Origin of the sequence: Microbacterium sp. MMO-35, from assembly GCF_037147555.1 — a bacterium.
GTDB lineage: Bacteria > Actinomycetota > Actinomycetes > Actinomycetales > Microbacteriaceae > Microbacterium.
In genome coordinates, this window is record NZ_JBBCVH010000010.1 from 1 (window position 1) to 55,901 (window position 55,901).

Here is a 55,901-nt window from a genome sequence, read left to right on the forward strand (position 1 = left end):
CTCCTCCGGCGAATACCGACGCGTCGTCGGCTTCCCTGATGTCTGCTCTTTCGGCATAACCCCATCCTCGTTTCCAAGGTCAGGAGTCTCCAACAAACTCAGGGCGCTTCACAGTGCCGGTGGGCTCCTGCTTCGGGCTCTCGCAGTGGCTCGACGCGCCGCCCCCGGGCATTCAGCAGTACACGCCCGCGCAGGCCGCGGGAAAGCTCGCGAAGACGTTCGTGCTGACTGCGATTGACATTGGCATGGCGCCCGAGGAGAAGGTGCATACCGACGACCCGGCCGGGACGGCAGCGTACCGGCGTACCTGGGTGGGGATCCCCGTCTGGCTGTGGGTCAACAATCCGACGTCGAGTTCGTGGGGCCCGGAATCGAAGACGGCGACCCTGGGCGGGGTCACAGTGACGGCGACGGCAAAGGTGCAGTCGCTTACCTGGAACTCGGGTGATGGGCAGAACGTCACGTGCGGCGCGGGCACGCCGTTCAATGCCGCGGCCTACACCAACACGGCCGCCGTCGACTCGCCGACCTGCGGACTTCGCTACCAGCGCACCTCGAAGGGCGGCGCGTTTACGGTCACCGCCACCACGAACTGGGTCGTCGAGTGGAGCGGCGACGGTCAGACCGGCAACATCCAGATGCCCACGACGTCGACGTCAACAACCCTCCGGGTTGGCGAACTCCAGTCGGTGAACGTCGTTACCCCCGCTGGTGACACCACCCACTAAGAGAGGCTGCGCATGAACAAGCTGTTCAAAGGGCTCGGCGCCCTCCTCGTAGTTGCAGCGATTCTCGTCGGTCTGCCCCTGGTGCTGATCTACTTCGCCGGGAACCCGCTTCCCACCGCCGATCAGTGGCCCGCGATCGTCACGCTCGTTCCCGATTACGGCAACCAAATCCTCTTCACGAAGGTGCTCCCCCTCATCGCCTGGGCGCTCTGGGCCTCTTTCGCTGGGCCGTTCCTGGTGGAACTGTACGCGTCGATGCGGGGCATCAAGACCCGCAAGCGCATCGGAGCATTCCGCTACCAGCAGAAGTACGCCGCGGGCCTCATCGGCGCCGTCGCCCTCACCTTCGCCGGCCTCGGTGGCCTCAGCGGCGCGGCGCCGGCGAACGCGGTCACGGTGCAGTCCTTCTCGGTGGGTTCGGTCCCAGCGCCGTCGGCGGTGCAGGGTCCGGCCCTGCAGACGCCAGTGCGACAACAGGTCACGTTCACGGTGCACGACGAGCCGGTAACCGTACAGGAGGGCGACACCCTCTTCGGGATATCCGAGCGCATCACTGGGGATGGCAACAACTACCCGGAGATCGTAGAGGCGACCCAGGGTGTGCAGCCGGACGGCCAGGTGCTCACCGATCCGGATCTGATTCAGCCTGGCTGGGTAGTGAATGTGCCCGTGCCGGACCCAGTCGTGCCTGCCCCGGCTTCCGCAACTCGGCCTGCAGCTTCACTGGCCCCAACCTCCTCTGGGGGTGTCGACGCGCCTACCACTCCCTATGCGGGCACCGTTGACGCGGGATCTGGTGGCGCTGCCGACGGCTCCGCGACGGTGTCCGCTCCTAACGTTGCAGAGCCGACGAGCGCCCCTCGGCAGGCGTCCGCGGCCGAGCCGAAAGATCCGACGCCCGTCCCCGTCGAGGAATCCTCGGTGGAGTTCCCCCTGATGACCGCTGGCGGGATTGGTGGCATTCTGGCTGCGGGTCTCCTGAGCGCGCTGGGCGGTCTTCGACTGCAGCAGCGTCGTCGTCGTCGCAAGGGCGAGCGGATTGCGCTCCCGCAGCGGGGCGCGGAGAACCTCGAACTTACGATGCGGATGGTGGAAGACCCGACTGGTGTCGAGGAGATCGACGCTGCTCTTCGTACGCTGCAGGCGTGGGCGGAGGACTCCGGTAGCCCTCTGCCGGAGCTTCTCGCGGTTCGGGTCTCGGCTGACCAGATCGCGTTCTACCTGGCGACTCCGTCGACGCTCCCCGCACCGTTCGAGTCCGTTTTCGACGATGAGACGGTGTGGACGGTCCGCACGGGCACCGTGCGTGCTCCGGAGCGGGCGACGGTCTCGCCGTATCCGGCCCTCGCGACGATCGGCGCGGACACTCAGGGAGGGCTTCTCCTATTGGACCTGGAGCAGATCGGATCGCTGAACGTGACGGGCGACGAGAAGATCGCTCGAGGGATGCTCAACGCTCTCGCTGGTGAGTTCGCGAGGAACCCCTGGTCCGACAACATCCGGGTCACGCTCGTCGGCATGGAGTGGAACCTGCCGCCAGGCTTGGATCGGTACCGGTTCCGTCAGGTTCAGGACGTCCCGGCGCTGGTGCGCAACCTCCGCGCGGATCTTGAGGACCGCCGGGAGGCCTTGGACTCCTATGGAGTCAGTGGCGTCTTGGAAGCGCGATCGCGCGCGACCGAGCTGGAGAGCTGGGCCCCGCACGTGGTCATCATGGCCGAGATGCCCCTCGGTTCCATTCGTCAGGAACTTTCCGAACTGGTCACCCGGATGCCGCGTCTCGGCATCGCGACGATCACGCAGGGTGGCGAACTCATCGCTGGTGCGACGATTCAGGTCGCGTCAGACATGTCCGCGGAGTACCGCTCCGGGGGAGTCGTGCCGCCGCTCCCGTTCCGGCCCCAGATCATTGCTGGCGATGAACTGGCGCTGCTGCTTGACCTGTTCGCCACCACACAGCAGCCGGCGCAGCTCGCAGATCTCCCGCTCGAGCACGCGATCGCAGCCGGGCAGATGTCCCGCGACGGCGACGAAGGGGCAACCCTCGCCGCGGAGCCAGCGGACGAGATCGAGGCTCCCGCTGGGGTGCCAGCGCAGACAGTGACCTCGGATGAGATGGCGGATTCTGGCGAAACGCCGGTGCCCACAGTGGACGATGAGATCACGGGTGAGGGTGCGGCTGAGACCGTTCCCGTGCCTGATTGGCCGGTCCCGTACGTGCGGGTTCTCGGCCCGGTCGATGTCCTCAACGTGGATGGGAAGCTTCCCGGCCGCGGCGCTGAATTCCTGTCCTTCCTACTGCTGCAGGGCTCGCCCATGGTGCCCGGGGCTCTGCTGCAGAAGAAGCTGTGGCCGGACACGTTCTCGACGGACAACAACAACGCCCGTCAGTTGGCTGCTCAAGTGCGGGTCGCTCTGGGCAACGCCCCGGATGGGAGCCCGCTGCTTCCCGAAGGGCGGAGCTCCGGCGGGTTCCCGAAGCCGCAGGCCGGTATGGACTGGTTGGACTTCTGCCGGCTCATTGGCCCTGACCTCAGCATGACCCCGAACGATGATTTGATCAGCGCGATCCGCCTGGTGCGTGGGCAGCCGTTCGACGGGGTTTCCCGCCGTAAGGGGTGGTGGACTTGGCGGTCCGTGCTTGAAGAGACCATGCGCGCCGCGATCCTCGATGCTGCCGACGAGCTCACGCATCGCGCGTTGCAGACCGGCAAGTTCAGCAACGCCCGCCTCGGAGCTCGCATCGCCCAGTCGGCAGATCCGCTCAACGAGGCTGGATGGCGGTTGGAGATCGAGACGGCGATGTCCGCCGGCGACATCCACGCGTTCAATGAGATCGTCGACGCGATGTTCGAGGTCATCGGAGTCGACGTCGACGCGGATGAAGAGACCCAGCTGCTCATCGACGAAGCCCGTTCCAGACTGCTTGGTTGATGATCGGCATGCACACGTCCACCGTCGCCCTCGAGAGCGCCCCCTCCCCCAGGGTCTTTTGGGGGCGGCCGTGGATTCCTTCGTTCACCGCGGCAACGCTCGGCGTCGTGCTTGTCGTGCTCGAGCGCGCGATCGGAGCGCTCGGGTATCAGTGGGCGGTCGTCACCGCGGTGGCGGTGCTGGCCATGTGGCTGGCATGGATCGATGAGCGCACATTCACGCTGCCGAATCGATGGGTCGGCGCTCTGGCGGCGTTCGGGTGCGTGCAGGTCGTTGGCTCAGCATTCGCTCCCGCCAGCACAGGTCCAGCGCTCGGTGCCGTCGGCGCGGCCGTGATCGTGACGGTGATCTACGTGGGCCTGGGCTTTGCAGGGGCAGTTGGTTTTGGCGACGTGAAGTTCGCTGCGGCGCTCACGCTCGCGGTGGGGAGCGTGGCTGGGCTGATCGCCGTCTATCTCGCTCAGCTGGCGTTTGCGGTCAGCGCGGTGCGGATCATGGCGCGCAAGGCCCGTGGAGCGGATCCGCGGCACCCCCACGGAACCTCGCTGGCTGTCGCTGGCATCAGCGTTCTGCTGTTCGCCGCGACCATCTGAAGTGGTGCAGTCTTACGGATTCCCGCTGTCGCTGCGAAGGTATCCTGCGAGTAGATCGAAGGCTTGAGTGAAGCTCGCCTCGTCGATCCAGTAGCGGACGGTGCGTCGCGCCCGGTCTCCGTCGACATCCGTGCGGAGAAACCCCGTCCCTTCCAGTACCGGCAGGGTCTTGCGAAGCGCGTCTCGGTCGATGTCGGTGCCGTTGATGATCTCGCCCGCGGTCGAGCCGGGGTGAGCGCGTAGGAATCGGACGATCTCAGCGCGACCATGCGGGGCGATCGCGCGGATCGCGTGCACCACGACGTCGGGCATGTCCTTGGGAGGCTTGCGCTCGCGTGGCATCTCCCCATTCTGCCGCGACCCAATGAGGTGATCGACCTCTCATACGCCCGTCTCCTCCTCAATGCTCCGCCAACTCATCATCCGGACGAGTCGCTCTCGATCGTGGGTGTCGGTTCCGGCGGTCTTCAGGCGCCCCTTGTAGGTGAAGGCGCCGATCGAGTCCCGGCGAACGAAGGAGCGTGTGAGATGGCCCACGACATCATGGTGGAGGAGTCGGGAGTGGTCCTGGTCGACGGCGCTCCCGAGGATCGTGCGACCGCGCTGCGCAGGTTCGCGGCAGAGGCCGATCAGCACGGGGTGCCGATCCTGGTCGTGGTCACAGAGTCGAAGGGGGACGGGCCTCGCCTGTTCCCTGTCGACGGACACGGCGCGATGACGCCAGTGGACGCGCAGAAGCCCTTCGCTCCGTCGGACCAGCTCACGTCGGTGCTCGACCCGGTACGCGCACGGGTGGCGGAGGGGCGAACGGCGACGAATCGCGCCGCGGTGACGGCAACCTGCCCGCATTGCGCGTCCTTGATGCCGGCAGGTTTGCGCGCTTGCGGCGAATGCGGGTTGCCGCTGACACCCGGGGGGCATGCCGAACGGCCGTCTCGTGCGTCGGCGCCCCTCGGCGTCCAGCATCTTCTTGCCGATGTCATGGGCACCGATGCGCCCGAGGAACCGCATCCAGAGCTCGTCGGCAGCCGCCCGCTGTGGTCGTCGCTGCGGGATCGGCTGCCGCTTGCCGGCAAGCCGGTCAGCTATCTCGTCGTGACGGCGATCGCCGCCGTGGTCGTCGTGTTCTTCGTCCTGGCGGTGGTTCTCGGCATCACGAACGCTTTGCATCCGGCGGCCGCGGGCGATGTCCCGAGCGTGCCGGTGGCCGCGTCGGTCGGCCCGTCTTCTACCTCGTTCTTGAGCTGAAAGGGATTCCTCATGAACTCGATCACCAGGCTTCGTGGCACGTCGGCTGCTGCAGGCGCCGCTGCGTGGGACCAGGTCCGGGGTGTGCGGGCCGCGATGACCGGATCACCCTGGCACCAGGTGTTCACGCCGAACGCTCCGATCCCGTCATGGCTGAGGGAGCTCGCCGACGGTCACGCAGATGGCTATGTCGGCCCGGACCCCGTCCTGTTCCGCACGGCGGGCCTCGTACGGGAGTGGTTCGCCGTGGTCGAGCAGCATCCAGATTCGCTCGAAGTGACGTGCGCGCACAGGATCACATCGGCGTTCTCGCTGCGGGTCGCCGCAGAGATGCTCGCCGCGGCGGGCGCCGAGGTGGATGCCGACGTGTACGTGTGGGCCGCAGACGATTCAGGCAAGTTCTCGGCCCGCATCCACCGGCTGTTCGGCGTGCTCCCCGATCAGTTTCCAGTCGTGTCCCTGCTCGAGGAGCTGGAGGGACTCTCCGCACGGTTCGTGATCGCAGGCCAGCCCACCCGCCACAGCACCACAATCCAGGTTGTTCCTCGCCTGGTGAGCCTCGAGGCGGTGGCCTGATGTTCGCGCCTCGCGACGCGGTGATGCCGCAGGCAGGATTCGTCTGCTACCGGTGCAGGCACAAGCTCTCCCCAGCGGAGCGGGCGTTCTGCGGTGAGTGCGCGTCACCGATCCCCGTGCTCATCCCTGCCCACTCCGGCTGCGGAGCCAGCACCCTTGCCGCGGCGACCGGCTTCCGCGATGGGAACGAGTCGCCGTATGCGTCCGACCATGAGCGGGCGTTGCGGTTGCTGGTGGCCCGCACGCATCACGCCGGGCTAGAGGCAGCCCGGCGTGAACTGGCCCGGCGGAGGTCCAGCGGCCACGTCGCGCGGCTGCTGCTCGTACCGGATGCGCCCGGGAAGCTCCCCAAACCGCTCGCCGATGAGGTCCTGATCATCGCAGGACCCACGCCGTCGTCGCGGATCCCGTGGGTGGAGGCATGGCGCTGGGCGCCCGGTGCCGTCACCGAGACCTTCACGAAGTTCTTCCCCACGCTCGCCGCTCAGCTGACGGCCGACCACTCCTGACACCTCTGAAGGGCACGCAATGAACCTCGTCACCCACACCACGGGCGCCGACCCTTCGTTTTCGTTTCTCCAGGCGATCACGCCCAAGGGAATCCCCGGCGTCGACACCGCGATGAACCTGATCATCGGTTGGACACTCTGGGGCGTTTCCGTCCTCTCCCTTGTCGGCCTCCTGGTGCTGTTCGCGACCGGGTTCGAGGCGTACCGGCACAACCAGGGTGAAGCGTTCATGGAGAAGGCCAAGGCGTGGGTCATCGCCGCGGCGGTCGGCGCTTACGCGAAAGACATCGTCAAGATCTTCTTCCCGGCGTTCACGAACAGCACCATCGCTGTGGCCATCCCCGGGATGGATGGGCCGGTCAAGGACATCATCGGCAACATCGTCTGGGCGATTCAGTGGATCGCCTTCATCGCGCTGCTGTTCCTTGCCGTCAGCGGATTCATCGCGTTCAAGAACGACGGGGTGCAGGAGTTCATCAGCAAGTTCTTCTGGTGGATCGTCGCCGCCCTGGGGACCTCCCTGGCCACCAACATCGCCGGCGCGTTCTTCCCCGCGGTGCTCACGATGTTCCCCACCGCGACACCGACACCCTGATCTGGAGCGTTCACGATGGCAAAGCAGAAGCAGCATGAGCCAGGGAGCCGGCCCTGGCGTGATGTCTCGGTGTTCGCCGGAGGTCCCGGTCAGAAGTGGACCGGGTGGGCCTCCGGGATCCTCCTCGTCCTCGTCCTGGGCTCCAGTGTGTTCATCCTCCTGCCGAAGACCTGGATGAGCCCGGGGCAGGCCCCCGTGTCCACGTCGAGCTCACCGCCGACAACCAAGCCCACGTCGACCGCGGCTTGCCCGTACTCGCCGTCGAACCCCTCCGATCAGGCTGCACCGCCGGATCTGTCGTGGACCGTGGCGTACGGCAACAGCTGGCCGACCAGCGCGTCCAAGGGACCGATGAAGACCGTCGAGGGGGTCGCGCAGTGCTTCGCACACTCCCCGGCAGGCGCCGCCATGGCCGCAGTAGGGGCAACCCAGGCTGTCCGCGCAGCCGATACCGCAACCGCGCAGAAGATCCTCGGATCCCGGTATGTGCAGAACGAAGGCCTACTTAAGGCTTCGGCGGGCATCGCGAAGACCTATGCCGCACAGCCCCCGCAGAGCCGGCAGTGGGCCCGCACGATGGGCTTCAAGGTGCTGTCTTACACCGACGCGCAGGCGCAGATCTTGCTGGTGGAGAACTGGCCGCAGCGTGGCCAGTACACCGGGTTCACCGTCACGCTCCGGTGGGTCGATGCGGATTGGAAGATCGCGCTCGAACCGACCGGGCAGCTTTCCAGCATGCCGGACATCACCGTCGATCCGAACGGGTTCACTCCCTGGGAGGCGGCCGGATGATCGTCGATCTTGTCGCATCCGCGGCAGCGGCAGCGGCAGGCCGCTGCAACTGGTGGGACCCTATCTGCGTCAACACGGCCATCATCGATGGCGCGATCAAGACTGTCGCCGACGAGACGGCCGCGCACTGGGCGAGCGTGTTCATGAACGGGTGGGCGCAGCTCGAGATGATGTTCTTCGCCTCGTGGGTGGCGATCCCGCTGCTGGCAAGCCTCACGGATCCGAATGGTGTGGTGCGGTGGCTTCAGGACTCGCTGGCCCAGGTCACCTGGTTCTTCGCCATCCTCGGAGCGCTGATCAGCGCGGGGTGGACGTTCTTCAAGCTGCGTGCCGAGAAGATCCGGCAGATGACCGTGCGTATGGCGGTGCTGTTGCTGATCAGCACGAGCGGAGGCTTGATCGTCGCCGCCCTCGACCAGTTGGCGCATCTGCTCGCAATCGGGCTGTTGACCATGGTGGGCGTCAATGCAGGGACCACGTTGGCCACCAACACGGTCCTCGCGATCTCGCCCGCCCTGCCGCTGGTGATCGGCGCGATCGCCACACTCGGGCTGCTGATCCAGTACACGATCATGATCGGGCGCGGTCCTCTCGTGATGGTGCTCGTGGGGCTGTGGCCTCTGTCCGCTGCTGCAGCGACGCTCGGGGTGAAGAAGGGCACCGACTCCTTCGACAAGATCACGTCCTGGCTGCTGGCGTTCGTCATCTACCCGTTCCCCGCGGCGGTTGTGTACGCCGCGGCGTTCAAGCTCAAGTCCGGGTCCGACGGGTTGGGCGGGATCTTGTATGGGTTCGCTCTGGAGATGATGGCGCTGTTCGTCCTCCCCGCGGTCATGCGGATCATCGCCCCGCAGGTACAGGCTCTCGGCAGGGCCTACGGTGGCGAGGTCGCGCTCAAGACCGCGGCCGCGATCGCTGAGACGGCCGTCGCCGTCGGCGCCGCCGTGGTCACGGCCGGCGCGGCTGCCGGCCTGCTGGGCGCGAAGCTCGGCACCACCGTCGGCTCCAAGGCCACCGAGGCTGCTGCACAGCAGGCCGGCCAGCAGGCCGCCAAGAACGTGGGCCGTGGCGGTGGTGCCGGCCCCGACGCGGGAGGAGCGGCTCAGGGTGGCGGTGAGAACCGTCCTCCCAGCTCACCACCCGCGGAAAGCGGGGGCGGCGCGTCGACGGTGGACGCGGGCAATGGTGGGCCCGCAGCACCACCGGCACCGGCACCGGATGTTCAGACTCCGCCTGCGACGCCGGGGCCGAACCGTCCCGCACCCCACCCCTCTAGAACCCCTCCGGCCAGGCGCCCGGCGCCGACACCGCAGCGGGCTACCTCGGATCGGCAGGACGCCGCAACGATGACACGGCGCATGCAGGCGGCCGCGCAGGCCGCGCAGGTGACCAGCGCGAGCGCGAACCGGGCTACCCGTCAGGCGCTTGAGGACATCGACGAGACCATCGGAGGAAAGCATGACTGAGGAGCGGATCACCTACGGCAACTGGTTCGAGAAGAAGAGTCCCGGGATCTCGATCCTCACGCTGCCGGGCACGCTGATCCTGGGGGCCGGGATCGCGATCATCGTTTTCATGGTCAGCAAGGTAGACAACGGCTGGGTCACCGCGGGGAGCGTGACCGCCCTGGTGTTCGCCGAGTTCTTCTACGGCTGGGAGTACGACGGCAAGACGATGGCCCGCCGCATCGCTGAGAAGCGTGAGATCAGGAAGCGGACCCGCAACGGCGAGTCCGACTACATCACTGGTGCCATGTCGAACCTCGCGAACAACGAAGGTGGACACCCGTTGCCGGGGATCCTCGCTCAGACGAAACTGCTGCGCGGGGTCGACGGCTACGGCAACGCGTTCGACGCGATCCACTTCCCGTCCAAGAACCTGTTCGCTGTCTCATTCCGGTGTGAGCCCGACGGGCATGGGATGGAGGACCAGGACCTCATCGACATGATGGTCGCCAAGTACGGCGCGTGGATCGCAACCTTGTCTGTCGAAGAGGGCGTCATCGGCGCGTCGGTCATCATCGACTCGGCACCGGGCACCGGGGTTGAGCTCGGCGAGAGCGTGCGAGGGGAGCGGGACCCGGACGCGCCGCCTGCGGCGTCTCGCATCATGGATGCTCTGGTCACCGACCTCCCGAACCACTCGTCCGACATCACCGGATATGTGACGGTGGTCTGGAAGCAGGCCGCGATGGCGAGCTCCGCGGGCAACGCGGCAGACGCGGTGGTTGAGATCGCGAAGAGGCTCCCGTCCCATGCCGCCGCATTGAGTGCCGGCGGTGCCGGCGATCCAGTGCCGATGACCGAACCCGACCTGGTGGAGGTCGCCCAGGTCGCCTACGACCCGGAGACGGCGATCGCTTTCGACCTGCTGCGTGCACGGGACCAGGCTGTGGAGCTCGATTGGGCGGCGGCAGGCCCCTCGTTCCTCGCGGAGCGGCGAGGGTGTCTGCTGCTGCCGGGTGGAGCGGCCGAGACCGTCGAGATGCGGCGCCCTCCCCGGGGCGTCGTTTTCGACAACCACCTGCTGCGCATGCTGCAGCCCAACGGCGCCTTCCTGCGTAAGCGGGTCGCGATCTTCTACCAGGCGGTGCCGGCGGACAAGGCACAGACGCAGGCGGAGAACGCCGTCCGCGCCGAGGACTTCGTGGCGGGGCAGAAGAAGGGCCGCCGGACCGCGACGACCCGCCGCGGGATCCGTGTCGCGGAGAAGCTGGACGCCGAGATCGCCGAGGGCGCATCGCTCGTCCCGTTCGCGATGCTCATGACCGGCACCTACGACGACGACCCCGAATCCAGCCGGCGTGCGCGCAACACTCTGCTGTCGCTGATGACCTCCTCGCGGATGAAGGTGCGCCGCTCGAAGGGCCTGCAGGCCGCGCTGTTCCACATGACCCTCCCGTTCGGGCTCATCCCGTGGGAGTTCGCCGACAACCCCTTCAAGAAGTAGGAGAGACCATGCAGAAGCACACCACGACCGTGGTCACGTTCGACCCGAAGGCTGCCTGGACTGAGTACTCGATCACGCGCGGCGGGGACCTTCTCGCCGGCGTTGTGGTCGAGGAGTACTGGTCGACGTCGACCGCGTGCGGCCGGCCGCGACAGGCGCACGTCGACGTGCGGGGGATGCGCGTCAACAGGTTCAACACTCACTCGGGAGCGTCGGTCTTCAACCCGCCCCGGGCGCAGCGGGTCGAGGACTTCCGCACGCCGGCCGAGATCGTCTTCGGCAGGGGGCGGTGATGACCGTGGGAAAGATCCGGTTGCCTCACAACCCCTGGGCATCCGCGGCGCTGCTGGCGTTGCTGTTCGCCGTTGTCACGATGACCACCGGGCTGGGGCTGCTGGGGACTCCCACCCGTGATGGCGTGATCTTTCAAGCCGGCATGCTCGCCGTTGAGGTGATCTTCGGATGCGTTTTCGTTGCCCTCTGGGCACTGGATGACCTCCGCGCGGCCAGGGCCCGTCGGGCAGAGCAGGGGCAGCGATCGTGATGGGGAGGTCGTCGCAGCTGCGTCGCCGGCAGGACCGCGCCTACGCGCAGGCGTTGAAGCGCGCGGAGCGGCGTGATCGGCGGAGCAACCGCGGCGCGCTGACCCCGGAGGCGGTGGCGTACGCGCGCCGGAACCGTCCGGCGTTCACGAAGCCGAAGCCGCTGATGCCCCGCGGTTATGTGGGTGAGTACGGCGGCAAGTGGGGTCTGATGCCGCAACTGGCGACGTGGGTCTCTTCGTCGGTGCAGGTTCCCGGGTTGCATCCGTTCGCGATCGGCTCGGCCCGGCCCGCACTCGGGGTCCCGCTGGGCCCGGACCTCACGAACTGGTCACTGGTGTACTGCGATCCGATCACGTGGTTCCTGGCCGGGCTGATCTCGAACCCATCGGCGATGGTGTTCGGCATCCCCGGGATGGGCAAGTCATCGCTCGTGACGAGGTGGATTGCGGGGCTCTGCGATCGCGGCTATCCGCCTCTCGTGTTCGGCGATATCAAGGGAGAGCACTCTCCTCTGATCCGTGAGCTCGGCGGCGACGTGATCGAGATCGCCCCTGGCCTGCACACGATCAACCCGCTCGATCTTGGCGCTCTGCTCGACGCTGCCCAGCGCATCGTCGCCGTCGATTGGGTCCCGGACCCCAATCACCCGGATGGCGGCAAGACCGGGGAACAGGTGGCCGCAGAGCTGCGCGATCTTGCTCTGCAGCAGGCATCGACGCTCATCATCGGGCTTGCGCGCCTGGTTCGCGGGGCCGCTCTGGCCGATTTCGAGGAGACGCTGATCGCCGTAGCCACGCGGCTCGTGCATGATCGGACGGACGCGCCGATCCTCAGCGATCTGATCGACCTGCTTGAGGAAGGCGCGCTCGACGAGGGAACCGCGATCGAGGAGCTGATGGCGGCCTCGGTGTCCTATTCGAGGACCGACTACCGCAAGGCGGTGCGTCGCCTGCTGCAGACGCTGCGGTCGATCGTCCAGGGCCCCATGGGCGTCATCTTCAACGGCCCCACGACGGTTCAGATCCGGGTCGACAACCCGGGCGGCATGTCGGTGGATTTGTCTAAGATGCGCCGCGCGGACAAGAAGGTGCTCGCCGCGGTGATGATCGCGACGTGGGCGCATGGCTTCTCCGCCATCGACGCACAGTGGGAGCTCGCCATGGCGGGCCTGGCCGAATTCCGGAACCCTTTCGTTGTCGGCGATGAGCTGTGGAAGCCGATGAGCCTTGCCCCGGGCATGGCGGGCCTGATCGACCAGCTGTCGCGCACGAACCGCACGGAGGGCATCGGCCAGGTGTGGGTGACGCACTCCCCGAAGGATGCGGAGAAGCTGCCCACGCACGAGGACCGGGAAACGGCCCTGGGCCTGGCGGAGAACGCCGGCATGGTCGTGATGTTCGGGCTGGCGAAGAACGCGGTCGACGCGCTCGATGAGACGACCGTGTCGATGAACGCCGAGGAGCGGCGCTGCGTCGCCTCCTGGCGGAGCCCTCGGTCGTTCCGAGCGCGTCGGGCCCCGAACGGGCGCCCCAAGCCTCCGCCCGGTGCAGGTAAGGCGCTGATCAAGGTGCAGGGCGCCACGGGCATCGCAGTACAGGTCGTCCTCGTCGACGAGGAGATGCGCCTGCACGACACCAACGAGCGGTGGGGCCGACGGGGCCTTCGCCGGAGAGGACGATGATGGCTCATCACTTCATGCGGTACGTGCTGGCGGCCGCGGCGGTCGTGTTCATGTTGTGGATCGGGATCCCGCTCGCCGTGCACCTGGGCGCGCTGTTCACGCCCACCGGGGTGTGGGACTACCCGTGGACGCTGCCGGAGCTGCTCACGCGAGTGCTGCAGCGGACCCCGATGCCCGCCTCGACCGTGTTCTGCGCGTTCGGGATCCTGGTCATCCTGGCGGCCCTGATCTGGGGAGTCACGTCGGGCAACCTGGGATGGCAGAACAATGGTCGCGCGACGATTCTCCGGTTGAAGCTGATCGTGGCGTGGAAGTCGCGGCCGCGGCGATCGCCATTGACCGCGCGCGCCGCTGAGCCGCTCGGACGCATCGGCTGGTTCGGGTTCTTCGGGATCCGCTGGTTCACGGACATGCTCGAGGAGACCCGCGTCCTGATCGCCCCGTCCGGTGCTGGAAAGACCGTGCGCCTGGTCGTTCGGCTGATCCTCCGGGCACGCGGGGCGATCGTGGCGACGTCGACGAAACCGGATGTGCTGCAGCTGACCGCCTGGCTTCGCATGGTGCGTCACCCGTTCGCCCGGGTGATGGTCTTCGACCCGGAGGGCCTGGTGTCGTGGATGGGGGAGCGGCGCGTGAAGTGGAACATCGTCGCCGGCTGCCAGGACGGGCAGATGGCGATGAAGCGGGCCGCCGCAATCGTTGCCGCTCGGCCCATCGACGGCACGCAGTCGTCGAACTCGGGATTCTTCACTCAGGCCGTCACCATCGTCCTGCAGTGCATGCTGCACGCGGCCGCGATCGACGGTCGAACGATGCGTGACGTCATGCGCTGGATGGGCGACTTCGAAGACGACACCCCGTACAACATCCTCCGCGAGCGGCCCGGCGCGATCCGCCACTGGGAGCAGCTGCTCACGAAGTACTGCCGGGGAAAGGCCGATGAGACGGTGAGCAGCACGGATATGTCGGCCAGCGGCATCCTCAACGCGTTCTCGATCGAAGCGATTCTCGATGCCGTCTGCCCCCGCGACGACGACCGGGTGATCGATGCGAGCGGTCATCACCGCACTCGCGACAGCCTCTACCTGATCTGCAAGGGGGAAGATTCACCGGCGGCGAGCGTCTTCACCGCGCTGGTCGAGTCCTTGTACCTGATGGCCTCGGATGACATCACCCGCAACGGGCTGTGCGTCCCGCCCCTCGAGCTGGTGCTCGACGAGGCGATGAACGTCTGCTCCATCCCCTCCTTGCCGCGAGTGATGTCCACGGGGCGTGGCGAGGGGATCGTTCCGACCGTCATCGCCCAGGACTACCAGCAGATCGTGGACCGGTACGGCGAGTCGGCCGCCACGACGATCGTGAACAACGCCACGGAGTTGCTCGTCATGGGTGGGCTGAAGGACGCCGACTACCTGCAGAAGATCGCCGTCCTCGCCGGCTCCCTGGACCACCTGGGCCGAGGGTTTGCGAAGCAGGTTCTCGCTCCGGAGCGGATCCGCACGCTGTGGGACGGGCGGGCGCTGTTCTTCTACCGGAACCAGCCGCCGGCTGTGATTACCCTCGTTCCCTGGTGGAGGAGCCGTCAGAAGAGCGAGTACAAGGCGTCCCTCGCCTGGGCGAAGACCGAGCGAGACCGCTACGCCGCCGGTGAGCAGTTCACCGGGCGGGTCGAAGAGGAAGCTGCAGCATGAGCCACGAAGACGACGAGCCGTACTGGTCGAGCACCCCGCCGGAAGATCCCGGGTCATATCCCGACTGGGCCCACGGCGATGAGGAGACGCCGCCGCCCGCCGGTGCGTCGACAGAGGATCAGGACGTCCTCGAGCAGATCCTCGAGATGCTGACACAGGTCTCCGCTACCCAGCAGTCTCAGCAGCAAGGCCTGAACGCGCTCAATGAAGCGGTGCAGAATCAGCAGTCCGCGATCGAGGCGCAGCAGAAGGAGATGGAGGACCTCCAGGCCTCTCTCGCCGCAGCGTCTGATGGCCCGTTCGCCTGGGCGGAGCTTCGCGGCCTGGAACGGGAGATGCTGTGGCGCCGGCTCTACGACTGGGTGACTTGGCTGGAAGACCGGTACCTGCGGAACCTGTCTGTCTCAAGGCAGGGCATCCCGGCCCTCCACGCGGACTGGTACCGGCACCCCGTCGCCGTGGAGATGCTCACCGCCCTGATGGTCGCGCATTTCGCCGCCTACCGCGAGAGAGCGGCGCCGCCTTCGTTCGCGCTGGTCGATTGGCATGAGCGGGCGCTCTGGCCGACGCTTGCGCGGATGGAAGCTCTCGGCCTGTTCAAGCGTGAGGACGAGGAGAAGGACTGGGACGGGCCCGAACCACGCAACACACGCCGCGACAGCGATCGCTTCTACGGGTGGCTCAACGATGACATCCAGGCCCACCCGGAGGAGAAGTAGCTGCTCTGGCTGCGAAAGCATCCATGCGACGTGCCCGCCGCGGATTTTCGATGGCCGAGCCGAGTCGACGGAGGACCCGCTCAGAATCGATCCAGGAACTCGGGCGATCTGGGCGGAGCACCGTGCGGATCAGGGGGAGATCAATCGGCCGCGGCGCGAGATATCGTTGAGCTCCGCGATGCGCGGCCCTCTATCCCACCTCCGCAGCATTCCGCGGCTTTCCGCTGCAGGGTGGCGCGCTGGCCCCGATCGCTGCACCGCAGTCTCAGCACTGACCGGACCCGCCTCTCGCCCTGGACACTGGCTTCGAGGCAATCTAGTGCCATGAGCGACAGTCTTGACATTCCCCGGCGACTTATGGCCCCATCGCTCGGGTTCGTCTCAGAGTTGATCTCCGGTGTGAGCGTAGTTTTGCGGCACGTCACGGCACTCGTCGCGTGGATGACGCTTGGAACTCTCGCAGTTCTGATCACCTGGCTGCTCCTCTTCGAGCTCGGCCCCGCTCATCCTTTCCTCAACATCGACCGCTCGGGGGCTCTGAGCGTCGCAATCTCAGTCGTCTTCGTTGCTCTGCTCGCGTCACTGGTTGCGAAGTGGCGCCCGTCAGTCGCCCGTGGGATGGCGATGATCACCGCCGGATGGGCTTGGGCCGTTGCCGCGCTCTGGGACTTTTCCACCCCTGCAGCTGCAGAGGAGTCCGCGTATCTGACGATGGGCCTCATCGTCATTGCGGTTTTCTTCGTCGGTGTCTTCCGGCCTGCGGCGGCGGACGTCGGACAGCGGATGCGCGAAGAACGCGAGGAGCAACAGCTGGTCACGCTCCGGCGAATTATCCGGGAGGAGCTCCGCGGGGCAGGTCTCGCGCAGGGCCGGGGCCCGCGCTCGGACTCACCTGATCTCGGTCCGCGAAAGGACGATGCACGATGAGAGATGGCGAACCTCCGCTTCCGGCTGGCTGGGAAGCAGCGCGTCAGCTCGTGGACCGTTTCCCGGGCTACGCGCAACGCTCCGCAGGGCCGAGCCGGCCACTTTTCTGGACGGGAGTCAGCGCGGGTCTCATCGGAATCGTCGGTACCCTGATCGCCGGACAGAGCACGAAAGTCCTCGGGCTCTGGGGGCTCCCGCTGATCTATGTGACCTTGGCAACGACGGTCGGTGGCCTGTTTCTTCATCTGTGGGCTGCACCCGTGTATGCTGTCAGGTTCGCCAAGGTGATCCGCGTCACCAGCGCCGGGTTGCGCCGGACTCTGCTGTGGATGTCCTGCACGATCTCGCTGTCGGTTCTTCTGTTCCTTGTCGGGACGGCAGCGTCTCCGCTCGGCAAGTCCGGCCTCCTCACGATGTTGGGCTATGCGGGTATCAGCATGTACTTCGCGGGAGTTGCAGTCGCCGAGGGCGCCCCTGCGATATCCGCGTACACCCGGGCCTACGGATATCGCGGTCGCCGATGGGCGCTTCTGGTTGCTGCGCTGGGCGTGTGCACGATCGCCGCGGTCGTTGGCGCCATCGCCGCGCGCTTTCTCAACGCTCAGGCGGTCTGGCCAGCCATCACTCTTGCGGTGCTCGGCATCGTCGTCACCGTCTTCGTACAGCAGCAGCGAGAATTGCATGACGCGATCGCTGGTCTCGGGTTCGCGCTCGCCGATCTCTATGCCTCCCTTACCTCTGCTGACCGGAATGATGACAAGCTCCGAACCGCGGCGATGAAGGTCGAATCAGCGATCACTCCCCGCGCCAGTGGACCTCTCTCGATCACGCCATTGCCTCTCGTTGACGAAGAGCTGCGCACGGTCATGTACTTTCTGCTTGAGGTCGTTGCAGGGCTCCCGATCCGAGTCGTCCCCCAGGCGCAGGCCCAATTCGTCCTGGAGCAGTTGTGTGGCGAGGAGGCGCTCCGTACCGACGCCGACGTGCTCTTGGCCGAGTTATGTTGGGAGATTCGTCGGCGCCTGTTCCGTTCGCCTGCATCGCTCGCAAAGCTCGATGCCGCGGCGTTTGTCCACACCCAGTATCCGCGGATCGTAGCGAAATTGGCGGGTGCTTCCGTTGAGGCACCCCCTCGTGAAACGATCACGGCCCCGAACCTGAACGATAAGGGGTCGGAGGTGCAGGTCGATGCACATTCTCAGATCGCAGCCTCCGCGGACACAGGTCGCCCTGTCCTAGGATCGAGGCAAGTAGCCGGCGTTCGCACGGCGACCGCCAATGCCGAGGGCTGATCAGCTGAGCGAGGAACATTTGTCAGTTGAAGAGCCTAACCGGGACGCGAACCTCCGCGTTCGTCCTTTCCTTCGCTGGGCTGGGTCGAAGAGATTGGTGGTTCCTCAGATCCGGGATATGCTCCCCTCTGACTTCGGAACGTACTACGAGCCTTTCCTCGGCGCCGGATCCCTCTACCTCGCGCTTCAACCGAAGGATGCCCACCTCGGCGACGCGCTCGAGCCTCTGGTGGTCACATGGCAGGCGATCAGGGATGTCCCCGAAGATGTCTTGGGTTCGTTGCAGGAGTGGTCCTTCGGCAAGGAGACCTACGATTGGCTCAAACGTCAGAAGTTCACCACTGCAGCAAGCCGCGCAGCTCAGTTTCTCTACCTGAATCGCGGCGCGTACGGCGGACTCTGGCGGGTCAATCGTGCCGGCGAATTCAATGTCCCCTGGTCAGCGCCCAAGACTCCTAGCCCAACCGATGAGGAGAACATCCGCGCGGTTTCGAAGGTGCTCAGCGGCGGTACGCACCTGCACTGCGCCGGGTTCGCTGAGACGGTTGCAAGTGCTCGTCAGGGCGACCTCGTGTTCATGGATCCGCCTTACTCGAAGGGACGACCCGAGCGTCCGTTCATCCACTACAACGAGAAGCTCTTCGACTGGGACCAGCAGGTGCTACTCGCCGCAGAGGCCGAACGTCTGCGTAAACTCGGCGCCACAGTATTGGTGACGAATTCCACACATCCTGACATCAAGGAGCTGTACCCCAACTTCGAAACCCAGGATCTGAAGCGGCACAGCTCGTTGGGATCCGCACCCACACGGAGCATGCACTTGATCGAGCGCGTGTTCATATCTCAGTAGCGCCGAGCCGGACGAAGCGCCAGAGCGAGTCTGCGCGGCGCCGCTAGCATGGGCTCGTGTCCGCGCCTTTCCGTACGCTGGTGCTATCGGACCTCCACGCTATTCAGGATCTACAGCGTGCGAGGACCAGCGCCTCGATGAACTATGCCTTGTCTGCAGGCCCCAGGGGCATGCTCGCCCTGACACGGGATGCCGTACGTCGTCAATTCCCTGATGGGATCGGTCTCGTTCTCTGCGCTGGCGATATGACAGACAAGGCCGATGGAGGTCCGCTCACCCAAGTTTGGGACGACCTCAACTGGCTCGCCAACGAGCTCAGCGCACCGCTGGTCGCGACGTCAGGCAACCATGACTACGACTCGCGGGCGGCTGTGGACGTACTCCCATTCAAGAGTCTGCAATCGCTGGAGCCCCCGTTCCCATTCGGGACGGATGCCGATCGAGATCGCTATTTCTCGCGGCAGCACGCAGTCTTCCACAACTCAGACGTCGTCGTAGTGTCGGCCAACTCGGCGGCTCATCACGGCTACTCCAAAGATGGCGAACCGGAGCACAATTTCGGGCACTACGACGATGCACTGGCCGAAAGCATCAAGAAGTCTCTTCTCGAGATCGGTGACCTTCCTCCGGTACGAGTGTTCCTTACTCATCACCATCTGAACCAGCTACCCGACTTCGACACTGAGGAACGCAGCTCGTCGATCGGCCATGAGAACGTCATCCGTTGCCTTGGCGAATACGGCGATTGGTTGATCGTGCACGGTCACAAGCATCGCGGCTGGATCCAGTACGCCAGCGGCTCTGGGGACTCCCCGCCACTGTTCTCGTCCTCGTCCTACTCCGCAGATTTCGGAGGCGGTCCGTTCGCAGAGAAGGTACGCCATCAGTTTCACGTGATCGAGTTCGCATCCTCCCAGGCCGACGGGCTTACCGGGGCGCACGGCACGGTGACCACCTGGACTCACAGCCCGATCGGATGGGAAATCTCGGGCGCTGACGAAGACCTGCCCGGCAACACCGGATTCGGTTGGAAGACGAGCATTTCGGGATTGGCCGCTCGCCTTCGGGAGGCCACGACCTCACGACTTGTTCTGACGAGAGATGACATCAGCGCATTGGAACCGCGCCTGCGATTTCTCACATTCGACGACCTCCGGCGCCTCGTCCGGGTTCTGGCGTCGGGCACGCCCAAGGTTCTAGCAGTGCTGTCTTCCGACGGCGCACTTGCGGAACTATCCGCCGCTAGGGAGACACAGGCATGACTTCCGCATACGTCGAGGAGCTCGACGCCCCGTATCCGGTCTTCTCCTACAACGCGACGAAGCTGTCGCCTAGGGAGGTCGCGAGCTCATTCGTTCCTCCTCCTGCCTTTCAGACTTTGCGCGATGCGCGAAACGCGATCCTCGTGGGTCCTCGTGGGAGCGGGAAGACGACGCTGCTGAAGATGCTGACGCCCGACGCGTTATCCGCCTGGAGTGGCGCCGATGCCGAACTCGCTCGCCAGCGCGTACAGGATGTCGGTGTGTTCGTTGGGACGGATGCGATGTGGTCGGAGCAGCTTCGGGCAGGCGACCGCGCGCAAGGCGAAGCATTCGGTGCCGCCGCCTATGCGCTCCACATCGCAAAGTCCCTCGTATCGACCCTGCTATTTCGATTGGGGCGTGCCGAATCAGCCACGCACGACACCAATCGGCATCTCCGGCTCACGCTTGAGCCAGCATCCGAGGCTCTGATCGCCGACCGGATCGCCTCACTTTTTAAGTTGAGGACGCAATCCGCCTCACTGCTCCGGCTTCGCTACGACATCGGCGACCGTCTCAACGAGCTCGGCACCTACCGGTATCGCGCTCTCGACGGCAAGCAACTCCCTGACTGGGCGTTCCTCAATCCTCTGCACGCGGTGGCCGAGATCACCCAGATGACCAACGAGGTGGCAAAGGACATCGACCGTCAATGGACACTGCTCTTCGACGAGCTCGAGCTGGCCCCCGAAGGCATCGTCAGCGATATTCTGCGCCGCCTCCGCGGCCAGGAACCAACACTCATCTTCAAGTTGTCCCTCGCCCCGATACTCCGCTCCACTGATCTCCTTGTGGGCGAGCGAGGTGCGATCCACGGTCAGGATGTGGAGTTCATCCCGCTCACGACACCAGAGCGATCCGACGCATTCGTGGGAGAGCTCTTCAAGATGCAGCGCGAAGCGGTCGGAGTGCCTTCGGCGGTCACACCTGAGGTCGCCCTTGGCGAGAGCGTTTTCGACTCATCAGACTCTCCCAGGGGAGGCCGGCGCAGGTTCGATCCATATAGGAAGGGCGGGCGCGTATGGCAATCCATGGAACGCCTGCAGCGCATCGATCCCACCTTCGCGAACTATCTTCGGACCAATCAGATCGATCTGAACGAAATGGATGGCTTGACGGCCAATCGTAGGGCTTCAACCGTACGAAAGATTCGCAACATCGCGATCGTCCGCTCGCACTTCCTCAACGGAGCACGCAGAGACACTCAGGCCACGCGGGAGCTGTACACAGGTGAGGCGACCATGCTGGCCATACCAGACGGAAATCCCCGGATGTCGACCATCTTGGTTCGCGAACTCATGACCAATATCGAAACCAGCGACCAGCTCCCGCTCAAGCGCGGTACGCAGGCAGCGGCGATCGAAGTGACTACCAACCGCTTCATGGCTCTCCTGCATGCCCAGACCGGCATCCGAGACGGGAGCCGAGCAGTCACGCTGGTTGGCCTGCTGGATGCGATTGGAGAGGCATTGCACGAGCGCTTGGTCCGTCAGAAGTTCAGCTCGGATGTGCCGGCCGGCTTCTTCGTCGATCAGGCCGTTCCAGAGAAGTATCTTTCCCTCCTCAAGCAAGCGGTGAACACAGGCGCCATCGTGCACATCCCTCGAGACAACTCCACCGCGCCCGTCGCCTCCGACGCCCGCGGACGGCATTACCGGCTCTCCTACCTTCTTGCGCCTCGATACGGACTCCCGGTGCGTCAGGGGAAGACTGTCTCGCTATCGAACCTCCTCGAAGGCAACTTGGTCAAACCCCGCCCGCATGCCACAGGCCAGCCGACACTTGACTTGGACGAACTCCGATGACGACAAGCCTCTCCTACGCACCTTTCTTGCCTGAGGGATCCTTCTCGTCGGATCTGCTCATCGCGACCTGCGGGTATGAGAAGCGCTCACGATACGTCGCAGAATCGGGAGACGTTATTGCCCACCGGGTGATCGCCTACACCTACCCCCACAACCACGTTCTTCACTACGCAGACAATCTTGAGCACTTCGAGTCCTTGGGTGTCGTGCAGCATCTGGAGTCCAACGACGGTTTCCGAGAAGCTTTGGTTAATGACCTGGCGGAACTCCTCGACAGCAAAGAGCGACCGCACGTCGCCGTAGACATCTCGTCTTTCTGTCGTGAGCGGCTGTCGATCATCGTGCGAACTCTGGCACAGCTGGGCGCGTCTTCGACGATCGATGTGACTTTCCTCTATGCGCTCGCTACCTTCGATTCACATCCGGCGTCGACGCATGCAACAGTGATGATCAATGCACCGCTGTATGGGTTCGAAGGGTGGACCGCTGATCCGTCAAAGCCGGTGGCCTGTGTGATCGGGCTCGGATTCGAAGACCAGGTCGCCTTGGCGGCCCTCGAGACACTCGAGCCTCTTCACACCTTCGCGTTCGTCGCGAACAACGCCGACGAGCGGTTCGACCATCGAGTCCGTGAGGACAACGGCACACTGATCCACTCGAAGGAGGTGACTGAACTCGAGTACGAACTCCGATCGCCGTTCGATACGCTCCACACGATCGAGAGCCTCGTGCACACGATGAGATCGGCCCATCGCCTTGCATTCATTCCACTCGGACCGAAGCCGTTCGCACTACTGTCGTTGCTCATTGCGCAGTCCTATGAGGACGAGATAGCGGTGTGGCGAGTCTCCTCCGGCGAGGGCGATCCTCAAGACCGCGAAGCCAATGGAAGCATCACAGGGTTACAGGTGACGTTCTCCAGCTAGTCAGTTCGCAATCTGCGAGCGGCGATCACGAATCGGTGGACCGACGCGACGCGGGTTGCTGCTTCGTGCATGATGTCCTAGAGCACGACGGTGGGATGCGCGTTGCGCTGCTGGTGAACGTCATGGCGTGTTCCTTCCGTTGGGTGTGAGTGTACGCCGGGCCTCGGTCATTGGCTCGGGCCGCGGTTCTGTCGGGCAGGTGCGGGGAGGTTCGGGACGGGGGACGGCTCGGGTGTCTTCTCGCGACGGCGTGCGGCTTCTTCTGCGGCACGGCGGGTGGCTTCTGCGGCGGCGGCATGGTCGGTAGCGGCGGAAGTGCTGTCGGCGGCCGCCGCGGCGGCACGCTGGCGCAGCTGGTCAAGCTTTTTCGTGAGGTGGTCCCGGTGTGCGGGGTCGAGGGCGGCCGCGGCGCGCTCGGCGTCGGAGCGCGGCCGCTTCTGGTCGAGGAGGCGGGCGAGGTCTTCGGCCTTTCGTAGCTGGGTGGGGAGGTCGACGGTGCGGTCGTTTCCGCGGGCGATGCGCAGCGCAGTGGACTTGTGCAGGGCGGTGGCACGTGCGGCGAGGGCCTGTCCGACTTCTCCGTTGCGCAGGCGCTCCGGGATCGCTGCGGGATCGTCCGCGGGGACGTTGTACTTGGCGCGGAATAGGTCGATTTCGGCGGCGAGACGCGTCCACCGTTTCAGGTGCTGGTTGGTTGCAGGGACGGGGCCGAGCTGGTCGGTCCAGGCGGGGCGTTCGACGGTGAGCTCGACGCCGCGTTGCGTCATCCGCTGGTCGATGTACTCGGCGCGTTCACGGAGGTGGTCGCGCCACGTGTCGGGGACGTCCGGGTGCTGCTGCGCGTCACGGTCGACCGCCCACTCGTATCGTCCGGTGTCGGCGCCGAGCTCGGGCAGCCGCGGCAGTTTGCCGTGGTCGTTGAGGTCTTCGAGGCGCTTCTCGATGCGCCACGACATGACGGCGCCGATGTCTTCGGCGTCACCGAAGTCGCGTTCTGCCCAGGTCTCAGTGAGCATTTCGCCGGGATCCAGCCCGTACTTCTCGGCTCGGGCAAGGCCCGCCGATGCGGCGCCCCACCCGTCCGAGGCAATGAGGGACTCCGCTCGGTCTTGGAGGACGCGGGAGGCGAGTGCCGCGAATCGGGCTTCGTTGGCAAGGCCGGCGATGTCGGCGTGCTCGTCGACGAGGCGCGCGAGGTTCAGCGCTTGCGCGTTCTCGATGTCGACGGTTTCGTGGGCGGAGAGGTTGGTGTCGACGTTTCGGGCGACTTGCGCGAGGACCTCGTCGGGGTGCTGACCGGGTTCGGTCTCGACGTAGAGGACGTTGTTGGTGACACCTCTGGTGGCGAGCACGTAGGCGCTGGAACGGCGAGTCTGCGCGGTGACGATGCCGCGGGAGACACCTTCGACGAACTGGCCGAGGGAATTGTTGCCGCCGACGGTGTAGCCCTGCTCCTGGTGGGCGGTGAACGCGTATCCGAGGTGCGTGTGCGTGCGGACGTAGTCGGCGGGGAGGGCGATGGTACCGCCGTGGCGCGTGTGGACGGCGGTGAGGGCCCCGTCCGAGTGGACGGTGTGGACGACGTAGATGTCGCCGTTGTCGACACGGTCGCGGCCTTGGTTCATGGTGAGATCGCGCCGATTGAGTCGGGTCATGATGCGGTCGCCGATGTGCGCTTGGTGCCCGTCGTTGAGGTCGGCTCCGGGGCCGGGGCGGACTCGACCGTCGGCGACGGCGAGGGCTTGGGCGCGCCCGTTGAGCTCGTCGACGTACGCGCGGGTGGGCGCTCCCATGATGGCTTCGCGTCCGGCGGTGAGGTCGGCGATGTAGTCGTTGAAGAGGATCTCGGCGATGCGTTCTTTGCTGCCGGCGATGATGCGCTGGTGGTCTTTGTACCAGGCGAAGGGGTCGATGCTGGGGGCGGATTCGCGGAGCACGAGGGAGGCGTCACGTTCGTGCTTGTCGCTGAACCGGTAGACGGTCTCGAGCTCGACGGCACCGACTTCTTGGCGGAGGAGCCGGAAGGCGCCGCCGGCGCCGACGGCGGTGATCTGTGCGTGATCCCCGACGAGGCGGACGAATCCGCCGGCTTCGGTGACGATCGTGGTGACCTGGTCGAGGTGGCCGGTGGAGGCCATGGCGGCTTCGTCGACGACGACGACGTCGCCGGGATTGACGTGGTAGCGGTCGCTGACGGGGCGGCCTTTGGCGGCGGCGTTGCGGTGTGCCTGCAGAAAACCGTCGATGGTGAAGGCGGGCACGTGCACTTCGTCCTGGAACACTTTCGCGGCGTGCTTGGAGGGGGCGAGCCCCACCATTCGCTGCCCTTCCAGGCGGAGGGCGTGGGCGGCGAGGCGGAGGGAGCGGCTGGTTTTCCCGGCGCCGGCGGGTCCGACGCCGACGACGATGCGAGTTCGGTTGGTGACGAGTTCGCGGGCGAGCCGGACTTGGGCGGTGTCCTTGTTGGGCTGCGCGGCGAGGGCGATCGCGAAGGTTTCGGCGGCAACCGGGGCGGGCTGCTCCGCCGGGGTGCGGGCCGCGTTGAGGAGGCGCGCTTCGGCTTCGAGGACGCGGGTCGAGGTGTAGAGGGTGCGTCCTTTGGACGTGTAGACGGAGTCGTTGTCGCTGGCTCGGGTGAGGGGCTGGAAGCGCCCATGGATGTGCTCGGGGGTGACGCGGATGGAGTCGAGCTGCAGGGTGGTGCGCAGCAGGAAGTGTTCGAGCTGCTGCGGGTCGACAAGCGTCTGCCGGGGGCCTTCGGTGATGGTGAACCGCCGGTATCGGTGCTGGGAGAGGTAGCGTTCGATCTCGGCTTTGACGTGGTTCTCGCCCCAGGTGGAACGGGAGACTTCGACGTTCGCCATGATCTCGGCGGCGGCGGTGTGCGCATCGATTGGCTTGCGCAGCGGGTTGGTGAGAACGTGCAGATTGGAGGGCCCCTGTGGGGCACGGATCTGGTCGACGAGGCTTCCGAGCCCGCGGGCGCGGGCTTCCTGGTCGACGTCGGCGCGGAGCTGACTGACGGCGCGGGCGGTCTCTTTCTTCTGCCGGGTTTGCTGCCAGGCCTGTTCGCTGATCTTTCGGCGGGCGATGTGATCGGGGGTGCGTCCGTGTTCTTGGATGTACTCCTTCACGAGTTCATCGGTGGCGGGGATGATGCCCTTGCTGCGCTTGGAGAAGAGGTCTCCGAGACGAGGGTCGACGTTGTCGAGCTCGAGGACGGGGGGCTTGCCTTCGGTGACGGTGCGGAGCGTGGAGTGGTATCCGAGTTGGTCGAGTTCGTCGAAGAGGTTCTTGTTGTAGCTCTCGCTGAGGTACACGGTGTTGCGGAGCAGGGCGCGGGAGTCCAGTGATCGCCACTTGGCGTCGGCGCCTTGGACTTTGGCGGAGATGACGACGTGGTCGTGCAGGTGAGGGTCGCCGGCGCGGGATTCATGGTGGCGGAATCGGGTGGCGATGACGCCGCCTTCGACGTCGATCTGGCGAACCCCGTTGATGCCGGCTCGGGTGGCGAGGACCTCGTCTTCCAGACGTTTCAGGGTGCGTTCGATGGCGCGTTCGTGGGCTGTTTCGATGTCGCGTGCGGTCTTCTTGTCGCCGAGCGCCCAGCCGAGGGAGACGCTCTTCGGCACTGAGAAGGTGTGGTCGATGCCGGCCATGGCGTGCTGTGCGGGCTTGAGGGCGTTGGTGACATATTTGGCCAGTTCCTCGTCGTCCAGCGGCTTGCGCCCGTGGACGTCGCGGAACACGATCGCGCCTTCGCGCATCCGGATCTGGCGGTGCTCGTCACGGTCGGGACGGTGCCCGTGGATGCGTTCGAACTCGGCTTTGGCCTTGTCGATGGCCTTGCGCAGCGTGGTGTCTTTGACGTCGTAGGTGTAGTAGCTGCGGCCGAGCTTGATAGCCTTCTCGATGTCTTCGGGGCGGGCGCCGGCGGTTCCCATCTGTGCGGTGATGGCATCCGCGTCGGGGTGCAGGCCTTCTCCGTAGAGGGCGCGCATCTGCGCTTCGGTGACTTCTCCGCGCATGCCGAGGAGTTCGGCACCCCGGCCGATCCAGATCCCGGGAGGGTTCCCGTCGACGGTGTAGTAGTCGGTGACAGCTGTGCCCGGACGCCGTTGGACGTCCGCTGTGGCGACGGATTCCGTGTAGTAGCGGTACCCGTCGCCGGCGGACATGACGTTGGTCGTCATCATGTTGTGACCGCCTGGTCGCGGACCGAGCGCAGGTCGCGGAAGGGTTCCAGGATGTGCCTGCTGACAAGGGCGAGCTCCCACCGCGCGACCCGGTCGACCCGGTCCTGTCGGTGCTGGAATCGTAGCCTGGTGCGGTCCTCGATGGCTGCGATGAGCCGCCTGGTGTGGTGCTCGCTTGCGGCCTCGACGTTGCCGGTCAGCAGCTCCTCATCAAGGGGCCCCCAGCGGCCGTCGACGCCGAGGGAGAGGTTCAGGATCACGATGTGATCGTGCAGGTCGGGGGCGCCGTTGTGCGCCTGCCCATGCTGGAATCGCACCCCGATGAGCCCGTTGCGTAGTCCGATCTGGCGCACTCCGCCGGGTCCACGGAGGGTCGCTGCGGCGTTCTCCTGGAGGTAGCCGAGGACGTGCTGGGCGGCGGATCCGGCAGCGCTCTCAAGGGTCTGCTCGAGCTGCTCGTCATCGGTCAGGGTACAGATGGCGTTGACGCTCAATGGCGTTGCGCAGACCACGTCGAACGCGGCGATCGCGGACTGCGTGACGTCGTGAAGGGTGGACAGGTACGCCGAGAGATCGACGTCGGTGACGAACCCCTCGACGCCGAGATCGGCCGTGCCGTTGCCCATCCAGTAGCCGATCGAGCGCCCGTACTCGGGTGAGGAACAGGTGGTCGCGGGCTGCTGCTGTCGCGCCGCGTGCACGCTCAGCATGGCTGACTCGCTCGCTGTTTGCTCGACGGGTTCATATCGGCACTATACCTCGTTCATTACAAATGCCAGAGGTGCGTCGTTCTTCTGTCCTGGTTTTCGAGCGATACGGAGTGAGCTGGAAAACGTCGCTGTTCAAGCGACGAAGGATGGAAGAACGGACATGACACGACGAAGTCTCGTGTCAGCGAGCGGTTTCGGAGACCTGCGTGCAGGTCGACGAAGCACGATTGCTCAGGGGGTACCCCGAATTGGTGGTTCGACGTCGAACCACCCAGAGGGTCCTTCTGCCCTCCGCTTGGGTCGGTAACCGATAGGCCCGCGGGTTTGGTCGAGGGGGTGCGGGGGATCCTTCCCCCGCGGCCGGTGCTGGGTCGCTCGGCGGGTTGGCAATGTCTCGCGCTCTAGCGGTGGCCGCTAGTCGTATTGCTCGCTAGGTGCATACTGGTTGTACGTGAGTTTGTGAGTGAGGAGTGGTGATGGTGAACACGACGAAGCAGATCAGCGCAAGGGCGCGGGCTCGTGCGGCGAGCTCGCACTTCTACGAACTGGAGAGGCAGCGTGAGGAGGTTCAGGGACGCTACTTCGATTCCATGGATGCCGTCGACAAGATCTACACGCAGCGGGACCGGGCGATCGCGGCGGCGACCGAGCGGGCGGAGCTCGCCGCCGCGATCGCCCGCGAGGACGCCGATGCAGCGATTCGTGGTCTGCTGCAGCTCAACGTGTCTCGGCAGGAGATCGCGCAGCGTCTCGGCTGCACACTGGCGGACGTGCGTCGGGCGATCGACGCCGGCGGCCCGCTCAGCGAAGGGACGCCGAGTGCCGCGGCAGCCGAACATGAAGGTTCGGAGCCGGCCGACGTGCCGGCTCCCGCTCTGCAGTAGAGCAGCGGAGAGGACATTCCGATGAAGGTGGCGGCTGGCGCGGTTGCAGGGTTCTTCGTTCTGCTCTTCGCCCTGGTGGTGGTTGTCGGGTCGGGCAGCGCCGCCGCGTGCGGCTCAGGTGGCGCCGTGAACGTGCAGGCGATCCCGGCGGACGCGACGAGCGGCCCGTGGGATGCCGATCAGATGATCAACGCCGGCCACATCATGAACGCCGCCACCGCGATGAACTTGCCGATGCGCGCCGAGCAGATCGGGGTGATGACGGCGATCGGGGAGTCGACGCTGGTGAGCATCGATTACGGCGACTGGGAGACGTCGGGCGTGCGAAACCCCGATGGGACTCCTACGTCGAGCATCGGCTTGTTCCAGCAGCAGGAGTGGTGGGGGAGCACCGCGGACCGGATGGACCCGGAGAAGTCGGCGACGCTGTTCTTCAAGCGGCTGGTCGATGTGAGCGGCTGGGAGCAGATGGATCCCTCGCACGCCGCCAACGCTGTGCAGATCAACAAGGATCCGAACCACTACACGAAGTACTGGGGCGATGCGGTGAAGCTTACGGACGAGCTGAGCCGGAAGTATGGCGCCACCGGGGCGGCGACCTCGTGCACGACGGGTGCGGCCGCGTACCCGCTGAAGCAGCCTTTCATCATGAGCGACGGCTTCGGGCCGCGCACGGCGCCGACAGAGGGCGCGTCGAGCTGGCATCCAGCGGTCGACCTCGTCGGGCATTGTGGAGACCCGATCTACTCGATCCTTCCCGGCAAGGTCGTCCGTTCCGATCGCCTGTACTTGTCGATCGAGTCTCCGGACGGATTCGTCGTCGAGTATCTGCATTCGCACAAGTCGGATCGCTCGGTGAACGTGGGTGACGAAGTGCAGCGCGGGCAGGAGATCTCGAAGGTCGGCGACGAGGCGCCGGCGACGGGGTGCCATCTTGACCTGAGGATCGACACGACCAACAACAAGAACCCGGATGTGGCGCAGCTGCCGACGTATCCGGAGGCCCGAGGGTATGTGAACCCGGAGGCGTTCATGAAGATCTTCGGCGTCGAGCTGTGCCCGCCGGCGTGGTGCACGAGGAACTACTGATGGACACCAGCGAGCTCGAACGCTTCTTCCAGAAGGTTCGCAAAGGACCTCGACCGGATGACTGCTGGCTGTGGGTCGGCGCCATCGGTGACGACGGCTACGGCCGCTTCTCGATCCGCCGAGACGGACGTGAGCGGATGGTACGTCCGCAGCGGCTGCTGTACGAGCACCTCACAGGGTGTACCCTCACGCCCAAGGTCGATCTGCTGCATGACTGCGACGTGCCGATCTGTGTGCATGTCTCGATCGGGGAGGACTCGCACCTGTTCAAGGGCGACGACAGGCTGAACATGCGCGATCGCGCGCAGAAGGGCCGGACTGGCAGGCGCGGCGTTCTGCGTCGTGGGGTGTCGCGAAAGCAGCTTGCGATCCGCTCCCGCGAACTGCGCCAGGTGGCCTTGACGATGGGATGGGACCGCGACGCGATCTCCGCGGTCCTCAGCGGCAATGCGCCGCGTCAGCCTCGGCTGTTCGATTGGCTGTAGCCGAATAGGGTGGCTTGCAGTTCCCAGAGGGCCGTCTGGATCCGCTCACGGTCGGCCCGCCAGTAGATGACGCCGCCACTTCCGCGTGGATGGGTTGCCCGCCGCTCGATGAGGAACCCGGCGCGGGTGAGCGCATCAAGGTTTTTGCCGACGCCGGTGCGAGTGATGTTGAGGGCGTGGACGAGATCGAGGGCTGTGACCTCGCCGTGCGCAAGCACCAAGCGGAGGATCGCGATCCTCACCGGTGAGGCGCCGAGGAGAACCTCGGGTGCGCTGCGCTCATCTGCAGCTTCATCAGAACCTGGCACGTCTGGGGCCCTCTCATCGTCGACAACGTCATACAACGGTAGGCCGAATGCGGCGCCCCCGCGCATCACTGCACGGGGCCGCCGCCGTGGTCGTCGGCGCGGGTTCAGAACGGGGTGTCGTCCCCTCCCGGCGACCAGGCGGCATCGGGAGTCGACCACGCCTCGTTGCTGTCTGCCTTCCCGCCCGGGGTCGTGGCCGCCCACTGCGCCGTGGGCCTGTCGCGGACGCGGTGTCGCCGCCGTTGGAGGCGGCACGGGTGAGCTGTGCGGTCGCGTAGCGGAGCGAGGGGCCGATCTCGTCGACCTCCAGCTCGATCGCCGTGCGATTCTGGCCCTCGCGGTCCTGGTAGGAGCGCTGACGCAGGCGGCCGGTCGCGATGACCCGCATGCCCTTCGTCAGGGATCCCGCCACGTGCTCGGCGAACTCGCGCCACACGGACGCACGGAGGAACAGCGCGTCGCCGTCCTTCCACTCGTTCGCCTGGCGGTCGAAGGTGCGCGGCGTCGAGGCGATGGTGAAGTTCGCCACCGGCAGCCCGTTCTGCGTGTAGCGCAGCTCGGGGTCGGCGGTGAGGTTCCCCACCACGGTGATCACAGTCTCGCCAGCCATCAGAGGGCTCCTTCGTCGTTCAAATTCATGCGGTCGGCGACGTAGCGCCGGAAGAGGATCGTGCGGGCCTCCTGCGCTTCCCGCAACGTTCAGGCCGCGGTCAACGCCTCAGCCAGCGTTACGTCGGTCGACTGGGCGACGTCAGCACGGATCTGCTCGTCCGCGGCCTCGATGTCGATGTCATAGTTGTCGATCCAGTCACTCGCGAGCGCGTCGGCACCACGGCCTGCGAGTTCCACCAACGCTTCCACTCGTGGCCTGGTGAGTCGGGCCGGGCTTACCGCTCAGCCCCGCCCGTGCGACCTGCGACCAAGCGGGGCTCGCCGGCGAGTTCAAACTGGTGTGTACCAGCCGCATCGAAGCTTTGAAGTCCGGCGCGGCCGCAGTACACGCGGACAACCCGGTAAGGCAGGCGAGCGGTGTGGTCCACGGTGTAGACGCGGCGGGCACCTGCTGCGATCGGCGGCGTGCGAAAGATGCGGTCTCCGGACTCCAGTTGCGCCACGGTCTTCGTCTCAGTCGTTGCCGCCCACAAGGCGACAGATCGTGCCATCGGCTGCTTCGAGGTCGAGGAGCGGTGTAGGCCCCGGGTGCTGGCTCGGCCACGCGCTCATGACTCGCCGCCGGTGGTGTTCGCGATGATCCAGTCGGCTACGTCGGTGACGCTGGTGTAGGGGCCGAGGTCGGAGATGATCTGTCGTGCGCCGCGGTCGAAGTCGAGCCACCAGACGGGGTCCTCTTCGTCGGGGTCGATCCCGGCGCGGTGGATGGGGCAGCCGGTGGATTCGTCGATCTGGTCGCCGAAGTAGATCTGGTTGGCCCAGGTGCCTCCCATGTCGGCGTCGAGGGTCGTCGGGAAAGGGAGCAGCTGGGCGACGTCGTCGACGAGTTGGTCGGCCTGGGCGATGGTGAGGATCGTTGGGTCGTTAGTCTTGGGGGCCGCCTCCGGGTCGCCGCTGTTGTCGATTCCGTGAGCCTGGTAGATCTCGGCGATGCGCTCCCAGGCTTTCGCTGCTTTCGCTTCGAGACTCGCGGCAAGCTCTGGGTCGGCCGCGCTGGCTGCGCTGTCGTACATTGCCGCCTCGTACTCCAGCTGCTCCAGTTCGGCCTGTTCTTCGGCCGTGAGGCTGGAGGTGTTGTCGTCCGTTGAGAGGTGGTTGTGCGAGACCATGATGCGCTCCTGTCCGTCAGGCCGCGTGGACCGTGGTCGTGGTGTGCAGTGCTTGAGTTTCCTGCCTGCGGAGTTCGGCGGGGAGGGCGGCGCGGCGGCGGGCGAAGGTCTGCAGCTGGATGTCGTTGTGGTTGGCCTGCGCGTACCAGTGGTCGCGGTCGGAGGTCATGAAGGCGAGCTCGGCCTGCAGGCGTGCAATCACGGAGCGGAGGAAGGCGTCGGTGGCGCAGGATCCGTGGTGGAAGGCTCCGCAGTGCTCGTGTCGGGCTTCTTCGGCAGCCCGCGCCTGCTGCTGCTGTTCGAGGGCCTCACCTTCAACTGATGTCTTGGCTTTCGCGCTGGCCATGCGGGGGGTCCGGTGGGCCTGCGCCCAGGGCATGGGCTGCACGGTCATGTCGACGCTCACGCTCCACGCTCCGCGGCGAGCTCGTCGATCTTGTCGGGCCGGAACCCGGACCAGTGGTCGGCGTCCGTCACGACGACGGGCGCCTGCAGGTATCCGAGGTACTTCACCAGCTCGAGGGCTGCGGCATCCTCGGTGACATCATGAACCTCGTACTCAATGCCCTTGGCGTCCAGTGCGCGGTACGTTGCGTTGCACTGAACACAACCGGGCTTCGTGTAAACGTTGACCATGATCTTCTACCTTTCCGTATGATGCTTCCGATACCTCTATTGTATCCCGATTGTCGCTATAAACCTAGAGTTGTTTTAGACCTTTTTCTAGCTCTGGACTGGGTTTCTGGAACGCAAGCGGCGGGGCCCGTTGGGTGGCGAGTGGGCTGGTAATCCCCGTGGCTCAACGCGGCATCTCGTTTCTTGTTGCGCATTTCTTGAACTGTTTGACTTTGTCGTGCGGACGTTTCTTTCGCGGCTGGAGATGCATTGGTTTGCATTGTTCTACGCTTTTGTGTTTCCCCTCGTCCGTAGCCGTTCTGGAGTGGGGGATCGCCACGCGTTCGCCGCTGCTCGCGACCGCGCCGCGGCTGACGGCGCGCGGTGGATGTACTGGGGCATGCCATCGCTGGGATCGATTAGCGGGCTGGGTCTCTGGCGCGGAGGTTGTTGGCTGCGAGGCCGAATCCGCCGTAGGGGCTGTAGCCGGGGTGATCGCGTTCCGCGACCCGTTCGTGCGTCGTGAGAACGGCGGCTGGCGAATGTTTGTCGGCGCGGCGCTCAACGATGGCACCGCCGCCGCGCTCACTTACAGGTCCGCGGACCTCACCGCGTGGACCTATGACGGCATTGCCCTGGCGCGTCATGCCCGTGAGCGCGAGCCACTCTGGGTGGGAGCGCTCTGGGAGTGCCCGCAGCTGTTCGTGCAGGGCGAGCGCGCGGCGTTGCTGTGGTCGGCCTGGGCGGACGACGTCGCGTATTATCCGGCGTACGCGGTCGGCAGATACGCCGACGCCCGGTTCGATGCCGCGCAGTGGGGGCGTCTGGCGTACGGAGACTGCCACTACGCGCCGTCGCTCTTCTTCGATGCGGACGATGCGCCGTGCCTGCTGTTCTGGCTGCGCGGCATCGCCGACCCGTCCGAAGGCTGGGCAGGGGCACACAGCATCCCCTATCGGGTAGGCATCGCGAATGATCGAGTAGTCCTGGAACCACATGCCGATGTGGCCAGGCATCGGGGAGCGCGTGCGCTGGACGGCAAGGTCGATTCTGCAGCCGTTGACGTGGACTGGCAGGGTGCTGGTGAGTTGACGATCTCGTCTAGAGGCCGGGTGTTTGTACGGCTGCGGCGTCAGGGCCAGGCAGTCTCGGTCATCGCGGATGCGACGATCGGAGAGGTTCCGGTCGCTGGGGCCGTCCGGGTGATCCTGGATGGTCCGATTCTCGAGATCTGCTCGGAGGGCGGATTGTTCGGCGCGCCGCGGACGACCGAATGCACCGAAGTGACCGTGGACGGCGAGTCATTCGCGGCGTTCCCGCTGTCCCGTTAGATCGACAGATCGGGCACGCTGAGCTCCGACGTCCGGAGGTGCTGAAGCTCAGCGCGCCCATGGCACGTTCCACTACCGCGGCGTGCGCTCCACCACCGACGGCAGCGGCGGGAACTCCGCGGCGATCTCGGACTGGTACCAGTACGCGGTGGTCGAGATGTCGTCCACGCGCTCGAACAGGCCGTGCGACCAGGTGCCGATCTGCTGCAGCGTGACCTTCAGGTCGGTCTGGAAGAAGATCGGATCCGGCAGGTGCCAGCGATACATCGCGTGCATCGGCAGCATCGGCGTCCAGAAGTCCGACGCCTTCGTCTCGTCCTTCGCGCTCGCGAACGGGTAGCCGCAGTACGGCGCGGAGAACGTGATCGGGAACGGCTCGGGATCCGGGTGCAGTCCGTTCTGGAAGCCCCAGGCGCCGCCGGCATAATCTTCCAGTCCGGTGCTGCACAGGGTCGGCAGATCGGTGTCCCCGTCGACGAAGAACTTTACCTCGCCCTCGCCCCACCAGAACCGCTGCAGCGACGCGAGGGCGACGTAGGTGCCGACGTACGTGCCCGTGCCCTGGATGCCGTCGACGATCACGTGGTCCTCACCGATCGCCGTGGTGCCGTTGCTGCGCCGCCACTGCGCGTGGAAGTACCCCGGCCAGACCCCGAAGTCATCGCCGAGGGTGTAGTCGATCTGGAAGAACACCCCGCCGATGTCGCCGGCGTGCTCGTTGACGATCTCGATGCGCGCCCCGGTGCGGAACGGCATCGGGAAATAGGAGTTCATCCCGCTGGTCGGCGCGACCACGATCGGCTCGGAGGTGACCAGGGCGCGCTGGCCGAAGCCGTTGCAGAAGAAGTCGCCGAGCGGCACATCGACCTGCGGGTGCTCGGATCCGTCCCAGTACATGCGCAGCACGACGTCGCGCAGCACGAACGGGCCGGCCTCGGTCTTGTCGGTGATCGTGATCCAGATGTGCCGGATGACGCCCTCACCCTCGATGTCGGCGAGGGTGAGCGTCTCGCCCGCGCTCAGATCGTACCAGGCGCTGCCCTTGCGTCCGGGACCCAGGTTCGACGCGGCGGATCCGGCCGCGCCGACCGCGCCGGTCGGGTTCTCGGCGTTGATGGCGCGGCTGCGGATCCGGCCGGTGTTGCGCAGGCTGTTCCACTGCGTGGTCATGTCGTTCTCGTTTCTGTCGTTCTGGTGAGGTGCGGTTACTTGACGGCGCCGGCGGTGACGCCGCGGCTGATGGTGCGCTGAAAGATCAGGAAGAACACCAGCGTGGGGATCAGCGACAGCAGCGAGCCGGCGTTGACGACCGTGATGTCGATCGAGTGCTGCCCGCGCAGGGTGGACAGGGCGATCGGCACGGTCTGGGAGGCCGGATCCGCGAGCAGGATCAGCGGGATGTAGAACTCGTTCCACGACCAGATGAAGATGAACACGACCAGCACCGACAGCGTCGGGCGCACGATCGGGAACACGACGCGCCACAGGATGCGCCAGTGACCTGCGCCGTCGATCGATGCCGCCTCGAGCACCTCGCGCGGGAACGTGGACATCACGCTGGAGAGGATGTACGTGCCGAACGCCGCATACAGGATCGTGAACACGATCACGATCGACCAGACCGTGTTGAGCGTGCGGGTGGCCTGGGCGCCGTAGAAGAGCGGGTAGATCAGCGCCTCGTGCGGCACCATCGTCGCGATCAGCAGGATCGCGGTCACCGCGGTGTGCGCCTTGATCCGGCCGATGCCGATCGCGTAGGAGGCGAGCAGGGCGAGCCCGGTGCCGGCGAAGGCGATCACCGCGGAGCTCAGGACCGAGTTCCACAACGCCAGCGGGAAGTTCACCCGGTTGAGGTAGGCGGTGAACGCGTCGAACGTGAAGGTGGTCGGCCACGCCAGGGGGCCGTGCGTGGAGTAGTCCGCGCTGGTCTTGAAGGCGTTCAGCACGAGCAGCAGGAACGGCGCCGCCATGATGATGGCCACGAGCACGGCGACGCCGAGCATCACCCAGTTCATGGGCGTGCGGTGCGGCTTGTTGAACGCCGTGGGGTTCAGGAGTGTGGAAGTGGCGGACATCAGAGGTTCTCCTTGCGGCTCTCGCGCTGCTGCCAGGTGAGCATCACGGCGGCGACGATGAAGATGACGACGGACATGACCGTCGCGATCGCGGATCCGTATCCGACCCGCGACAGCTCGAAGAAGTTGCGGTACGCGTAGTAGGACGGGACGATCGTGGACTCCTCGGGCCCGCCGCCGGTGAGGATGAGGATCGGTGCGAACACCTTGAGGGCGGCGATCGTGGCGGTCAGCACGACGACGAAGATCTCGGGGCGGATCTGTGGGATCGTGATGGCCTGGAACCGGCGCCACCACCCGGCGCCGTCGAGTTCGGCGGCCTCGTACAGTTCGGGATCCACGCGCTGCAGCGCGGAGATGAAGATCACGACCGGGTATCCGATCTGCAGCCAGATGAGCATCAGCATGACCGCGTAGATCGCGATGCTCGGGTTGCCCAGCCAGTCCGGTGGGGAGGTGACCCCGAGCCCCTTCAGGGCGAGGTTGATGGATCCCTTCTGCGTGTCCAGGATCCAGGCCCAGATGAATCCGGCGACGGCGATCGGCAGGATCTGCGGCACGTAGTACGTCGCGCGCATCACGGCGATGACCTTGTCGCCGAACCGGCGGCCCAGGTAGTCGAACAGCAGTGCGGCCAGGAGCACGCCGATCAGGGTCGGGATGACGGTGATCGCGACGATCATGGCCAGCGTGTTCTGGAACGAGTGCCAGAACGACGCGTCCGAGAACAGCGAGACGTAGTTCTGCAGGCCGGCCCAGCGCATCGGGGCGCGGCCGCCCTTCCAGTTGAAGAGGCTGGTGTACACGTTCATGGCGAACGGGGCGGCGACGACGACGAGGAAGCCGGCGCCGAGCGGAATCAGGTACAGCCAGTAGGTGCCGCGCCGCTCGAGCGGACGGCGGCGTCCGAGGGCTGGTGTCGTTGTCATGAGGGTTCTCCTTCCAGGGATGTTCCGCGGGGGTCGATGAATCGCTGACGGATCCATCGACCCCCTCGGTCGATCAGCCTGCGAGTGCGGTCTTGCGTCCGTCGTCGTAGAACTTCTGCAGCTTGGCGGTGAACTCATCGGCCTTCAGGTTGCCGTTGGACATCGCCTGCATGTTCGACTGGATGAAGTCGAGGAAACCGGGCACCGGGTAGTCCGGGTAGTAGGACAGCGTGTTGTTCTTCACCAGCTCGTTGAACCGCTCGGTGAAGGCCTTCGTGACCGGATCGGTGATCGTCGAGGCGTCGCCGGCCAGGGGGAGACCGCCGAGCTGACCGATCTTGTTCTGCACCTCGGGGCTGAGGGTCGTGTTGATCCAGTCGTACGCGAGGTCCTTGTTCTTCGCGTTGGCGGGGACACCCCACAGGTGGCCGCTGGAGCCCATCTGCATGTTCGCGCCCGGCAGGGTGAAGTAACCCCAGTCGAAGCTCGCGTCCTTGCGGATCCGCTCGAACGTGCCCTGGTTCCAGATCAGCATGGCCTTCTGGCCGCTGAGGAAGTTCACCGTGGCCTGCTCGAAGTTCAGGCCGCCGAGCTGGGTGCCCACATAGCCCTTGTCGATCCAGGACTGGAACTGCTCTGCGCCGTCCTTCCACGGCGCCTTGGAGAAGTCCACCGGCTTGCGCAAGAACATGTAGTCGTCGATGGAGTTGCGGTTCGCCTGCGCGGAGACCAGCGAATACCAGACCCACATCTGGTTGAAGCCCTGGCTCGTCGACGCGGAGCTGGAGATCGGGGTGATCCCGGCGGCGACGAGCTTGTCCATGTCGGCCTGGAACTCGTCCATCGTCTTCGGCTCGGAGGTGATCCCCGCCTTCGCGAAGAGCGCCTTGTTGTAGTAGAACATGACGTACTCGCCGATGTTGGGGATGCCGTACCACTCACCGGATCCGGCCAGGCCCTTGTCGCTGTACTTGGCGAACGACTGCATGCCGCCGGTGATCTTCTTGTCCCAGCCGTACTTCTTGACCTGGTCGGTCAGGGGCTCGAGCAGGCCCTGACTGGCCAACTGGCCGCCGTCGGCGTTGCCCTTGTTGTATTCGATCACGTCGGGGACCTTGTCGCCGGTCAGGGTGATCTTCGCGTTCTGCCGCATTGCGTCGAAGCTCGTCGTCTGGAAGTCGACCTTGACCTTGGGGTGCTTCTTCTTGAAGATCTCCAACGCGAGCTGCCAGCCCTGTCCTTGCGCGGTGGTCGGATCCTCATACTGCAGGATCGTGAAGGTGCCGCTCTCGGACGAGCCGCCGCCACTGCTGCTGCAGGCGGCGAGCGAGGTCGCCGCGAGCGCCGCGGCGACGATGCCGACGGCCACGCGTCGCGCGGTGCGCGTGATGGTTGCCATGGGGATTTCTCCTTTGTTTTCGAGGTGGTGCGGGATCCGTCGTGTGAGGGATTCCTCTTGCGAGCGGCGCGAGGGCGCGCCGGACACCGGTGTCGCGGGGACGACACCGGACGGGGGAGTGCGGTTCAGTGACCGGGCGGCCCGACCGAGGAGCGGGGGATGAGCGGGCACGGGATCGTGACGGTCTCGGCCGGGCCGGTGACGTCGCCGTGGATCCGGTCGATGGCGCGCTGCGCGGCCCACCGCCCCATCTCGATATGCGGCAGGCGCACGGTCGTCAGCGCCGGCCGGATCGCGTCGGCGATGTAGCGCTGATCGTCGAAGCCGACCACGGAGAGGTCCTGGGGAATCCGCAGCCCGAGGTCGGTGCAGGCCTGGTAGGCGGCGAGGGCGATCTGATCGGAGAAGCAGAACACGGCGGTCGGGCGGTCCTGGCGCGACAGCACGACACGGAGAACGTCATAGGCGTGCGTCGTGCTCGGATCCTCGAGCATCACGATGAGGGCAGGATCCACGGCGATGCCCCGACCTTCGAGTGCGCGGGCATAGCCCTGCTGACGAAGCCGGGAGGCGATGAAGACGTCGCCGCCGACGTTGCAGAACATGATCCGGGTGTGGCCGGCGTCGATCAGATGAGTGACGGCGGCGTAGGCCCCGCCGACCTCGTCCGGCACGACGTTGTCGGCCTTCGCGGCGTCGTCCGGCCATCCGTCGAGCACGACCAGCGGAATCGTCGGAGGCGCCGCCGGAAGCACGACGGGGCGGGGGTACTCGACCGCGAGGATCATGGCCTCGATGTCGCGCTGCAGCAGCGACTTCGACGACTGGGCGGCGAGCTCGGTCCGGTTCGTCGTGTCGATGATCATCGCGAGGTACCCGGCGTCCCAGGCCGCGGTCTGCACGCCCTCGAGCATCCTTCCGGCGAACGGCACGGACGCGACGCCGTCGGAGAGGACGCCGATCGTGTGCGTGCGCCGGGTGCGCAGACTCCGGGCGAGGATGTTCGGGACGTAGCCCATGCTGTCCGCCGCCTGCCGGATGCGCGCGGCGGTCTGCTCGTTCACCCGTCCGTGGTGGCGGTCGTTCAGCACGAGGGACACCGCTGACGGGGAGACGCCGACAACAGCGGCGAGATCCTTCAGAGTGACCATGACGGCTTCCTTGTCGCGTGGTGGTGAGCGATACATCAATCGTTTGATCCGGGATGTCAATCGATTGATGTGAAGCTACGGACGTCAATCGCGTTGACGCAAAGCCCGTTATGAACTCGTTACCGGTTTGTTTCGCTCCTGTGCTTGCGCGCCCGCGGGAGTAGATTCGACGCGGGAAGGCGTTTCATCACGCGCAGAGTCGTTGCGACGACATTTCAACGAACGAGGGCGACATGAGCACGGTCACGATCATCGGCACCGGGAACATGGGGGCGGCGATCGCGGGTGTCGCCGCGAAAGGCGGGGCCGACGTGCAGATCGTCGGCCGTGACGAGCGCGCGGTGTAGCTCGCGGAGCGCCTCGGCGGCACCGCTGCGGCGATCGGAGATGCCCTGACCGGCGACGTCGTCGTGCTCGCCGTGCCCTACCCGGCACTCGCCGAGATCGCCGCCGCCTACGGCACGCAGCTCGACCGCAAGGTTCTCGTCGACATCACGAACCCGGTCGACTTCGAGACCTTCGACGGGCTCGTGGTGCCCGCGGATGGGTCCGCCGCGGCCCAGCTCGCCGCGCTCGTGCCCGGCGCCCGCGTGGTCAAGGCGTTCAACACCACCTTCGCCGCAACCCTCGCCGCGGGCGCGGTCGGCGGCGTGACCACGCGCGTGATCCTCGCAGGTGACGACGACGATGCGAAGGCGCTCGTGCGCGGTTTCGTCGAAGCGGGCGGCCTGGCGGTGGCAGACGCGGGGTCCCTCAAGCGGGCGCGCGAACTCGAAGCATTCGGCTACCTGCAGATGGTGCTCGCGGTGCGCGAGCAGATCAGCTGGACCGGGGGCTTCGCCGTCGTCTCCTGACGAGTCGTCTCCTGACGATCCGGTCACCGCTTCGCGCGGCAGGCCCGTCGCGCTCAGAGCGCGGCGAGCTGTGCCTCCGCGGCAGCGCGTGAACGCTCCATGCGCGTCGGATCCGCGTCGAAATCGCCCAGGAACACCGATCCCAGCGCACAGGTGAGGACGCCGTACGCGGCCGTGACACAGGCATCGGCTGAGACCGCCGGCTTCGCGGCGGCGACGAGGTCGGCCAGCTGCACGCGCGTCGCGGAGTACGCGGTCGTCAGCACATCGGCGATCTCGGGTGTCGTACGGGAGAGCTCCACCAGGCCGAGCACGACGGCGTTCTCGCGGTCGGGAGCGTTGAAGGTCGGTCCGAAGAGGTAGTCGAGGGCGTCGTCGATGGTGGCCACGTCCGCCGGGAGGATGGAGCCCACGTGCCCGGTGGCATCCGCGAACACGGCGATCGCCGTGTCAAGCAGCAGTCGGTCGCGATTGCCGACGAAGTGCCGCACGTGCCCGCGGGACATGCCGACCGCATCGGCGATGCGATCGAGCGTCGTGCCGTTGATGCCGTGCTCGGCGATCGTGTTCATCGTCGCATCGAGGATCTGCTCCCGACGCTCTGCGGCGACCGAGGGGCGTGCCATGAGTGTCTCCTGTCTGCGTTCGGCATGCGCCGCGAGGTCTGCGGGAGACCACGAGGACGGGATGCCTGTTCCAGGCCAATGTAACGACCGTGTGAATTCTAGTCTAGTCGGACTTGACTATTTACCGACGGGTCCATACCTTGGGTCTCACCCGCGAAGCAATCCGGCATCGCAGCCGTCTCGAAGGAGTGACATGCCCGACGTCGTCCGCATCCCCCCGGCGCCCGAGAGCCCGCTCTCGTACGCGGCCCGGATCCGCACGCGCGACGGTGTGCTGCTGGCGGCCGACGTGTATCTGCCGGGCGCCCCCGACGCTGCCGACACCACCCCGGGCGACACCATCCTGATCCGGCTGCCGTACGACAAATCGGGCGAGTACTGCTTCATCCCGTTCATCGCCGAGTACTTCACGCAGCACGGCTACCGAGTCGTCGCGCAGGACGTGCGCGGCAAGTTCCGCTCCTCCGGCGACGCGCTGCTGTTCGTGAACGAGGTGAACGACGGCTACGACACGATCGAATGGATAACCCAGCAGGCCTGGTCCAATGGCCGGGTGGCGATGTGGGGCGACAGCTATTACGGCTACACGCAGTGGGCGGCCGCGGCGAGCGGCCACCCGGCGCTCAAGGCGATCTCGCCGCGAGTGACCGGCACCCAGCTAGGCGAGCCGGTGCATCGCCACGACGGCGACCGCACCCGCGGGGTGGAGTGGGGCGTGACATACATGTACCCGCTCACGCAGTTCTTCGACAATGACGCCATGTACTGGGATCTCGACGACTCGCGCCGCGACTTCGCCGCCCAGGCCGAGGAGTTCATGGTCGAGGCCGGCCGCCGCGGGCTGTCGTACGACCAGTGGTACCCGAACCCCGTGCTGCTGCCGCGCTTCCCGCAGGGCAGCGCATTCGCGGGGCGTTCGGTGCCGGCGCTGCACACGATCGGCTGGTGGGACAACTGCGCGCCATTGAGCTGGGCGGACGTCGAGGCGATCAAACAGCACCCGAACTGGGACGCGCACCACTACCTGCGCATCGAGCCGATCGACCACGAGAGCTTCCAGCTGATCGAGGCGGACGGCGACCGTGTGATGGAGCGCAGCGACGAGCAGATCCGCGCGCTGCTGCCGCGTACCCTGGATCCGGCGCTCGCGTTCTTCGAGGTGTTCGTGCGCGGCAACGGCGCCGCCGCCGACATCCCGCGCGTCTCCTGGAACCTCGCCGGCACCGAGGGCATGCGCGAGAGTGCGACGTGGCCGCCGGCCGGCGTGCGCACCCTGACCCGCTATGCCACGGCAGACGGCGGCCTCGTCGCCGAGCGACCGTCCGACGCTGCGACCAGGGAGTGGATCCACGACCCGGCGGATCTCGACCCGTCGAGCGTGCCGGATGCCTTCGCATACCTGCTCACGCTGCCCGATGAGGCGCCGATCGGCGAGCGCGCCGACGTGCTGCGTTTCGACGGGCCCGTGCTCGCGGCGGACGTTGACCTCGCCGGTCCCGTGACGGCGTCGGCCCATGTCGCCTCGGACGGTCCGGTCCTGGACTGCTTCGTGCGCCTGCTCGACGTCGCCCCCGACGGCACCGCGTTGCGCATCGCCCGCGGCCAGCTGCAGCTGCGTGAGGCCACCGGGCCCGGCACGCTGCAGATCGACCTCGGTCACGTGGGCTACCGCCTGCGTGCGGGGCACCGGCTGCGCGTGCACGTGAGCAGCAGCGACTATCCCGAGTTCCTGCCGCAGAGCGGCACCGGATCCGACCCGTGGGCGGGCGGCGAGATGCGGGTCAACCGTCAGTCGCTCGTGCTCGGCGGCGCCGACGCCTTCCGCCTGACCCTCACCGTCCTGGAAGGAGAGCTGCCGTGATGGAGCCCACCCTGGAATACGTCTTCGAGATCCGCGCGGGCATCGCGCCCGACGTGCACATCGGCCGCGGTCCCGATGAGCACCTCTCGTTCACGCCGGTCACCGGCGGCAGTGTCGCGGGACCCCGGCTCACGGGAACAGTGCTCTCGGGCGGCGGCGACTGGGCCGTCGAGCGCTTCGGCACCGCTCAGCTCGAGGCGCGCTACCTGATCCAGGCGGAGGACGGCGCCGTCATCGACATCATCAACCGCGGCTACTTCCGGGCGACGCCCGAGCAGATCGCGCGCATGGAGGCCGGCGAAGACATCCCCGAGGAGGAGCCGGGCCTGTACTTCCGAACCGCGCCCGTCTTCCAGACCGACGCCCCGCAGCACCGCTGGCTGGCCGAGAACCAGTTCGTCGGGCTCGCCCGCGACGACAACGGCCAGGTCTGCATCCGCGTCTACCTGCTCACCTGACCGAGATACCCGAGTACCACGCACCCGAGAACTGAACAACTGCTCGACCCCGCTTCACCCTCATCCATTCATTCATTCATCCTTCCGAACGGAACAGCACCATGAAGAAAATCGGAATTGCGGTCGGCGCGCTCGCGTGCGTCGCTGCGCTTGCTCTGACCGCGTGCTCGCCCCGGACCGGCGGCAACGCGGCCGACGGCAACAGCGGCAAGATCACCCCCATCAACGCGCAGCCGGCCGGCACGAAGCCCGTCGACAAAGTGACATGGGGAATCGTCGAGGGCGAGCCCGCGACGTTGAACCCGGCGTCGGCGGCGCGAGGTAGGTCGCGGTGTCGCCGATGTAGCGGAAGAACGTACCGAACGGGCCCTCGTTGTTGAAAGAGAGCGACAGCGTGCAGATCGCCCCCGACTCCGCCTTCAACTGGATGGACATGTCCATGGCGATGCCCAGCACGGGGTGGATCGGACCCTGGATCGCGTTGGCCTGAACGATCTTTCCGGCCTGGTACGCGAAGAGGTCGACCGTGTGCGCGGCGTGGTGCCACAGCAGGTGGTCGGTCCAGCTGCGCGCCTCGCCCTTGGCGAAGGCGGTTCCGTTCACGGTCCTCCTGCTGCGGCCCTATTTCGCCGGGATCCCGGTGGAGGTCGAGCAGGCGGCGTGGCTGGACGGCTGCTCGCGCGGGCGGGCCCTGTGGCGAGTCGTGCTCCCGCTGACGCTGCCCGGGCTGGTCACCGTCTCAGCATTCAACTTCGTCGCCGGCTGGGGGGATCTGCTGTTCTCGTTCACGCTGCTGACGGACCAGACGATGCAGCCCGTGAGCGTGGGCCTCTACAAGTACATGGGCCAGTACGGCGTGCAGTGGAATGAGCTGATGGCTGCCTCGGTCATCGCCGCGCTGCCGTCGATCCTGGTCTTCTTCCTCTCCCAGCGCTTCCTCGTCGGCGGCGCCGTCACCGGCGCGACCAACGAGTAGTGCATGATCCGTCACGGAGAATCATGACCAGCGACCGCGTTCTGCGCGTCGGCGTCGTCGGCCTTGAGTTCGGCGCCGAGTTCATCCCGATCTATCAGCAGCACCCTCGCGCCGAGATGTACGCGATCTGCCAGCGGACCCGGAGCCATCTCGACGTAATCGGCGACCGGTACGGCGTGGAGGTGCGCTACACCGACTACAACGAGATGCTGCGCGATCCTCTGATCGATGTCATCCACATCAATACTCCGCTGCAACTGCACGCAGATCAGGTCGTGGCGGCTCTCGAAGCGGGCAAGCACGTCGGCTGCACGATCCCGATGGCGACCTCTGTCGAGGACTGCCATCGCATCGTGCGGGCGCAGCGCCGCACAGGGCTCACCTACATGATGATGGAGACCACGCTCTACACGCGGGAGTTCCTCTTCGTGAAGGATCTCTACCGGAACGGGCGACTCGGTGCGCTGCAGTTCCTGCGGTCCTCGCACCACCAGGACATGACCGGCTGGCCGTCGTACTGGGACGGCATGCCGCCGATGTTCAACGCCACGCACGCGATCGCGCCCGTGCTGGGCATTGCGGACCACCAGGTCGAGTCCGTTCAGGCCCTCGGGTCGGGCAGCGTCTTCGCCGGCATGAGGAGTGCCTACGGATCCCCGTACGCGCTCGAATCGACGCATCTGAGGTTCCTGGCATCCGACGTCGGCGCCGAGGTGACCCGGCACCTGTGGGCGGTGGCGCGGCAGTACCGCGAGAGCTTCGACGTGTACGGGGCCATACGGAGCTTCGAGTGGGCTCAGGTCGAGAACGGTCCGCACCGGATCCACCTCGGCGAGACGCCCTTCGACGTGGAGATCCCCGACTACGCGGACCGGCTGCCCGAAGCCGTCCGTCCCTTCACCCGCGCGGGCGTCTACGGGAACAGCGACGAAGGGGACGACCGCACGCACCGCTCGTTCACGCAGGGCGGCGGACATGGCGGCTCGCACCCGCACCTCGCGCATCACCTGCTGATGGCGGCGCTGGGCGAGGAGCCGGCATATCCCGACGCGGTCCGCGCCGCGAACATCACGTGCGCCGGGATCCTGTCGCACGAGTCCGCGCTGCGGGGCGGCGAACGCCTCGCTCTGCCGGAGTGGACACTCGATGACACCCGGCCGGTCGTGGTTCCCCTGACCGAGGATGTGCGTCCGCCGTGGGCGGGGGAGGGCGCAGTCCTCTGAATCGCCGCGGCGTTGCCAGAGCCCGCCCGCGCTACGCGAAACGATCGGGGCGGAACGCCGAAACGAGCGGCGAGATGGATCCGTATGCGATCTCGTCGGCGAGCAGCTCTCCGGCGATCAGTCCCTGGGTGGCGCCACTGTGGGTGAACGCCACGTAGAGTCCCGGGATCTCCTCGATCTGCCCGTAGACGGGTTCGCCATCCGCGGGGACGGGCTTATAGCCGGATCCGATGTGCTCCAGCTCCAGCCTCGGGTGCCCCGCCAGGACACGGCTGCCCTCGTGCAGCAGGCGTTCGACGACGGCGTCCGCGATCTGCAACGACCCATCGTCGGCGATTTCGATGGACCGCTCCGACCAGCCCGAATCCATCGCCAGACCGCCGGTGGGGGTTCGCCGGATCGCGACATGCGGTGTGTTCAGGGTCGTCGTCAGTGCGGTGTCGACGGGTGACGTGAAAGCGACGAAGGCAGCGGGGCTCGCCGTGCCGATGTGCACGCCCAGCTCGTCGAGCTGATGCGGGACGGACGGTCCGGTGGCGAGCAGCACCGCGTCGGCCCGAATCTCCTCACCCTCCGCGGTGCGAACGCCGACCGCGCGCCCGCCCGCGATGATCGGTCGGGATGCCCCGGCATTCTCGATGACGGCGCCGCCACCGTGAATGGTCTGCGTCGTGAGTTCTGCGATGACGGACGGCAGATCGACCCAGCCCTCGCCGGCGTTGACGATCGCCCCCTCGGCGGCGACCGAGGACGGATCGACTCCGGGGGCGACGTCGGAGATCTCCGCGCGCTCGACCCAGCGCGCGTCGTAGCCGCGTTCCCGCTGGATCGCGAAGAGATCGCGCAGCGATTCGCCGTCGTCCTCGTCCGCCCACATCAATCCACCCGTGAAGCGCAGATAGCGTCCGGATTCCGGATGCTGGGCCGCCCACGTGCGCCAGCGGTCGATTCCGGCCGTCCTGATCCGGTAGTACGGCAACGCCCAGTCCCCGGCGGCGTTCAGCCAGGCGAGCGATCGACCGGAGGCGCCGCTGGCGAGGCCGGCCTCGGTGACGATCGTGACGCGCACCCCTCGGCGAGTCAGCTGCGCGGCGGTCGAGGATCCCATGATCCCGCCGCCGAGGACGACGACGTGCTGAGGCTGCTGAATGGTCATGAGGCTCCTTGCGGGGACGGGCTCAATGGGTCGATATCGGTCTGGATCCGCTCGATGAGGTCGAGGACGGCGATGGCATCGGCCGGATCGACCGGGAGGTCGCCGCGGTCGCGCAGCGCATCGGCGAGCCGTCGGTAGAACGCGCCGTAATCGCCGCGTTCGGTGCGGACGGCGTTCTGCGCGCCCTCGACGCCGAGCATTCCCCAGCGGGCAGGCGGGGCCTCACCGAACCCCGGGCTGCGCGGCGAAGCGCCCGAATCGAGTGCAGCCTCCTGGCCGTCCAGGCCCAGCTGGTGTAGCCGGCGATGGAGCCGAGAACCCGAAAACGTGGACCGGGCTGCGGCGCGAGCGCGTTCATCCACAGGTGCGACGTGGTGCCGTCGGTGTGACGGAGCGCGACGAACGCGTCGTCGTCCGCGACGGCGCCAGGTCGTCGTGTCGCGAGTTCCGCATAGACCTCGTCAACGGGACCGAACAGCATCAGCGCCTGATCGATCACATGGGCGCCCAGGTCGTACAGGATTCCTCCGCCTTCGGCGGCACGGGCGCTTGTCTTCCAGGATTGCCGCGGGGCCGGTTTCCACCATTCGAACCGGGACTCGAACCGGGTGATCTCGCCGAGCACGCCCTCGGAGACGAGCCGGCGCACCGTCAGGTAGTCGCCGTCCCACCGCCGGTTCTGGAAGACCGTGAGGCGACGGCCCGCCTGCGCCGCGTGCGCGATGAGGGCACGGCCTTCCGCGGACGTGACGGTGAACGACTTGTCGACGACGACGTCGAGACCGGCGTCGATCGCCGCGGTCGCGATGGGCGCATGGGTGGCCGGCGGTGAGCCGATCACGAGGAGATCGAGATCCGCGGCTCTCGCGAGGACATCATCCACCGTGGGGAGGATGACGGCGTCCGGATGGCGCCGTGCTGCACCGGCGGCGCGGTGGGCGTCGCCGGTCACGATCGCGTCCAGCGAGTAGTCGGGCGAGTCCGCGAGGAATGGGCTGTGGAATACCCGTCCGGAGGTGCCGAAGCCCACGACCGCGGTCCGGATCGCACCGTTGCCGTTCGGCGGCTGGCGCTCACTCATGGCATCGCAGTCCTCTGCTCCTCGGTGATCCGGCGCGTATTGAGACCGGTATCAGTCACCGTAACCCGACTCCGCGCCCGGCGTCAAAGGGTATCCCCTTCGACCAGGCGAGGCGAAGCTTGTCCGACAAATAATCGTCACTTGACCGAGCAACGCGGATGTGAAAGTCTCCTCGTGGTGATACCGGTCTCACCATCAAGAATGAGCGATGAAGGGAACCCAGCCGTGCTCAAGTTCAACGAGGAAGAATTCACAGCCCAGGTCGCCAGCGCCGTGGCGCTGCGTCCGCAGATCGAGGCGCTGGTCGCGCAGCTCGGAGACGGGGTGAAGAACGTCTACTTCCTCGGCGCCGGTGGATCGTATGCCGAGATGATGCCTTACGCCCTCCAGCTCCAGACGACGTCCACCCTTCCGGGCACCGCCGCCATCGCGCAGGAGTTCATCCTGGCTCCCGACACCGCCTTCGGAGAGGGCTCCCTCGCCGTGTTCGCATCGGCGACCGGGTCCACGCCCGACGTGAACAGCGCCATCGAGTGGGCCAAGCGGCGCGGCGCCGTCACGGTCGGGTTCACCGGGGAGGCCGAGAGTCCGTTCGCCGCTGCGCTCGACCACGTCTTCCTCTCCGGCGCGCACTCGTACGACATTCAGCTGCTCCTGCTCACCACGGGTCTGCTGCACCGTCGTGGCGAGTTCGACGCGTACGACGCGTTCGCCGATCAGCTCGCGCTGCTGCCGTCGCTGCTGGTCGACGTCGCGAAGAAGGCCGACCCCAAGGCGAGCGTGTTCGCGAACAAGCACAAGGACGTCGAGTACCTGTTCGTGGTCGGGTCCGGCAACGTCTGGGGCTACGCCTACCTGTATTCGATGTGCGTGCTGGAGGAGTGCCAGTGGCTGCACACCACGCGTGTGCATGCGGCCGAGTTCTTCCACGGCTCGCTCGAGCTCATCGAGCGGGACACCACCACGCTGCTCTTCTACGGCGAGGACCAGACGCGTCCGCTCATGGACCGTGTGCGCAACTTCGTGGAACAGTATTCGGATGATGTCACCATCTTCGACACCGCCGATTACGCACTGGAGGGGATCGCCCCGGAGTTCCGCGCGCTGCTCTCGCCGCTCGTGATCGGCACGGCGGCCAGCCGGCTGAGCAAGCATCTCGAGCTCATCCGCAATCACCCCCTCGACGTGCGTCGCTACTACCGCGTTGTCGAGTACTGATGGCCGCTGCCGTGAAGGTCCTCGGATTCGGTGACAACGTCATCGATCGCTTCGTCGACCGACAGGTGGACTACCCGGGCGGGAACTGCGTCAATCTCGCGGTCTTCGCCCGGCAGCGGGGAGCCGATGCGGCATACATGGGCGTGTTCGGATCGGATGCGGAGGGCGCCTTCCTCCGGTCCGAACTCGCCGGCATCGGCCTCGATATCTCGCATTCGGTCGTGCGCGACGGTGAGACCGGCATCGCCATGGTCGAGGTGGTCGACGGGGACCGTGTGTTCCTCGGGGGCAACGACGGGGGCGTGACCGTCCGCGAGCCGATCATCCTGGACGAGGCGGACCTCGCCTACGTCTCGGGCTTCGACCTGGTGCATTCCAGTGTCTATTCGAGTGCGGAGCCCGAGCTGCCGGCGCTCGCCCGCACCGGGGCGCTGGTCTCATACGACCTTTCCAGCGAAGATCATTTCCGCTCGGCGGAGTACCTGGCGGGCGTGGCGGCGCACCTCGACCTCGCTCTCCTGTCATGCTCGCACCTCACCCGGCCGCAGACGGAGCAGGTTCTTCGGGAGGTCGTGGCGCGCGGCGCGCGCCTGGCCCTGGGCACGCGCGGAGCATCTGGGTCGATCCTCTTCGACGGCCTGCAGTTCCACCACGCCGCAGCGGTCCCGCTCGATGACGCTCGGCCCATCGCCGACACCATGGGATGCGGAGACGCCCTTCTCGCCGCGTTCGTCTGCACGATGCTCGAGCACGGCTGGCGGAAAGGCGTCACGCCTCCACCGGCCGCGATCGGCGCTGCGCTCGCGGCTGGTTCGGCCTTCGCTGCCGAGCAGTGCTTCGTCGACGGTGCCTTCGGGCACGGGCGTCCCTACTCGCCCGTCGGTGCCGCGGCGGGCGAGTAGCGTAGAAAGGGTGTTCCGCATCGGCAGAAGGGGGGAGTGATGCGCTCCGAACGATCCCGGCCTTCGACGTCGCCCACAATCGCAGAGGTCGCCGCCGAGGCGGGTGTCGGCAAAGCGACCGCCGCGCGAACGCTCGGCAATTACGGAGCCGTGAGCCCGCAGGCGCGCGCGCGCGTTCTCGCGGCTGCGGAGAAGCTGCGCTATCGCCCGAACAGCCTCGCGCGCAGCATGACCACCGGCGTCACGCACACGCTCGGTGTGATCGTCGCCGACATCAGCAACCCCTTCTTCGCCGGCGTGATCCGCGGCATCGAGGATGCGTGCGACGCGACGGAGTACACGGCGATCGTGCTGAGCGCGGACGAGAAGGTCGGGCGAGAGCAGGCGGCGCTGGGCGTGCTCATGGACAAGCAGGTCGACGCGATCATCCTCGCGTCAGCCGCGCTCCTGCCGCGCGAGACCACGCACATCCTGGAGGCGATGAGTCGCAGGATCCCGATCGTGCTGATCGACCGCATGGTGCCGGGACTCGACCTCGACGCGGTGGTCATCGACAACCGGGAAGCCGCCCGCAGCGCTGTTCGCGACTTCATCCAAGCCGGTCACCGGCGGATCGGTTTCGTCTGGGGCCCCGCGCTTCGGCGTCGACCGCTCAACCGGGAACAGCTGCTCGCCGCCGCCGACACATGGCTCTGGAGCGAGGCGGAACGGCTGCGAGGGTACGTCGACGCCCTCGACGAGGCGGGGATCGGGATCGATCCGCTCCTCGTGACGCGGAGCGATCACAACGAGGAGTCGACTGTGAGCGCGGTCGGGGCGATGCTCGCGATCACGGATCCGCCGACGGCTTTGCTGACCACCGAGACCGACGCCATGGTCGGGGCTCTGCGCGCGATCCGCCAGCGTGGGCTCCAGCACCCGCGCGATGTCTCGCTGATCGGGTTCGACGACAGTTCGTGGGCGAGCGTCATGGGCCCGCCCCTGACGATGATCGCTCAGCCGATGGTCGAGCTCGGACGGGCGGCGGCACAGCATGCCTTCGCCCGGATCGGCGGCGATGACGGCGAGCGAGTCGTCCAGACGATCCCGACGACGCTGATCTCGCGCTCCTCCGTCGCGGCGCCTCCCGATACCGGGGGTCAGCGCTGACGGCGCACGTTGAACCCGATCGCCGCGCCCCGGTGGTAGTCCTGCGCGAGCACGACGCGCCGGCCTGCGCGGGTCACGCAGGTCTCGGTGATCAACAGCCACGGTCCGAGACCGGTCAGGCGATGCCTGCGAGCGATCTCGATCGGCAATTCGACCGCGCTGATCCGCGCGATCGATGAGGTGATCTGCTGACCGGTCGCCTCCAGGGCGTGCGTCAGCGGCGCGGACCAGTCGCGGTGCTCCAGAGGGCCGGGGAGAGCATCGCGCAGCACGTGGTCGATGCTGAACACGAGCGGCTCTGCGTCGCCGTAGCGCAAGCGGGCGACGCGGATCAGCGCGGTGCCCTGCGCGACCGCGAGGCTCTCCGCCTGCCGTGCATCAGCGCCCACCTCGGTCACGGAGAACACCGACGTCGTCACGTGGTATCCCAGTTGAGTGAGCATCTCCGACACACCCTCGTAGCGCGTGATCGGGCGCTCCACGATGGTCCCGGCGAGCGCGGAGACAAAACGGCCTTTGCCCTGCACCGCTTCGACGAGGCCCTCTTCCTCCAGACGTTTCAGCGCCTCGCGCACGGTGGATCGAGCGACACCGAACTGCTCGGCGAGCCGGGCCTCCGTCGGCAGGCGATCGCCCGGCCCCAGCCCGTCGTCCACGATCATCGCGCTGATCGTCTGGCGCAGGGATGGTGCTGACGACGGCGTGCTCACGGCATCCATTTTGTCATCCCGGCAGCGGGGTCATTGCGGGAAGCCGCCCAGATGGGTGCACGCACGTGCGGCGGTCTGCGCACCGGAGTCCAGTGCCGTGTCAACCGGGGCGCCGACCGATCGGGCGGCTGCGAAGCCCGCGATGAAGGCGTCGCCGGCGCCGGTCGTGTCGACGACGTCGATCGGAAGCGCCGCGCACCGCCAGGTGCGCTCGCCGTCGGTCGCGAGGGCGCCCGCCGCGCCTCGCGTCACGACGGCGAGCGACGCTCCTCCGGCGAGCGCCCGCCGTGCCAGGTCTTGGGCCTGATCCTCCTGCTCCCCCGCGGAGCAGAAAGCGACGTCGAGCCCGGCGAATCCCGCAGAGACCGCGCAGTCCTGGCTGATGGTCCGACGCCCGGGGCGAGATCGCAGGCGCTGCACGAACTCCGGCGCATTCGGCAGCATGCCGATGTGCACCCACGCGTGCTCTGCGATCCGGTCGAGCTCCGCATCGGTGGGTCGATATGCGGCGGTCACGCCGAACTCTTCCCGCTCGAACACCCGATCGTTCAGTGCGGTCAACCGGATCTCGGTCACGGCGGTGACGCCGGGAACGGTCGTGAGGCCGTCGGCGTCCACGCCGCGAGCGCGCAGAGCGCCTGCGATCAACCGGCCGTCCTCGTCGTCACCGACGGCCCCGAAGTAGGAGACAGGCGCGCCGAGCAGCCGAAGCTGGACGGCGACGTTCAGCGCGTTTCCGCCGACCAGCACCGGCCCGTCCAGATAGCGGTCGATCGTGTTGTCGCCGACCACGGTGTATCGCGCACCCATCGTCGAAATGCTGTCAGTAGTCCAGCCGACGGTAGTACCGCCGGGTCGTCAACGGGTGATCGCGCAGCACCTCCAGATGCGCGCTCACTCGCTCCAGCACTGTCGCGACCAGCACATGCGGGATCAGCGCACGCACCTCCGGCGAGATGCCGGGAAGGACGAACTCGGCCGTGTCGATCACCGTCAGCCGGTCCGTGACCGAAGGCACCCACCGCTCGACCCGCTCGGCCAGGGCGCGCGAGTCGTCGTCGCCCTTGAACAGGATCACGCTCACGCCCGGTTCGACGAGCTCGAGGGTCCCGTGGAAGAAATCCGAGGCGTGCACCGGGCGGGTGCGGATCCACTGCATCTCCTCGAGAATGCAGGTGCCGTAATACCACGCCTCGGTCCACAGCGGGCCGGCGGCCGTCAGGATGTGATACGGGTCGTGCTGGATCGCCTGGGCGATCTCCTGCGCTGTGGGCTCGAACGCCTTCTTGACGTCTACCAGGAGCGAGGGCAGCGTCTGCAGCTCGGCGATCGTGGCATCCACGTCGTCGGCGCGGCCGAGCGCCCTCAACACCGACAGGGCGATCACGAGGGACTGCAGGTAGAACGACTCCGACGAGGTGTCATCCTCGGCGAACGCCGTGAAGGTGTAGTCGGCCTGGGTGGCGACGGGGGAATCGGCGTGCGCGGTGAGACTGATCACCCGCGCGCCGCGCTGTTGCGCGTATTCCAGGACGGCGATGGCCTCACGCGTCGTGCCGGATAGCGAAGGGATGACCACGATCGAGCGCTCGCCGAGATTCACCGACCCGACTGCGACGAGCTCTGCGGCGTTCTCCAGATATACGGGGAACTCGCTCCGGCGGGAGATCAGCTGTGCCGCCGGTTCCATGAGCTTGCCCGCCCCCCCGGCTCCCAGGAAGAACAGGTTGTTCGCGCCGTCGGCCAGCAGCGTCTCCATGACGTGCTGCAGGGGTTCGCTGAGCGCGAGCGCGCCGGTCTGGATGCGAACGAAACGTTCGGTGTCGAAATTGAGCAAGAGTCGTGCCTCCTCGAGAATCGATGTAACTGTTGTCAGACAAGAGTCTGAGTCATCTGATGAATTTAAGTCAAGATGTGGGAGAGCTCTGTTGCTCGGGATTCTCGAAATTTCCGCCAAACGACGGGCCTGACAGCGCCGCAGGAGGGCGTCGAAGCGGCGCGGTCGGACGTGCACCGCGGGAACCGTTACATTTTGATGATTGACACCGGTCTCAATGCCTGCCTAGAGTGCCAGCAACCGCGGCGGCGGCCCATACCACAGACAAGAAATGAGTCCGAACATGAGAGTACGAAGGCAAGCGGCAGTTCTGGCGGGCGCTCTCGGCGCCGCGCTGGTCTTCAGCGGCTGTTCCGGCCCTGCTACGGGCGGCGGCACCTCGTCGGTGGACCTGAACAAAGTCGACTATTCGGGAACCATCTCGATGGTGAACAAGTTCTCCGATCCGTCGGTCGCGAAGTACTTCCCCGAGATGGCGAAGGAGTTCGAGAAGGCACACCCGGGAGTCACCGTCAAGGTCCAGCAGGAGTCCGACCAGGGCTACAAGGACAAGATCAAGGTGCTGGCGTCCTCCAACAGCATCCCGGACATCTACTTCTCCTGGCCGGGCTCGTACGCGAAGCAATTCGTGGACGCGGGGCTCGCGCTCGATCTGACCTCGGCCATCGGCAAAGGCACTTCCTGGTACGACTCGCTGGTTCCGTCTGCGGTCGGCGCGGGTGAGTACGACGGCAAGAACTACGGCGTTCCTGTCGACCTCGACGGGAAGTTCATGATGTACAACAAGAAGATCTTCGCCGACAACGGGCTCGCCGTGCCGACGACCTTCGATGACCTCCTCAGCACCTGCAAGACCTTGAAGGCGAAGGGCATCACTCCCGTCAACTTCGGCAACAAGGACGGCTGGCCGGCCCTGCACTTCGTCACGCAGCTGAACGCCTACAACGTGCCCTCCGCCACCCTCGCGAAGGACTACTCCTCGCCCAAGGGAGCCTTCACCGACCCGGGCTACGTCAAGGCGCTCGACCAGTTCACCCAGCTGATCAGCCAGTGCACCACCACCGGCACAGCCGGCAACGGCATCGACCACACCGACGCGCAGGTCGGCTTCGGGGCCGGCAAATCCGCCATGATGTACCTCGAATCGCTCGAGATCGGCCTGCTCAAGGACACGCAGGCGGACAAGGACGGCTTCGGTCTGTTCCAGCTTCCGGTCGCCAGCGGCGCCAAGGGCGAGGCCGGTGCGCTCGTAGGCGCTCCGGACCTGTTCATGGTGAACCCGAAGTCGAAGAACCCGGCGCTCGCCGTCGCGTTCCTCAAGTTCGTGGTGTCCAAGGAAGGCGCGGCGAAGCTGCCCGACCTCATGAGCGGCTATCCGAGCCCCGTGAAGGACTCGCTGGACACCGCGACCACGCAGCCGCAGATCGTCGATGCGATGGACAAGCTCGGCAAGGCGTCGAGTCTCGCGATCTGGCTGGACACCGTCGCGGCGCCCCAGGTCGCGCAGGCGTACCTCGCCGGCGGCGAGGCGCTCGTCGGTGGCACCGGTACCCCGGAGAGCGTCATGAAGTCCGTGCAGCAGGCTGCTGCGGGATCGAACTGATCAGGCTCCGTCCATGAGCAACGTCACTGTCACCGAAACGCTGATCACTCAATCGAGTGGTCGTCGCGGGCGGCGACAGCGCCCCGTCGGCCGCCGCTCGCCCCTCCGGGCGATCGGCGGCTGGCGGGCCCTGATCTGGGTCCTTCCCGGCCTGGCGCTGATCGCTGTCTTCGTCTATTACCCGCTTCTGGAGAACATCTACCTGAGCTTCTTCCAGTGGTCGGTGTTCAAGCCCATCCCCGAATTCGTCGGCGGCGCCAACTACGCCAAGGCCGGCAACGACCCGATCTTCTGGCGATCACTGTTCAACAACACCGCATACGCCGTGGTCTCACTCGTCTTCCAGGTGGCGGGCGCGCTCGTGCTGGCGGCCCTGGTCGAGACGTATGTGCGCACGCGCGGCGGTATCCTCCGCGCGATCTACTTCATCCCGTCGGCGATCTCGCTCACCGTCGCCGGCCTGCTGTTCTACTTCATCTATCAGCCGCAGACCGGCCTGCTCAACGAGTTCCTCCGCGTCCTGGGGCTCGGTCAGTTCACTCAGGCATGGCTCGGCCAGGAATCGACCGCGATCTGGGCGATCATCGTGATGAGTCAGTGGCAGAGCTTCGGCTACACGACGCTGCTGTACTC

The 55,901-nt window shown here is 66.4% G+C and carries 57 protein-coding genes (1 of these 57 running past the window's edge); 36 read left to right on the forward strand and 21 right to left on the reverse strand.

Features of this window, described 5'->3' with window-relative positions:
• Window positions 1-119 precede the first annotated feature (119 nt).
• The 3 genes from WFJ01_RS16430 to WFJ01_RS16440 are packed head-to-tail and all read left to right on the forward strand — an operon-like array spanning window position 120 to window position 4,255.
• Window positions 120-728, forward strand: coding sequence for a hypothetical protein (locus WFJ01_RS16430; protein WP_336629678.1), 609 nt, complete (start codon window positions 120-122; stop codon window positions 726-728).
• Window positions 729-740: 12 nt separating this feature from the next.
• Window positions 741-3,662 carry a hypothetical protein gene (locus tag WFJ01_RS16435; protein ID WP_336629679.1) on the forward strand — a complete coding sequence of 974 codons (2,922 nt, stop codon included), beginning with the start codon at window positions 741-743 and terminating at the stop codon, window positions 3,660-3,662.
• Window positions 3,662-4,255, forward strand: coding sequence for an A24 family peptidase (locus WFJ01_RS16440; protein WP_336629783.1), 594 nt, complete (start codon window positions 3,662-3,664; stop codon window positions 4,253-4,255). The genes WFJ01_RS16435 and WFJ01_RS16440 overlap by 1 nt, the downstream gene beginning before the upstream one ends.
• 12 nt (window positions 4,256-4,267) lie before the next feature.
• Here the strand turns inward: WFJ01_RS16440 and WFJ01_RS16445 are convergent, their stop codons facing one another.
• Window positions 4,268-4,597, reverse strand: coding sequence for an ArsR family transcriptional regulator (locus WFJ01_RS16445; protein ID WP_336629680.1), 330 nt, complete (start codon window positions 4,595-4,597; stop codon window positions 4,268-4,270).
• Window positions 4,598-4,783: 186 nt separating this feature from the next.
• On the opposite strand from WFJ01_RS16445, the gene WFJ01_RS16450 reads away from it, so the two are divergent.
• From WFJ01_RS16450 to WFJ01_RS16535, 18 genes are all read left to right on the forward strand, one after another.
• Window positions 4,784-5,503 (forward strand): zinc ribbon domain-containing protein, encoded by a 720-nt coding sequence (locus WFJ01_RS16450; protein WP_336629681.1) that lies wholly within the window; start codon window positions 4,784-4,786, stop codon window positions 5,501-5,503.
• A gap of 12 nt (window positions 5,504-5,515) precedes the next feature.
• Entirely contained in the window at window positions 5,516-6,079 is a 564-nt protein-coding gene (locus WFJ01_RS16455) for a hypothetical protein (protein WP_336629682.1), read from the forward strand.
• Window positions 6,080-6,195: 116 nt separating this feature from the next.
• On the forward strand, window positions 6,196-6,588 hold the full coding sequence (locus WFJ01_RS16460; protein WP_336629683.1) for a DUF6668 family protein: 393 nt from the start codon (window positions 6,196-6,198) through the stop codon (window positions 6,586-6,588).
• 19 nt (window positions 6,589-6,607) lie between these two features.
• On the forward strand, window positions 6,608-7,183 hold the full coding sequence (locus WFJ01_RS16465; RefSeq protein ID WP_336629684.1) for a hypothetical protein: 576 nt from the start codon (window positions 6,608-6,610) through the stop codon (window positions 7,181-7,183).
• A gap of 15 nt (window positions 7,184-7,198) precedes the next feature.
• The gene (locus tag WFJ01_RS16470; RefSeq protein ID WP_336629685.1) at window positions 7,199-7,975 is read left to right on the forward strand and encodes a hypothetical protein; all 777 of its coding nucleotides are present in this window, start codon (window positions 7,199-7,201) and stop codon (window positions 7,973-7,975) included.
• Entirely contained in the window at window positions 7,972-9,441 is a 1,470-nt protein-coding gene (locus tag WFJ01_RS16475) for a hypothetical protein (RefSeq protein WP_336629686.1), read from the forward strand. Before WFJ01_RS16470 ends, WFJ01_RS16475 begins: the two co-directional genes overlap by 4 nt.
• A complete protein-coding gene (locus WFJ01_RS16480; RefSeq protein WP_336629687.1) occupies window positions 9,434-10,924 on the forward strand; it encodes an SCO6880 family protein in 1,491 nt (496 codons plus the stop codon). The genes WFJ01_RS16475 and WFJ01_RS16480 overlap by 8 nt, the downstream gene beginning before the upstream one ends.
• Before the next feature lie 8 nt (window positions 10,925-10,932).
• Entirely contained in the window at window positions 10,933-11,217 is a 285-nt protein-coding gene (locus WFJ01_RS16485) for a hypothetical protein (RefSeq protein ID WP_336629688.1), read from the forward strand.
• The gene (locus WFJ01_RS16490) at window positions 11,217-11,468 is read left to right on the forward strand and encodes a hypothetical protein (RefSeq protein WP_336629689.1); all 252 of its coding nucleotides are present in this window, start codon (window positions 11,217-11,219) and stop codon (window positions 11,466-11,468) included. The genes WFJ01_RS16485 and WFJ01_RS16490 overlap by 1 nt, the downstream gene beginning before the upstream one ends.
• A 53-nt stretch (window positions 11,469-11,521) precedes the next feature.
• Window positions 11,522-13,150 (forward strand): hypothetical protein, encoded by a 1,629-nt coding sequence (locus tag WFJ01_RS16495; protein ID WP_336629690.1) that lies wholly within the window; start codon window positions 11,522-11,524, stop codon window positions 13,148-13,150.
• A complete protein-coding gene (locus tag WFJ01_RS16500) occupies window positions 13,147-14,841 on the forward strand; it encodes a type IV secretory system conjugative DNA transfer family protein (RefSeq protein WP_336629691.1) in 1,695 nt (564 codons plus the stop codon). The genes WFJ01_RS16495 and WFJ01_RS16500 overlap by 4 nt, the downstream gene beginning before the upstream one ends.
• Window positions 14,838-15,560 (forward strand): hypothetical protein, encoded by a 723-nt coding sequence (locus WFJ01_RS16505; protein WP_336629692.1) that lies wholly within the window; start codon window positions 14,838-14,840, stop codon window positions 15,558-15,560. The genes WFJ01_RS16500 and WFJ01_RS16505 overlap by 4 nt, the downstream gene beginning before the upstream one ends.
• A 324-nt stretch (window positions 15,561-15,884) precedes the next feature.
• On the forward strand, window positions 15,885-16,487 hold the full coding sequence (locus WFJ01_RS16510) for a hypothetical protein (RefSeq protein WP_336629693.1): 603 nt from the start codon (window positions 15,885-15,887) through the stop codon (window positions 16,485-16,487).
• Between the two features lie 50 nt (window positions 16,488-16,537).
• Window positions 16,538-17,779, forward strand: coding sequence for a hypothetical protein (locus WFJ01_RS16515; protein ID WP_336629694.1), 1,242 nt, complete (start codon window positions 16,538-16,540; stop codon window positions 17,777-17,779).
• On the forward strand, window positions 17,766-18,629 hold the full coding sequence (locus tag WFJ01_RS16520) for a DNA adenine methylase (protein ID WP_336629695.1): 864 nt from the start codon (window positions 17,766-17,768) through the stop codon (window positions 18,627-18,629). Before WFJ01_RS16515 ends, WFJ01_RS16520 begins: the two co-directional genes overlap by 14 nt.
• 56 nt (window positions 18,630-18,685) lie before the next feature.
• Window positions 18,686-19,891: a metallophosphoesterase family protein gene (locus WFJ01_RS16525; RefSeq protein WP_336629696.1), complete on the forward strand. Its 1,206-nt coding sequence runs from the start codon at window positions 18,686-18,688 to the stop codon at window positions 19,889-19,891.
• Complete coding sequence (locus WFJ01_RS16530; protein WP_336629697.1) at window positions 19,888-21,735, forward strand: ORC-CDC6 family AAA ATPase; 1,848 nt, start codon at window positions 19,888-19,890, stop codon at window positions 21,733-21,735. Before WFJ01_RS16525 ends, WFJ01_RS16530 begins: the two co-directional genes overlap by 4 nt.
• On the forward strand, window positions 21,732-22,661 hold the full coding sequence (locus WFJ01_RS16535; RefSeq protein ID WP_336629698.1) for a hypothetical protein: 930 nt from the start codon (window positions 21,732-21,734) through the stop codon (window positions 22,659-22,661). The genes WFJ01_RS16530 and WFJ01_RS16535 overlap by 4 nt, the downstream gene beginning before the upstream one ends.
• Window positions 22,662-22,828: 167 nt before the next feature.
• On the opposite strand, the gene mobF is transcribed toward WFJ01_RS16535, so the two are convergent.
• Both mobF and WFJ01_RS16545 read right to left on the reverse strand, forming a co-directional pair.
• Window positions 22,829-26,857: a MobF family relaxase gene (mobF, locus tag WFJ01_RS16540; protein ID WP_336629699.1), complete on the reverse strand. Its 4,029-nt coding sequence runs from the start codon at window positions 26,855-26,857 to the stop codon at window positions 22,829-22,831.
• Window positions 26,854-27,567 (reverse strand): relaxase domain-containing protein, encoded by a 714-nt coding sequence (locus tag WFJ01_RS16545; protein ID WP_336629700.1) that lies wholly within the window; start codon window positions 27,565-27,567, stop codon window positions 26,854-26,856. Before WFJ01_RS16545 ends, mobF begins: the two co-directional genes overlap by 4 nt.
• A 476-nt stretch (window positions 27,568-28,043) precedes the next feature.
• Here WFJ01_RS16545 and WFJ01_RS16550 point away from each other — a divergent pair, with 476 nt between their 5' ends.
• Genes WFJ01_RS16550 through WFJ01_RS16560 form a run of 3 tightly spaced genes read left to right on the forward strand, consistent with a single transcriptional unit; the run spans window position 28,044 to window position 30,025 of the window.
• On the forward strand, window positions 28,044-28,451 hold the full coding sequence (locus WFJ01_RS16550; protein WP_336629701.1) for a hypothetical protein: 408 nt from the start codon (window positions 28,044-28,046) through the stop codon (window positions 28,449-28,451).
• A 21-nt stretch (window positions 28,452-28,472) separates the two neighbouring features.
• A complete protein-coding gene (locus tag WFJ01_RS16555; protein WP_336629702.1) occupies window positions 28,473-29,540 on the forward strand; it encodes a M23 family metallopeptidase in 1,068 nt (355 codons plus the stop codon).
• Complete coding sequence (locus tag WFJ01_RS16560; protein ID WP_336629703.1) at window positions 29,540-30,025, forward strand: hypothetical protein; 486 nt, start codon at window positions 29,540-29,542, stop codon at window positions 30,023-30,025. Before WFJ01_RS16555 ends, WFJ01_RS16560 begins: the two co-directional genes overlap by 1 nt.
• On the opposite strand, the gene WFJ01_RS16565 is transcribed toward WFJ01_RS16560, so the two are convergent.
• The 6 genes from WFJ01_RS16565 to nrdH all read right to left on the reverse strand — a co-directional run bounded on the left by WFJ01_RS16565 (window position 29,998) and on the right by nrdH (window position 32,753).
• Complete coding sequence (locus WFJ01_RS16565) at window positions 29,998-30,267, reverse strand: ArsR/SmtB family transcription factor (RefSeq protein ID WP_336629704.1); 270 nt, start codon at window positions 30,265-30,267, stop codon at window positions 29,998-30,000. The genes WFJ01_RS16560 and WFJ01_RS16565 overlap by 28 nt on opposite strands.
• Window positions 30,268-30,361: 94 nt before the next feature.
• Entirely contained in the window at window positions 30,362-30,943 is a 582-nt protein-coding gene (locus WFJ01_RS16570) for a single-stranded DNA-binding protein (protein WP_336629705.1), read from the reverse strand.
• An 89-nt stretch (window positions 30,944-31,032) separates the two neighbouring features.
• Entirely contained in the window at window positions 31,033-31,182 is a 150-nt protein-coding gene (locus WFJ01_RS16575; RefSeq protein WP_336629706.1) for a hypothetical protein, read from the reverse strand.
• Window positions 31,183-31,553: 371 nt separating this feature from the next.
• A complete protein-coding gene (locus tag WFJ01_RS16580) occupies window positions 31,554-32,114 on the reverse strand; it encodes a hypothetical protein (protein ID WP_336629707.1) in 561 nt (186 codons plus the stop codon).
• A gap of 16 nt (window positions 32,115-32,130) precedes the next feature.
• Window positions 32,131-32,520 carry a hypothetical protein gene (locus tag WFJ01_RS16585; RefSeq protein ID WP_336629708.1) on the reverse strand — a complete coding sequence of 130 codons (390 nt, stop codon included), beginning with the start codon at window positions 32,518-32,520 and terminating at the stop codon, window positions 32,131-32,133.
• Window positions 32,517-32,753 (reverse strand): glutaredoxin-like protein NrdH, encoded by a 237-nt coding sequence (gene nrdH / locus WFJ01_RS16590; RefSeq protein WP_336629784.1) that lies wholly within the window; start codon window positions 32,751-32,753, stop codon window positions 32,517-32,519. Before nrdH ends, WFJ01_RS16585 begins: the two co-directional genes overlap by 4 nt.
• A 467-nt stretch (window positions 32,754-33,220) precedes the next feature.
• Between nrdH and WFJ01_RS16595 the strand changes: the two genes are divergently transcribed.
• A complete protein-coding gene (locus WFJ01_RS16595; protein ID WP_336629709.1) occupies window positions 33,221-34,060 on the forward strand; it encodes a glycoside hydrolase family 32 protein in 840 nt (279 codons plus the stop codon).
• Between the two features lie 72 nt (window positions 34,061-34,132).
• Here WFJ01_RS16595 and WFJ01_RS16600 read toward each other — a convergent pair whose 3' ends face one another.
• The 5 genes from WFJ01_RS16600 to WFJ01_RS16620 all read right to left on the reverse strand — a co-directional run bounded on the left by WFJ01_RS16600 (window position 34,133) and on the right by WFJ01_RS16620 (window position 39,614).
• A complete protein-coding gene (locus WFJ01_RS16600) occupies window positions 34,133-35,230 on the reverse strand; it encodes a glycoside hydrolase family 172 protein (RefSeq protein WP_336629710.1) in 1,098 nt (365 codons plus the stop codon).
• Window positions 35,231-35,265: 35 nt separating this feature from the next.
• The gene (locus WFJ01_RS16605) at window positions 35,266-36,135 is read right to left on the reverse strand and encodes a carbohydrate ABC transporter permease (protein ID WP_336629711.1); all 870 of its coding nucleotides are present in this window, start codon (window positions 36,133-36,135) and stop codon (window positions 35,266-35,268) included.
• Window positions 36,135-37,064 (reverse strand): carbohydrate ABC transporter permease, encoded by a 930-nt coding sequence (locus tag WFJ01_RS16610; RefSeq protein WP_336629712.1) that lies wholly within the window; start codon window positions 37,062-37,064, stop codon window positions 36,135-36,137. The genes WFJ01_RS16605 and WFJ01_RS16610 overlap by 1 nt, the downstream gene beginning before the upstream one ends.
• 73 nt (window positions 37,065-37,137) lie before the next feature.
• Window positions 37,138-38,463 carry an ABC transporter substrate-binding protein gene (locus WFJ01_RS16615; protein WP_336629713.1) on the reverse strand — a complete coding sequence of 442 codons (1,326 nt, stop codon included), beginning with the start codon at window positions 38,461-38,463 and terminating at the stop codon, window positions 37,138-37,140.
• 125 nt (window positions 38,464-38,588) lie between these two features.
• A complete protein-coding gene (locus tag WFJ01_RS16620; protein ID WP_336629714.1) occupies window positions 38,589-39,614 on the reverse strand; it encodes a LacI family DNA-binding transcriptional regulator in 1,026 nt (341 codons plus the stop codon).
• A 233-nt stretch (window positions 39,615-39,847) separates the two neighbouring features.
• Between WFJ01_RS16620 and WFJ01_RS16625 the strand changes: the two genes are divergently transcribed.
• Window positions 39,848-39,961 (forward strand): 3-hydroxyacyl-CoA dehydrogenase NAD-binding domain-containing protein, encoded by a 114-nt coding sequence (locus WFJ01_RS16625; protein ID WP_336629715.1) that lies wholly within the window; start codon window positions 39,848-39,850, stop codon window positions 39,959-39,961.
• Window positions 39,962-40,006: 45 nt separating this feature from the next.
• The gene (locus tag WFJ01_RS16630) at window positions 40,007-40,468 is read left to right on the forward strand and encodes an NADPH-dependent F420 reductase (RefSeq protein WP_336629785.1); all 462 of its coding nucleotides are present in this window, start codon (window positions 40,007-40,009) and stop codon (window positions 40,466-40,468) included.
• Between the two features lie 53 nt (window positions 40,469-40,521).
• Here WFJ01_RS16630 and WFJ01_RS16635 read toward each other — a convergent pair whose 3' ends face one another.
• The gene (locus WFJ01_RS16635) at window positions 40,522-41,094 is read right to left on the reverse strand and encodes a TetR/AcrR family transcriptional regulator (RefSeq protein ID WP_336629716.1); all 573 of its coding nucleotides are present in this window, start codon (window positions 41,092-41,094) and stop codon (window positions 40,522-40,524) included.
• A 193-nt stretch (window positions 41,095-41,287) separates the two neighbouring features.
• On the opposite strand from WFJ01_RS16635, the gene WFJ01_RS16640 reads away from it, so the two are divergent.
• Together WFJ01_RS16640 and WFJ01_RS16645 are read left to right on the forward strand one after the other, a co-directional pair.
• Complete coding sequence (locus WFJ01_RS16640; RefSeq protein ID WP_336629717.1) at window positions 41,288-42,955, forward strand: CocE/NonD family hydrolase; 1,668 nt, start codon at window positions 41,288-41,290, stop codon at window positions 42,953-42,955.
• Complete coding sequence (locus WFJ01_RS16645) at window positions 42,955-43,413, forward strand: DUF3237 domain-containing protein (protein ID WP_336629786.1); 459 nt, start codon at window positions 42,955-42,957, stop codon at window positions 43,411-43,413. Before WFJ01_RS16640 ends, WFJ01_RS16645 begins: the two co-directional genes overlap by 1 nt.
• A gap of 222 nt (window positions 43,414-43,635) precedes the next feature.
• On the opposite strand, the gene WFJ01_RS16650 is transcribed toward WFJ01_RS16645, so the two are convergent.
• On the reverse strand, window positions 43,636-44,016 hold the full coding sequence (locus tag WFJ01_RS16650; RefSeq protein WP_336629718.1) for a hypothetical protein: 381 nt from the start codon (window positions 44,014-44,016) through the stop codon (window positions 43,636-43,638).
• On the opposite strand from WFJ01_RS16650, the gene WFJ01_RS16655 reads away from it, so the two are divergent.
• Both WFJ01_RS16655 and WFJ01_RS16660 read left to right on the forward strand, forming a co-directional pair.
• Entirely contained in the window at window positions 43,994-44,389 is a 396-nt protein-coding gene (locus WFJ01_RS16655) for a carbohydrate ABC transporter permease (RefSeq protein ID WP_336629719.1), read from the forward strand. The two genes, WFJ01_RS16650 and WFJ01_RS16655, sit on opposite strands and share 23 nt — an antisense overlap.
• Window positions 44,390-44,412: 23 nt before the next feature.
• On the forward strand, window positions 44,413-45,612 hold the full coding sequence (locus WFJ01_RS16660; protein ID WP_336629720.1) for a Gfo/Idh/MocA family protein: 1,200 nt from the start codon (window positions 44,413-44,415) through the stop codon (window positions 45,610-45,612).
• 31 nt (window positions 45,613-45,643) lie between these two features.
• Here WFJ01_RS16660 and WFJ01_RS16665 read toward each other — a convergent pair whose 3' ends face one another.
• Window positions 45,644-46,768 (reverse strand): NAD(P)/FAD-dependent oxidoreductase, encoded by a 1,125-nt coding sequence (locus tag WFJ01_RS16665; protein ID WP_336629721.1) that lies wholly within the window; start codon window positions 46,766-46,768, stop codon window positions 45,644-45,646.
• 22 nt (window positions 46,769-46,790) lie between these two features.
• The gene (locus WFJ01_RS16670) at window positions 46,791-47,849 is read right to left on the reverse strand and encodes a Gfo/Idh/MocA family protein (RefSeq protein WP_336629722.1); all 1,059 of its coding nucleotides are present in this window, start codon (window positions 47,847-47,849) and stop codon (window positions 46,791-46,793) included.
• Window positions 47,850-48,050: 201 nt separating this feature from the next.
• Here WFJ01_RS16670 and WFJ01_RS16675 point away from each other — a divergent pair, with 201 nt between their 5' ends.
• Genes WFJ01_RS16675 through WFJ01_RS16685 form a run of 3 tightly spaced genes read left to right on the forward strand, consistent with a single transcriptional unit; the run spans window position 48,051 to window position 51,118 of the window.
• Window positions 48,051-49,067, forward strand: coding sequence for an SIS domain-containing protein (locus tag WFJ01_RS16675; protein WP_336629723.1), 1,017 nt, complete (start codon window positions 48,051-48,053; stop codon window positions 49,065-49,067).
• Window positions 49,067-49,969: a PfkB family carbohydrate kinase gene (locus WFJ01_RS16680; RefSeq protein WP_336629724.1), complete on the forward strand. Its 903-nt coding sequence runs from the start codon at window positions 49,067-49,069 to the stop codon at window positions 49,967-49,969. Before WFJ01_RS16675 ends, WFJ01_RS16680 begins: the two co-directional genes overlap by 1 nt.
• Window positions 49,970-50,008: 39 nt before the next feature.
• Window positions 50,009-51,118, forward strand: coding sequence for a LacI family DNA-binding transcriptional regulator (locus WFJ01_RS16685; protein WP_336629725.1), 1,110 nt, complete (start codon window positions 50,009-50,011; stop codon window positions 51,116-51,118).
• Here the strand turns inward: WFJ01_RS16685 and WFJ01_RS16690 are convergent.
• The 3 genes from WFJ01_RS16690 to WFJ01_RS16700 are packed head-to-tail and all read right to left on the reverse strand — an operon-like array spanning window position 51,109 to window position 53,665.
• Complete coding sequence (locus tag WFJ01_RS16690; protein WP_336629726.1) at window positions 51,109-51,828, reverse strand: GntR family transcriptional regulator; 720 nt, start codon at window positions 51,826-51,828, stop codon at window positions 51,109-51,111. The two genes, WFJ01_RS16685 and WFJ01_RS16690, sit on opposite strands and share 10 nt — an antisense overlap.
• A 30-nt stretch (window positions 51,829-51,858) precedes the next feature.
• Window positions 51,859-52,638, reverse strand: a complete 780-nt coding sequence (locus tag WFJ01_RS16695) for a PfkB family carbohydrate kinase (RefSeq protein ID WP_336629727.1) — start codon at window positions 52,636-52,638, stop codon at window positions 51,859-51,861.
• Between the two features lie 13 nt (window positions 52,639-52,651).
• Window positions 52,652-53,665: an SIS domain-containing protein gene (locus tag WFJ01_RS16700; protein WP_336629728.1), complete on the reverse strand. Its 1,014-nt coding sequence runs from the start codon at window positions 53,663-53,665 to the stop codon at window positions 52,652-52,654.
• A gap of 283 nt (window positions 53,666-53,948) precedes the next feature.
• Here WFJ01_RS16700 and WFJ01_RS16705 point away from each other — a divergent pair, with 283 nt between their 5' ends.
• Together WFJ01_RS16705 and WFJ01_RS16710 are read left to right on the forward strand one after the other, a co-directional pair.
• On the forward strand, window positions 53,949-55,268 hold the full coding sequence (locus WFJ01_RS16705) for an ABC transporter substrate-binding protein (protein WP_336629729.1): 1,320 nt from the start codon (window positions 53,949-53,951) through the stop codon (window positions 55,266-55,268).
• Between the two features lie 13 nt (window positions 55,269-55,281).
• Window positions 55,282-55,901, forward strand: the 5' portion of a protein-coding gene (locus WFJ01_RS16710) for a carbohydrate ABC transporter permease (protein ID WP_336629730.1). Its footprint extends 352 nt past the window's final position; 620 of the gene's 972 nt are visible here — the first part of the coding sequence; the start codon lies at window positions 55,282-55,284; its stop codon lies off the right edge, out of view.

Bases quoted from the DNA above. Each gene is read 5' to 3' on its own strand.
- WFJ01_RS16465 (WP_336629684.1), top strand. From the start codon at position 6,608: ATGAACCTCGTCACCCACACCACGGGCGCCGACCCTTCGTTTTCGTTT.
- WFJ01_RS16635 (WP_336629716.1), bottom strand. From the start codon at position 41,094: ATGGCACGCCCCTCGGTCGCCGCAGAGCGTCGGGAGCAGATCCTCGAT.
- WFJ01_RS16520 (WP_336629695.1), top strand. From the start codon at position 17,766: ATGCCGAGGGCTGATCAGCTGAGCGAGGAACATTTGTCAGTTGAAGAG.
- WFJ01_RS16680 (WP_336629724.1), top strand. From the start codon at position 49,067: ATGGCCGCTGCCGTGAAGGTCCTCGGATTCGGTGACAACGTCATCGAT.
- WFJ01_RS16610 (WP_336629712.1), bottom strand. From the start codon at position 37,064: ATGACAACGACACCAGCCCTCGGACGCCGCCGTCCGCTCGAGCGGCGC.
- WFJ01_RS16705 (WP_336629729.1), top strand. From the start codon at position 53,949: ATGAGAGTACGAAGGCAAGCGGCAGTTCTGGCGGGCGCTCTCGGCGCC.
- WFJ01_RS16640 (WP_336629717.1), top strand. From the start codon at position 41,288: ATGCCCGACGTCGTCCGCATCCCCCCGGCGCCCGAGAGCCCGCTCTCG.
- WFJ01_RS16505 (WP_336629692.1), top strand. From the start codon at position 14,838: ATGAGCCACGAAGACGACGAGCCGTACTGGTCGAGCACCCCGCCGGAA.
- WFJ01_RS16665 (WP_336629721.1), bottom strand. From the start codon at position 46,768: ATGACCATTCAGCAGCCTCAGCACGTCGTCGTCCTCGGCGGCGGGATC.
- WFJ01_RS16570 (WP_336629705.1), bottom strand. From the start codon at position 30,943: ATGGCTGGCGAGACTGTGATCACCGTGGTGGGGAACCTCACCGCCGAC.
- WFJ01_RS16455 (WP_336629682.1), top strand. From the start codon at position 5,516: ATGAACTCGATCACCAGGCTTCGTGGCACGTCGGCTGCTGCAGGCGCC.
- WFJ01_RS16580 (WP_336629707.1), bottom strand. From the start codon at position 32,114: ATGGTCTCGCACAACCACCTCTCAACGGACGACAACACCTCCAGCCTC.
- WFJ01_RS16445 (WP_336629680.1), bottom strand. From the start codon at position 4,597: ATGCCACGCGAGCGCAAGCCTCCCAAGGACATGCCCGACGTCGTGGTG.
- WFJ01_RS16545 (WP_336629700.1), bottom strand. From the start codon at position 27,567: ATGCTGAGCGTGCACGCGGCGCGACAGCAGCAGCCCGCGACCACCTGT.
- WFJ01_RS16625 (WP_336629715.1), top strand. From the start codon at position 39,848: ATGAGCACGGTCACGATCATCGGCACCGGGAACATGGGGGCGGCGATC.
- WFJ01_RS16485 (WP_336629688.1), top strand. From the start codon at position 10,933: ATGCAGAAGCACACCACGACCGTGGTCACGTTCGACCCGAAGGCTGCC.
- WFJ01_RS16435 (WP_336629679.1), top strand. From the start codon at position 741: ATGAACAAGCTGTTCAAAGGGCTCGGCGCCCTCCTCGTAGTTGCAGCG.
- WFJ01_RS16535 (WP_336629698.1), top strand. From the start codon at position 21,732: ATGACGACAAGCCTCTCCTACGCACCTTTCTTGCCTGAGGGATCCTTC.
- WFJ01_RS16490 (WP_336629689.1), top strand. From the start codon at position 11,217: ATGACCGTGGGAAAGATCCGGTTGCCTCACAACCCCTGGGCATCCGCG.
- WFJ01_RS16510 (WP_336629693.1), top strand. From the start codon at position 15,885: ATGAGCGACAGTCTTGACATTCCCCGGCGACTTATGGCCCCATCGCTC.
- WFJ01_RS16440 (WP_336629783.1), top strand. From the start codon at position 3,662: ATGATCGGCATGCACACGTCCACCGTCGCCCTCGAGAGCGCCCCCTCC.
- WFJ01_RS16530 (WP_336629697.1), top strand. From the start codon at position 19,888: ATGACTTCCGCATACGTCGAGGAGCTCGACGCCCCGTATCCGGTCTTC.
- mobF (WP_336629699.1), bottom strand. From the start codon at position 26,857: ATGATGACGACCAACGTCATGTCCGCCGGCGACGGGTACCGCTACTAC.
- WFJ01_RS16450 (WP_336629681.1), top strand. From the start codon at position 4,784: ATGGCCCACGACATCATGGTGGAGGAGTCGGGAGTGGTCCTGGTCGAC.
- WFJ01_RS16555 (WP_336629702.1), top strand. From the start codon at position 28,473: ATGAAGGTGGCGGCTGGCGCGGTTGCAGGGTTCTTCGTTCTGCTCTTC.
- WFJ01_RS16550 (WP_336629701.1), top strand. From the start codon at position 28,044: ATGGTGAACACGACGAAGCAGATCAGCGCAAGGGCGCGGGCTCGTGCG.
- WFJ01_RS16695 (WP_336629727.1), bottom strand. From the start codon at position 52,638: ATGGGTGCGCGATACACCGTGGTCGGCGACAACACGATCGACCGCTAT.
- WFJ01_RS16620 (WP_336629714.1), bottom strand. From the start codon at position 39,614: ATGGTCACTCTGAAGGATCTCGCCGCTGTTGTCGGCGTCTCCCCGTCA.
- WFJ01_RS16615 (WP_336629713.1), bottom strand. From the start codon at position 38,463: ATGGCAACCATCACGCGCACCGCGCGACGCGTGGCCGTCGGCATCGTC.
- WFJ01_RS16645 (WP_336629786.1), top strand. From the start codon at position 42,955: ATGGAGCCCACCCTGGAATACGTCTTCGAGATCCGCGCGGGCATCGCG.
- WFJ01_RS16605 (WP_336629711.1), bottom strand. From the start codon at position 36,135: ATGTCCGCCACTTCCACACTCCTGAACCCCACGGCGTTCAACAAGCCG.
- WFJ01_RS16560 (WP_336629703.1), top strand. From the start codon at position 29,540: ATGGACACCAGCGAGCTCGAACGCTTCTTCCAGAAGGTTCGCAAAGGA.
- WFJ01_RS16675 (WP_336629723.1), top strand. From the start codon at position 48,051: ATGAGCGATGAAGGGAACCCAGCCGTGCTCAAGTTCAACGAGGAAGAA.
- WFJ01_RS16470 (WP_336629685.1), top strand. From the start codon at position 7,199: ATGGCAAAGCAGAAGCAGCATGAGCCAGGGAGCCGGCCCTGGCGTGAT.
- WFJ01_RS16600 (WP_336629710.1), bottom strand. From the start codon at position 35,230: ATGACCACGCAGTGGAACAGCCTGCGCAACACCGGCCGGATCCGCAGC.
- WFJ01_RS16660 (WP_336629720.1), top strand. From the start codon at position 44,413: ATGACCAGCGACCGCGTTCTGCGCGTCGGCGTCGTCGGCCTTGAGTTC.
- WFJ01_RS16670 (WP_336629722.1), bottom strand. From the start codon at position 47,849: ATGAGTGAGCGCCAGCCGCCGAACGGCAACGGTGCGATCCGGACCGCG.
- WFJ01_RS16480 (WP_336629687.1), top strand. From the start codon at position 9,434: ATGACTGAGGAGCGGATCACCTACGGCAACTGGTTCGAGAAGAAGAGT.
- WFJ01_RS16685 (WP_336629725.1), top strand. From the start codon at position 50,009: ATGCGCTCCGAACGATCCCGGCCTTCGACGTCGCCCACAATCGCAGAG.
- WFJ01_RS16475 (WP_336629686.1), top strand. From the start codon at position 7,972: ATGATCGTCGATCTTGTCGCATCCGCGGCAGCGGCAGCGGCAGGCCGC.
- WFJ01_RS16500 (WP_336629691.1), top strand. From the start codon at position 13,147: ATGATGGCTCATCACTTCATGCGGTACGTGCTGGCGGCCGCGGCGGTC.